This window comes from Billgrantia montanilacus (genome assembly GCF_003336675.1).
GTDB lineage: Bacteria > Pseudomonadota > Gammaproteobacteria > Pseudomonadales > Halomonadaceae > Halomonas > Halomonas montanilacus.
In genome coordinates, this window is record NZ_QPII01000001.1 from 1 (window position 1) to 55876 (window position 55876).

At 64.9% G+C, this 55876-nt stretch carries 53 protein-coding genes and 1 pseudogene (1 of these 54 cut by a window edge); 31 read left to right on the plus strand and 23 right to left on the minus strand.

Annotated elements, in window-relative coordinates; all coding sequences use genetic code 11:
- The 3 genes and pseudogenes from DU505_RS00005 to DU505_RS00015 all read right to left on the minus strand — a co-directional run.
- Positions 1–1075 (minus strand): annotated as a pseudogene (locus tag DU505_RS00005) (PhoX family protein); the annotation flags it as partial.
- A 206-nt stretch (positions 1076–1281) separates the two neighbouring features.
- Positions 1282–1833, minus strand: a complete 552-nt coding sequence (locus tag DU505_RS00010) for a heme ABC transporter permease (protein ID WP_114476948.1) — start codon at positions 1831–1833, stop codon at positions 1282–1284.
- A 1-nt stretch (position 1834) separates the two neighbouring features.
- Positions 1835–3226 (minus strand): ethylbenzene dehydrogenase-related protein, encoded by a 1392-nt coding sequence (locus DU505_RS00015; protein ID WP_114476949.1) that lies wholly within the window; start codon positions 3224–3226, stop codon positions 1835–1837.
- A gap of 167 nt (positions 3227–3393) precedes the next feature.
- Between DU505_RS00015 and DU505_RS00020 the strand changes: the two genes are divergently transcribed.
- The 3 genes from DU505_RS00020 (at position 3394) to DU505_RS00030 (ending at position 7987) form a co-directional block, all read left to right on the plus strand.
- Entirely contained in the window at positions 3394–4686 is a 1293-nt protein-coding gene (locus DU505_RS00020; RefSeq protein ID WP_114476950.1) for a ferredoxin reductase family protein, read from the plus strand.
- The gene (locus DU505_RS00025) at positions 4683–5513 is read left to right on the plus strand and encodes a cytochrome b5 domain-containing protein (RefSeq protein ID WP_114476951.1); all 831 of its coding nucleotides are present in this window, start codon (positions 4683–4685) and stop codon (positions 5511–5513) included. Before DU505_RS00020 ends, DU505_RS00025 begins: the two co-directional genes overlap by 4 nt.
- A gap of 113 nt (positions 5514–5626) precedes the next feature.
- On the plus strand, positions 5627–7987 hold the full coding sequence (locus tag DU505_RS00030) for a putative bifunctional diguanylate cyclase/phosphodiesterase (protein ID WP_114476952.1): 2361 nt from the start codon (positions 5627–5629) through the stop codon (positions 7985–7987).
- A gap of 21 nt (positions 7988–8008) precedes the next feature.
- Here the strand turns inward: DU505_RS00030 and DU505_RS00035 are convergent, their stop codons facing one another.
- Positions 8009–8809: a TraX family protein gene (locus tag DU505_RS00035; RefSeq protein WP_114476953.1), complete on the minus strand. Its 801-nt coding sequence runs from the start codon at positions 8807–8809 to the stop codon at positions 8009–8011.
- Between the two features lie 198 nt (positions 8810–9007).
- Here DU505_RS00035 and DU505_RS00040 point away from each other — a divergent pair, with 198 nt between their 5' ends.
- From DU505_RS00040 to DU505_RS00075, 8 genes are all read left to right on the plus strand, one after another.
- Positions 9008–9967 carry a LysR family transcriptional regulator gene (locus DU505_RS00040; RefSeq protein ID WP_114476954.1) on the plus strand — a complete coding sequence of 320 codons (960 nt, stop codon included), beginning with the start codon at positions 9008–9010 and terminating at the stop codon, positions 9965–9967.
- A gap of 178 nt (positions 9968–10145) precedes the next feature.
- Positions 10146–10673 carry a TRAP transporter small permease subunit gene (locus DU505_RS00045; protein WP_114476955.1) on the plus strand — a complete coding sequence of 176 codons (528 nt, stop codon included), beginning with the start codon at positions 10146–10148 and terminating at the stop codon, positions 10671–10673.
- Positions 10670–11992 carry a TRAP transporter large permease gene (locus DU505_RS00050; protein ID WP_114476956.1) on the plus strand — a complete coding sequence of 441 codons (1323 nt, stop codon included), beginning with the start codon at positions 10670–10672 and terminating at the stop codon, positions 11990–11992. Before DU505_RS00045 ends, DU505_RS00050 begins: the two co-directional genes overlap by 4 nt.
- Before the next feature lie 63 nt (positions 11993–12055).
- Positions 12056–13120, plus strand: a complete 1065-nt coding sequence (locus DU505_RS00055) for a TRAP transporter substrate-binding protein (protein WP_181872686.1) — start codon at positions 12056–12058, stop codon at positions 13118–13120.
- Between the two features lie 106 nt (positions 13121–13226).
- A complete protein-coding gene (locus DU505_RS00060) occupies positions 13227–14606 on the plus strand; it encodes a glutamine synthetase family protein (protein ID WP_114476958.1) in 1380 nt (459 codons plus the stop codon).
- Between the two features lie 7 nt (positions 14607–14613).
- A complete protein-coding gene (locus DU505_RS00065; protein WP_114476959.1) occupies positions 14614–15999 on the plus strand; it encodes an aldehyde dehydrogenase family protein in 1386 nt (461 codons plus the stop codon).
- A gap of 27 nt (positions 16000–16026) precedes the next feature.
- A complete protein-coding gene (locus tag DU505_RS00070) occupies positions 16027–17211 on the plus strand; it encodes an iron-containing alcohol dehydrogenase (protein WP_114476960.1) in 1185 nt (394 codons plus the stop codon).
- Between the two features lie 106 nt (positions 17212–17317).
- Positions 17318–18040, plus strand: a complete 723-nt coding sequence (locus DU505_RS00075) for a glutamine amidotransferase-related protein (RefSeq protein WP_114476961.1) — start codon at positions 17318–17320, stop codon at positions 18038–18040.
- A 37-nt stretch (positions 18041–18077) separates the two neighbouring features.
- On the opposite strand, the gene DU505_RS00080 is transcribed toward DU505_RS00075, so the two are convergent.
- Complete coding sequence (locus DU505_RS00080) at positions 18078–20297, minus strand: heavy metal translocating P-type ATPase (RefSeq protein WP_114476962.1); 2220 nt, start codon at positions 20295–20297, stop codon at positions 18078–18080.
- An 82-nt stretch (positions 20298–20379) separates the two neighbouring features.
- On the opposite strand from DU505_RS00080, the gene cadR reads away from it, so the two are divergent.
- Together cadR and DU505_RS00090 are read left to right on the plus strand one after the other, a co-directional pair.
- Positions 20380–20838 carry a Cd(II)/Pb(II)-responsive transcriptional regulator gene (gene cadR / locus DU505_RS00085; RefSeq protein ID WP_114476963.1) on the plus strand — a complete coding sequence of 153 codons (459 nt, stop codon included), beginning with the start codon at positions 20380–20382 and terminating at the stop codon, positions 20836–20838.
- A 20-nt stretch (positions 20839–20858) separates the two neighbouring features.
- Positions 20859–21488, plus strand: a complete 630-nt coding sequence (locus tag DU505_RS00090; RefSeq protein ID WP_114476964.1) for a cysteine peptidase family C39 domain-containing protein — start codon at positions 20859–20861, stop codon at positions 21486–21488.
- Here the strand turns inward: DU505_RS00090 and iadA are convergent.
- Together iadA and DU505_RS00100 are read right to left on the minus strand one after the other, a co-directional pair.
- Positions 21473–22621 carry a beta-aspartyl-peptidase gene (iadA, locus tag DU505_RS00095; RefSeq protein WP_114476965.1) on the minus strand — a complete coding sequence of 383 codons (1149 nt, stop codon included), beginning with the start codon at positions 22619–22621 and terminating at the stop codon, positions 21473–21475. The two genes, DU505_RS00090 and iadA, sit on opposite strands and share 16 nt — an antisense overlap.
- 79 nt (positions 22622–22700) lie before the next feature.
- Entirely contained in the window at positions 22701–23486 is a 786-nt protein-coding gene (locus DU505_RS00100; protein WP_114476966.1) for a transporter substrate-binding domain-containing protein, read from the minus strand.
- Positions 23487–23547: 61 nt separating this feature from the next.
- Between DU505_RS00100 and DU505_RS00105 the strand changes: the two genes are divergently transcribed.
- Positions 23548–23853, plus strand: a complete 306-nt coding sequence (locus DU505_RS00105) for a hypothetical protein (RefSeq protein WP_114476967.1) — start codon at positions 23548–23550, stop codon at positions 23851–23853.
- Between the two features lie 77 nt (positions 23854–23930).
- Here the strand turns inward: DU505_RS00105 and DU505_RS00110 are convergent, their stop codons facing one another.
- The 6 genes from DU505_RS00110 to DU505_RS00135 all read right to left on the minus strand — a co-directional run bounded on the left by DU505_RS00110 (position 23931) and on the right by DU505_RS00135 (position 28919).
- The gene (locus DU505_RS00110; protein ID WP_114476968.1) at positions 23931–24698 is read right to left on the minus strand and encodes a transporter substrate-binding domain-containing protein; all 768 of its coding nucleotides are present in this window, start codon (positions 24696–24698) and stop codon (positions 23931–23933) included.
- 125 nt (positions 24699–24823) lie between these two features.
- Positions 24824–25543 (minus strand): ABC transporter permease, encoded by a 720-nt coding sequence (locus DU505_RS00115; RefSeq protein ID WP_114476969.1) that lies wholly within the window; start codon positions 25541–25543, stop codon positions 24824–24826.
- A 1-nt stretch (position 25544) separates the two neighbouring features.
- On the minus strand, positions 25545–26246 hold the full coding sequence (locus DU505_RS00120; protein ID WP_114476970.1) for an ABC transporter permease: 702 nt from the start codon (positions 26244–26246) through the stop codon (positions 25545–25547).
- 12 nt (positions 26247–26258) lie between these two features.
- Entirely contained in the window at positions 26259–27029 is a 771-nt protein-coding gene (locus tag DU505_RS00125; RefSeq protein WP_114476971.1) for an ABC transporter ATP-binding protein, read from the minus strand.
- 244 nt (positions 27030–27273) lie between these two features.
- A complete protein-coding gene (locus DU505_RS00130) occupies positions 27274–28260 on the minus strand; it encodes a succinylglutamate desuccinylase (RefSeq protein WP_114477434.1) in 987 nt (328 codons plus the stop codon).
- 113 nt (positions 28261–28373) lie between these two features.
- On the minus strand, positions 28374–28919 hold the full coding sequence (locus DU505_RS00135) for a lipocalin family protein (protein ID WP_114476972.1): 546 nt from the start codon (positions 28917–28919) through the stop codon (positions 28374–28376).
- Positions 28920–29020: 101 nt separating this feature from the next.
- On the opposite strand from DU505_RS00135, the gene DU505_RS00140 reads away from it, so the two are divergent.
- Positions 29021–29917: a class I SAM-dependent methyltransferase gene (locus tag DU505_RS00140; protein ID WP_114476973.1), complete on the plus strand. Its 897-nt coding sequence runs from the start codon at positions 29021–29023 to the stop codon at positions 29915–29917.
- Positions 29918–30043: 126 nt separating this feature from the next.
- Positions 30044–30640 (plus strand): NAD(P)H:quinone oxidoreductase, encoded by a 597-nt coding sequence (gene wrbA / locus DU505_RS00145; protein ID WP_114476974.1) that lies wholly within the window; start codon positions 30044–30046, stop codon positions 30638–30640.
- 147 nt (positions 30641–30787) lie between these two features.
- On the opposite strand, the gene DU505_RS00150 is transcribed toward wrbA, so the two are convergent.
- The 6 genes from DU505_RS00150 to DU505_RS00175 all read right to left on the minus strand — a co-directional run bounded on the left by DU505_RS00150 (position 30788) and on the right by DU505_RS00175 (position 36259).
- Complete coding sequence (locus DU505_RS00150; protein ID WP_114476975.1) at positions 30788–31228, minus strand: hemerythrin domain-containing protein; 441 nt, start codon at positions 31226–31228, stop codon at positions 30788–30790.
- Positions 31229–31533: 305 nt separating this feature from the next.
- Positions 31534–32280, minus strand: coding sequence for a DUF6470 family protein (locus tag DU505_RS00155; protein WP_114476976.1), 747 nt, complete (start codon positions 32278–32280; stop codon positions 31534–31536).
- A 116-nt stretch (positions 32281–32396) separates the two neighbouring features.
- Complete coding sequence (locus tag DU505_RS00160; protein ID WP_114476977.1) at positions 32397–32765, minus strand: hypothetical protein; 369 nt, start codon at positions 32763–32765, stop codon at positions 32397–32399.
- Positions 32766–32777: 12 nt separating this feature from the next.
- Complete coding sequence (locus DU505_RS00165) at positions 32778–34172, minus strand: FAD-dependent oxidoreductase (RefSeq protein WP_114476978.1); 1395 nt, start codon at positions 34170–34172, stop codon at positions 32778–32780.
- A 121-nt stretch (positions 34173–34293) separates the two neighbouring features.
- Positions 34294–35367 (minus strand): tartrate dehydrogenase, encoded by a 1074-nt coding sequence (locus DU505_RS00170; RefSeq protein ID WP_114476979.1) that lies wholly within the window; start codon positions 35365–35367, stop codon positions 34294–34296.
- Between the two features lie 10 nt (positions 35368–35377).
- Positions 35378–36259, minus strand: coding sequence for an alpha/beta fold hydrolase (locus tag DU505_RS00175; protein ID WP_114476980.1), 882 nt, complete (start codon positions 36257–36259; stop codon positions 35378–35380).
- A 126-nt stretch (positions 36260–36385) separates the two neighbouring features.
- Between DU505_RS00175 and DU505_RS00180 the strand changes: the two genes are divergently transcribed.
- Entirely contained in the window at positions 36386–37306 is a 921-nt protein-coding gene (locus tag DU505_RS00180) for a LysR family transcriptional regulator (RefSeq protein WP_114476981.1), read from the plus strand.
- A gap of 12 nt (positions 37307–37318) precedes the next feature.
- On the opposite strand, the gene DU505_RS00185 is transcribed toward DU505_RS00180, so the two are convergent.
- Positions 37319–38008 (minus strand): TVP38/TMEM64 family protein, encoded by a 690-nt coding sequence (locus DU505_RS00185; protein WP_114476982.1) that lies wholly within the window; start codon positions 38006–38008, stop codon positions 37319–37321.
- 81 nt (positions 38009–38089) lie between these two features.
- On the minus strand, positions 38090–39121 hold the full coding sequence (locus tag DU505_RS00190) for a LacI family DNA-binding transcriptional regulator (protein WP_114476983.1): 1032 nt from the start codon (positions 39119–39121) through the stop codon (positions 38090–38092).
- Between the two features lie 119 nt (positions 39122–39240).
- Here DU505_RS00190 and ltnD point away from each other — a divergent pair, with 119 nt between their 5' ends.
- The 10 genes from ltnD to DU505_RS00240 all read left to right on the plus strand — a co-directional run bounded on the left by ltnD (position 39241) and on the right by DU505_RS00240 (position 49568).
- Positions 39241–40176, plus strand: a complete 936-nt coding sequence (gene ltnD / locus DU505_RS00195) for an L-threonate dehydrogenase (RefSeq protein WP_281271450.1) — start codon at positions 39241–39243, stop codon at positions 40174–40176.
- A gap of 2 nt (positions 40177–40178) precedes the next feature.
- Positions 40179–41489: a 3-oxo-tetronate kinase gene (gene otnK, locus DU505_RS00200; protein WP_114476984.1), complete on the plus strand. Its 1311-nt coding sequence runs from the start codon at positions 40179–40181 to the stop codon at positions 41487–41489.
- On the plus strand, positions 41486–42133 hold the full coding sequence (gene otnC, locus DU505_RS00205) for a 3-oxo-tetronate 4-phosphate decarboxylase (RefSeq protein WP_114476985.1): 648 nt from the start codon (positions 41486–41488) through the stop codon (positions 42131–42133). The genes otnK and otnC overlap by 4 nt, the downstream gene beginning before the upstream one ends.
- A 36-nt stretch (positions 42134–42169) precedes the next feature.
- Positions 42170–42970, plus strand: a complete 801-nt coding sequence (otnI, locus tag DU505_RS00210; RefSeq protein WP_114476986.1) for a 2-oxo-tetronate isomerase — start codon at positions 42170–42172, stop codon at positions 42968–42970.
- Positions 42971–43151: 181 nt separating this feature from the next.
- A complete protein-coding gene (denD, locus tag DU505_RS00215) occupies positions 43152–44114 on the plus strand; it encodes a D-erythronate dehydrogenase (protein WP_114476987.1) in 963 nt (320 codons plus the stop codon).
- A 70-nt stretch (positions 44115–44184) separates the two neighbouring features.
- Complete coding sequence (locus DU505_RS00220) at positions 44185–45192, plus strand: TRAP transporter substrate-binding protein (protein WP_114476988.1); 1008 nt, start codon at positions 44185–44187, stop codon at positions 45190–45192.
- Between the two features lie 60 nt (positions 45193–45252).
- The gene (locus DU505_RS00225; protein WP_114476989.1) at positions 45253–45855 is read left to right on the plus strand and encodes a TRAP transporter small permease; all 603 of its coding nucleotides are present in this window, start codon (positions 45253–45255) and stop codon (positions 45853–45855) included.
- The gene (locus DU505_RS00230) at positions 45852–47126 is read left to right on the plus strand and encodes a TRAP transporter large permease (protein ID WP_114476990.1); all 1275 of its coding nucleotides are present in this window, start codon (positions 45852–45854) and stop codon (positions 47124–47126) included. The genes DU505_RS00225 and DU505_RS00230 overlap by 4 nt, the downstream gene beginning before the upstream one ends.
- A gap of 27 nt (positions 47127–47153) precedes the next feature.
- Positions 47154–48614 carry an aldehyde dehydrogenase family protein gene (locus DU505_RS00235; protein ID WP_114476991.1) on the plus strand — a complete coding sequence of 487 codons (1461 nt, stop codon included), beginning with the start codon at positions 47154–47156 and terminating at the stop codon, positions 48612–48614.
- 66 nt (positions 48615–48680) lie between these two features.
- Complete coding sequence (locus tag DU505_RS00240) at positions 48681–49568, plus strand: NAD(P)-dependent oxidoreductase (protein WP_114476992.1); 888 nt, start codon at positions 48681–48683, stop codon at positions 49566–49568.
- Here the strand turns inward: DU505_RS00240 and DU505_RS00245 are convergent, their stop codons facing one another.
- Both DU505_RS00245 and DU505_RS00250 read right to left on the minus strand, forming a co-directional pair.
- Entirely contained in the window at positions 49569–50408 is an 840-nt protein-coding gene (locus DU505_RS00245) for a M90 family metallopeptidase (RefSeq protein ID WP_114476993.1), read from the minus strand.
- Between the two features lie 4 nt (positions 50409–50412).
- Positions 50413–51996: a bifunctional GNAT family N-acetyltransferase/carbon-nitrogen hydrolase family protein gene (locus DU505_RS00250; protein ID WP_114476994.1), complete on the minus strand. Its 1584-nt coding sequence runs from the start codon at positions 51994–51996 to the stop codon at positions 50413–50415.
- A gap of 219 nt (positions 51997–52215) precedes the next feature.
- Between DU505_RS00250 and DU505_RS00255 the strand changes: the two genes are divergently transcribed.
- From DU505_RS00255 to DU505_RS00270, 4 genes are all read left to right on the plus strand, one after another.
- Complete coding sequence (locus DU505_RS00255; protein ID WP_114476995.1) at positions 52216–53400, plus strand: ABC transporter ATP-binding protein; 1185 nt, start codon at positions 52216–52218, stop codon at positions 53398–53400.
- Positions 53397–54683, plus strand: a complete 1287-nt coding sequence (locus DU505_RS00260; protein ID WP_114476996.1) for an ABC transporter substrate-binding protein — start codon at positions 53397–53399, stop codon at positions 54681–54683. Before DU505_RS00255 ends, DU505_RS00260 begins: the two co-directional genes overlap by 4 nt.
- A 143-nt stretch (positions 54684–54826) precedes the next feature.
- Entirely contained in the window at positions 54827–55714 is an 888-nt protein-coding gene (locus DU505_RS00265; RefSeq protein ID WP_114476997.1) for a carbohydrate ABC transporter permease, read from the plus strand.
- A gap of 31 nt (positions 55715–55745) precedes the next feature.
- Positions 55746–55876, plus strand: the beginning of a protein-coding gene (locus DU505_RS00270; protein WP_114476998.1) for a carbohydrate ABC transporter permease. The gene runs 703 nt beyond the window's last position; only the first 131 of its 834 coding nucleotides appear in the window; the start codon lies at positions 55746–55748; the stop codon falls past the right edge of the window.

Here is a 55876-nt window from a genome sequence, read left to right on the forward strand (position 1 = left end):
CCCCACTCGGGGCGGTCCATCCTGGTGGCACCGGCATGGTCGGCGGCGCTGCGGGTATTGACCAGGATGTCGGCCAGGTCGGCGAAGCCGTTTTCCGGCGTCAGGCCGTTCTCGCCCGGGGGCAGCGCCAGCCATTCGCCGCTGCCGTCATCGTTGAATTTCGCCACGTACAGTGTGCCTGCGTCGAGCAGCGAACCGTTGGCGCTGTCAGCGTGGTAGGGGCGCGAGGAGACGAACTTGTAGATGTATTCAAAACGGGCGTCGTCCCCGGAGTAGCAGACCACCGGCTGGCCCTCCACGGCCGGGGCGAAGATCGCCCCCTCATGGGCGAAGCGGCCCAGGTGGGTGCGCTTGATCGGCGTGGAAGCCGGGTCCATGGGGTCTATCTCCACCATCCAGCCGAAGGCGTGGGGCTCGTTGCGGTAGTCGTCACTGGGTGAGGCGCCGGGGGAACTGGCGTCGAAGCGTACGTATTCGTCGGCGCCGCCCTGCGCCTTGTGCCATTGGTAGCGGCCGCTGTCACGTGTCTCGATGCCATAGCGGGACTGGCGGCGGTCGATTTCGGCATCCTCGTTGGCGAAGTAGCCCGCCCAGTTCTCCTCGGCGGCCAGGTAGGTGTTCCACGGTGTGACACCATGGGAGCGATTGTTGAGGGTGCCGCGGGTCATGGTTCCGTCGGGGCTGTACTTGGTCACCACATGCTCGAAGCGGCTACCGGCCCGGCCAAGTGCATCGGCGTGAGTCCGGTTATGCGGCGATTGAGGCGATCTTCCACCATGTGCCACTGGTCATCGTCCTCTTTCCGTATCCGCATCACCGACACCCCATGGGCGTTGAGCTCCTTGCGCACCTGGTCGGCATCACGCGATCCATCTGCGTTTTGCGGAAAATCGTTGCGATGCAGTGCCAGGCCCGCGGCGGCGTGCAGGAAGCGAGGTTCGACATACTCGTGGTTGAGCACCAGCAGGCTGTCGTGGGAACTGCCGTCGAGAGGAAAGAAGTGCATGCCGTTGTGGTGGCTGCCGACCTGGTTGGCCTGTGCCTCGCCGCTGGCATCCAGCGAAAAGGCGGGCATGTCGCCGCTGATCGGGGTGCCCCAGGGAATGAGGGTCTGGGGGTTGCTTCATTAAGAGTGTCTCACATGACGTCACGAAAATTTCAGTCTAGACGGGAATGGCTGTAACAGCGTGAGGTGATCGAGAAAAGTAGTGGGAGGGTGTCCATAACGACAAGGGCCCCGCCGAAGCAGGGCCCTTGCCAGTTACGGAAGGTGATGCTGGGTCAGCCGCTTCTGCGCTGGCTCATGATGCCGAGCGCCCCCAGGGTGAGGCCGATGATTACCATGACGGCGATGACCCACAGCGGACTATAGAAGGTGGTGTAGACCTCCCAGCCGAGCAGATCGATGATCTGGGAGAAGGCGGTAGAGGAGCCCAGCAGGTGCCCACCCAGGGTGCCGGCGGTGGCGAAGAACAGGCCACCGATCAGTGCCAGGATAACCAGGGCCCAACGGCGAGCGCCGTCGAAGGCGGCTTCGCCGGCCCGCCACACCAGTGCGGTGAGCATGGCGAAGATGCCCAGCGACCAGAACGCCATCAGGATATGGTTGCGCGCCAGGGGGCTGTGGAGATTCGCTTCCAGCGGCCAGATCAACAAGCCGCTGACGATACCGGCCAGGGCTCCCAACAGGCTGAGCACCAGTACCGGCAGCAGGGCCGCGCGGCAGAGTTCCGCCAGCCTGCCGGTCATCACCGCGCCGTAGAGGATCATCAGGGTGGCGAGAGCCCAGAAGGCCAGCGGGAAGTGAATGAGCATATGGTGTGTGGCGGCCATGTCAGCGACCTCGCAGGCGGTTGCGGGTGAAGCTCGGCTGCATGCCGAGTGTGACGCCGAGCATGGCGAGCAGCCCGGCGAAGAGGGTTAGACCCCAGCGGCTGGTGATGGCGTCGTTGAATTCCATTTCCACGCCATACAGGGCAAGCTGCTTCTCGCTGTGGCGGCTGCGTACCGGCGCGCCTTCGGCGATATTCTCGGCGCCGGCATGGGCGCGGCTCACCAGCAGCGGCCAGTTGACCTGCCCTGGATAGAAGAGCGTCACCTCCTTCCAGTCGTCCAACCACTCGGGCGAGTTGCCTTGGAAGCGCGTGGCAGTGAGGTCGGCGTCGTCGCGTCCCATGCCCAGGGAGTAAGGGTGCGAGACCTTGTGCCAGCGCCCGCCGGTGGCGTCGCGGTGCACCGCGAAGGCCACCGAGTAGAGGCCCTGGTTGCGCAGGATCTTGTCATCCAGCGGGCTGCCGGTGTCCAGAGCCCTAGCCAGGGTCACGTCCCAGTAGCCGTCTGCCCAGCGGCCCTCGCCATGCACCCGGATGTCGCCGCGGGAGTCGGCCGGCTCCCGCAGCAGGCGCCGCGGGATCACGTCGCCTTCCTGCCAGTCATGGTCCGGGTCGAAGGGAACCGCGAAGGCCTCGGCCAGATAGTACTGGCTGTCGAAGTCCAGGGCGCCGGACTCGATGTCTTCCCAGCGCATGGCGACACTGCCGGCGAGCTCCGGCGAGAACATCCACAGCGGCTCGCCGGCATCGCCGTCCCAGTTGGTGGAGTAGGAGCTACGGCCCTCATCGCCGCTGCGCGCTTCGCCGACCCACTGATCGTCGGAAAGATCCAACGGGTTGGAGCGGTGGGCGCGCCAGTGCCAGAGGTCGAGGAAGTAGCCGGCGTCACGCTGGGCCTGGAGGGTTTCCGGCGCCTGGCGGCTGGCCCAGTCGCCCAGGTCCATGCGGGTCGCCGGCATCGATTTGGTAACCTCCTCCGGTGCTTCGTCGGTGAAGCCGGCGGCGCCGGCACCCACGGTCATGTAGCCACCGTAGCGGGCGAACTGCGGGACGCTGCCGTCGTCCATCAGCATTGCCACCCGGTCCTCGTGGAAGCCATCCGGATTGGGGCCCGGCATTCCGCTGCCCTTGCGGACCCACTGGTCGCCCTCACGCACCAGCACGTCGTGGAGGATGTGTGGTCGCTCGGCTGGCCAACGGTATCGGAAATAGACTTCATCGTCGCTGAAGGCGGCCTGCACCTGCAGCGGCATGGTCAAATTTTCGGGGATGTAGATATTGCGCTCGGGATCGTTCTCGATCACCCCGGTACCCTGGGTGATCCAGGCTAGTCCCAGCGCTACCGGCAGCCCGAGGACCAGCCAGGGGCCAGCGCTCTTGTCATGACTCGCCATGTGATCTCCTACATGATGGGGTGAGCGGATGTGTGCTGATATTAGTGTGGGTCACGCACGGATAAACGAACTGACGCAGATCAAGTCAGGCGTGACAATCCGCCACATCAGTTGAATGTGACCATCGATTCGCAACAATCAGCAGCAGGTGGGGAACGAGGGGAATTATGCGACGACTACCAAGACCGGGCGATATTGCCCTGATGGCGCTGCTGTTGCTGCCGCTCGCGGTGGCGCTGCCTCGCCTGGGCGGGATTGGCGGGCCGCCCGAGCTGTGGCTCACCTGGATCGGTCGGGTGACCGGTATCCTGGGGCTGGCCTTGATGCTGCTGGCGGCGGCGGTAAGCCTGCGGTTGCGGGGTTTCGACCGGCCCTTCGGCGGGTTGGTGCGACTCTGGAAGCTGCATCACTGGATGGGGTTCGGGGCTTTCATCCTGGCCATGGTGCATGTGCTGGCCCTGGCCCTGGCGGCGGTGCCTGCTTCGCTGGACGCGGCGGTAGCGACGCTCTTCCCCTCTGTCTCTCATGGAGCGGTCTGGCTTGGTTGGCTGTCCTGGCTGTCCATGGTCATCTTCCTGGCGCCCACCTTCGGCTTCTTCGGCCGCTTGCATTATCAGCGTTGGAAGCGGCTGCACCTGGTGTCGGCGGCGGCGCTGCTGCTGGGGCTGGGTCACGCACTGCTGCTGGCGGGTGAGACCTGGCCCTGGTGGCTGCTGGGTATCGCCGGGCTGGGCGCCATCGTCTGGCGCAAGCTGCTCTCACCCCGCCTCGCGGGCCTGCCTTACCGGGTCGCGGCTGTCGAGCCGCTGGCACGGGGCGTGGTTGAGCTGGTGCTGGAGCCCGAGGGTCGCCGAATGGCCCATGAGACGGGGCAGTTCGTCTACCTGTCGCCACTGGACGAGTCCCTGAGCGCCGGGCGCAGCGAGGAGCACCCCTATACCATCGCCTCGAGCCCTCACGACGCTCGGCTGCGAATCGGTATCAAGGACCTGGGCGATGCCAGTCACGCCCTGCAGTCGGTGACACCGGGCTCCCGGGTGCTGATCGAAGGGCCTTATGGCGACTTCTTCCAGCGGCACTCTCCCTCGCGCAAGCCGCTCTGGTTCGGCGGGGGTATCGGTATCACGCCCTTCGTCGGTGGTGCCCGGGAGATGGCAGAACGCGGCCAGGGCGAGGAGACACACTTGTTTTACCTGGCGAACAGCCCCGATCGCGCCTATTACCAAGGTGAGCTGGAAGAGATTGCCGAGCAATTGGAGTCGTTCACCTATACTTCACACTATTACCGGGACCAGGGGCCGCTTACCGAAGCCTTCCTGCGCCGGCATTGTCCCGACTATGTGGAGCGAGAAATCTACATTTGCGGTCCCCCGGGTATGAACGCCCACCTGCAGCGACTGTTGACTGACCAGGGCATTCCTGCCTCACGCATTCACAGCGAGGTCTTTGATTTTCTATGAACAAGATCGCTTATACCGCTTTCATCGCCTTTCTGGCCACTATCCTCACCCTGCTGTCGGCCAGTGCACTATCCCAGTCGAGTGACGAGGCGCGTGACGACGAAGCGCTCGATGCCATCACGTGGGATGAACTGGCCGAGCATGATGGCGCCGAGAGCTGCTGGAAGGCCATTTACGGCAGGGTCTATGACGTCACCGACTTTATCCCCGTCCACCCTACCGAGGAGGAGGTGATGCTGGAGTGGTGCGGTCGGGATGCCACCGAGGGCTGGGAGAACAAGCGTCCCGGGGTGCCTCATAGCCCGCGAGCCGAGTCGAGGCTCGAGTCCCTTCTGGTGGGACGACTGGTCGGGGAGGACGGCCAGCCAGTCATGCGGGATGACGCGGCCGACATGGGCGCCGAAGTGATCGATGCTGACCGGGCGCTTTCTCCGGCGGAAGACGAGCGCCTCCACCGTGCCATGCTGGGGATGCCCCTGGATGGCCACTACCGCGGTGTCTTCACCGACCGTGGGGTCATCCAGGTCAATATCACCTTCGACCTGCGCGATGGGCGCTTCGATTCGGTCGACTATCGCCATCTGGCCTACCGTGGGGTGGACTACCTGGCACTGGAGGAGGGCGACGAGGGCTACCCCGTCAGGGTGCAGTATGAGCAGGTCGCCGAGCGGCTCGAGGGTGAGCCCGTGACGCGCATCTTCGCGCTCTACGAGCCCGAGCGCATGGTCGATGACGTCGATGGCTACAGCGGCGCCACGCTCCGTGGTGCCAAGGTGATCTCGGCGATCCGGGATGGCCTGAATCGTGGCGTCTACTCCTGGCCTTGAACACGGCAGGGGGTGTTCCGGCCGCCTTGCGTTGAGGGCGGCTCCCTCGCTAAATCCAACGGCATGCGGTAAAGATAGGGGCCACAACGACTGAATCGATTCGGAACGATCGCATGCCCGTCCCTTCCCCGGCGGAGAGCCGCGACAGTATCGGTGCGCCTCTCTCAGCCTCCACTCAGCACCGCCAGCTCGTCCATGAGCAGGTTCGCCTGCTCTACGAGCGACTGTGGCAGCCGGTGCTGGCCAGTGTGCTGGGGGCGTGCCTGCTGGTCGCCGCCATGTGGCCATTATTGCCGGCCACTTTACTGATCGGGTGGCTGGCCGCGCTGGTCGTCGTCTCCGCCGGTCGCCTGGGGCTTGCCTGGTATTATCATTGCCTGCCCGCAAGCCGGCGTCGCCAGCGACGCTGGCTGTACCGGTTTGCCTGGGGGGCCGGGGTTGCCGGCATCGTGTGGGGCGCAGCGGGGGTGTTCATGTTCACCATGGAGCACCACGGCCAGCTTGTCGCCCTGACCATCGTGCTGACCGGGATCGCCGCCGGTGGAATGACCACGCTCTCCTCGGTGTGGTGGGTGGCCCCCCTCTTCATACTGCCCGCCATGCTGCCACTGCTGGGCCAACTGCTGTTCCAGGGGTCATCATTCTCCTGGTTGCTCTCAGCCATGGTCGTGCTGTTCCTGGGGCTCCTGCTGACGGTCAGCCGACGTCTTCACCGTATCATCAGCGACAATATTGCCCTGCGCCTGGCCGTGACATCACGGGAGGCGCAGCTGCGTGAGAGCGAGAGCCGCTATCGTGCCATCTTCCGTCACACGCCCCTGGGTATGATGCACTTCGACCATGAAGGTCGTGTTATCGACTTCAACGAGAGGTGCCTGGAAATTCTCGGAACCAGTCGGCACCGTCTGCAGGGTTTTAACCTGCTGGAGCAGGTGGAGGACAAGCGGGTATCCGGCGCGGTTCGCCAGGCGCTGGTCAGTGGGGCCGGCTACTACGAGGGAACCTATCGCGCCATTCTCAGCGGCAAGCAGACGCCGCTGCGAGCCTTCTACAATGCGCTGCGCAATGAAACGGGCGAGATCGTCGGCGGCGTGGCGCTGATCGAGGATTTCACCGAGCGTAAGCGAGCCGAAGAGACCATCCATCGCCAAGCCTACTTCGATCCGCTGACCGAGCTGCCCAATCGGCGACTACTCATCGAGACCCTTGCCTCGACCATTCGCGATCGTTGCGATGACGGCCGCCTGGGCCTGGTGATGTTTCTCGACCTCGACCGCTTCAAGATGATCAACGACTCACTGGGCCACGCTGTCGGCGACGAGCTGCTCAGGCAACTCAGCAAGCGGCTGCTGATCTGCCTGCGCGATGGCGACATGGCGGCGCGCCTCAGCGGTGACGAGTTCGTGGTGCTGGTGCCGGCCCTGTCGGGCGACCGGATGGCCGAGCTGGTGCGGGCCGAGCAGATGGCGATGGACCTGCTCACCTCGCTGCGCAAGGTCTACGATCTCGAGGGCCAGCGGATCAGTGTCACGCCGAGCATCGGCTACACCCTCTTTCCCCTCACCGTCGACGAGGACGTGGGCGATGTGCTGCGCCATGCCGATACCGCCATGTACCAGGCCAAGGTCAAGGGCCGAGCCCAGGTGTGCGGCTATGAGCCAGCGATGCAGACCCAGATCACCTGGCGCCTGGAAATGGAGCAGGCCTTGCGCCGTGCCCTGGTCGAAGACCAGCTTTGCGCCCACTTCCAGCCCCAGCTCGACCATGAGGGTCGAATCGTCGGTGTGGAGGCGCTGATGCGCTGGCAGCATCCGATCCACGGCTGGATCTCGCCGGAAGTCTTCATCGCCATCGCCGAGGAGAGCGACCTGATCGTCGAGCTCGAGACCTGGATGCTGGATAGTTGCTGCCAGCTGTTGGCTCGTCTGCCAGCCGAGACGCTGCCGCGGCTTTCGGTCAATGTCAGCGTGCGGCACTTCACCCAGCCGGGATTCGTCGAGGGCGTGACCTGGGTGGTGGGAAGCCATGGTGTCGACCCGACGCGGCTGACCGTGGAACTGACCGAGAGCATCATGATCGACGGACTGGGAGATGCGGTGGATCGCATGCATCAGCTCAAGCGGCTAGGTGTGAATCTCGCGCTCGACGACTTCGGTACCGGCTTCTCCTCCCTGACGTATCTGAAGTGCCTGCCGTTGGACGAACTGAAGATCGACCGCAGCTTCGTCAGCGACCTGGATTCCGACAGCAACGATGCCGCCATTGTCGAGACGATACTGGTGATGGCGCAGCACCTGGGTATCGAGGTGGTGGCCGAGGGTGTCGAGAACGAGGCGCAGCTGGATTTCCTGCTGACCCGCGGCTGTCGGCGCTTCCAGGGTTTCCACTTTCATCGACCCATGGCCAGAGAGGCGTTGGAGTCATTGCTCATGAGCTGTCGACAGGCGGCAATGTCGAACCGGATCGCCGACTGAGCCTGCTGGATCTACCCCGAGTCAGCCCAGGCCACCGCTTGCCCAGAGCCAGGCGGCAATCAGCATGAAGTGGCCGGGGTACCAGGCCAGCCAGAGCCGGCGCGGCATGGCGCTCGGCACGCTCGGCGTGAGGCGGTGGGCGCCGGCGGCCAGCCACAGCACAGCCAGGCAGGTGGCCACGGTGAAGGACTTGGCCATGTCGGAGCTGTTCATCAGCCCGGCCACCACCAGCACTGGGGTTGCCAGGGCGACGGCAAGCAGGCGTTCGCCCAGTGCGTCGCCGGCGCCGTGAAGATGATGGAAGGCGAGCATGAGCAGCGGAATTAACATCAGGCCTCGATGCCCGTATTCCACCCAATTGCCGGCCAGGTACCAGACCAGCAGCGTGGCGGCGACGCCCAGGGCTACCCATGCAACGCCAAGTTCGTCGTGCCGATGTCGCGACAGCAGGTCACGCAGCCAGGCGCCCCAGGCCAGGCCCAACGCCAGAGTGAAGCAGACATTGAGCAGAAAGGCATCCGACGCGCGGGGCATCATCATGTAGGGCAGTTGGGCTACCAGCCCGATCACCAGGATACGCCGGGCGTAGCGCAGGGGGTTGCGGGTATTGAACAGCCCGTGCCAGGCGACCATGGCGGCGAAGAGCGGAAAGGCGACTCGCCCGATCGACGACCCTGCCCAGTCGAGCTCCCAGCCGGTGGGCAGCACATAGCGCGTCAGGTGGTCGGTGGTCATGGTGGCCAGTGCCAGCCACTGGCCCCAGCCGGTCCAGGTCGAAGCGGGGCGATCCGTCGCCGGCAGCGCGGCGGCCTGTGTGGTCATCGTGACCTCCATGTTTTTGATGACAGCTGTGATGACAGTTGTGATGACAACTCTGATGACGTTACTGACGACAGTTGTCTACCCGTTGTGACGCTAGCCTGGCTGACAGTAGCGATGACAGCGTGGCATTACCAGACATTGACCGAGCGATATCGGTCCAGGTTCCGGATGGCGAGGGTTCAGGAGGGAGGGGAAGCGATGCGAAGTGGCTTCGGGTTCGATCTGCGCAGCATGGAGATTTTCGTCGAAACCCTGGAGCAGGGCAGCCAGAGTGCCGCCGCCCGGCGGCTGGGACTCAAGCAGTCGTCGGTGTCGCAGAGCCTGGCCAACCTCGAGGAGGGGCTGGGCGTGACGCTGTTCAAGCGCAATACCCGGCCCCTGGAGCCGACCAGCGCGGGTCGGTTCTTCTATGACCGTGCACGGCGCCTGCTGGAGGAGGCGCGCAGTACGCGTCGCGAACTGGTGTCGGGTGCCTTCGGCCAGCTGCACCAGGTTCGCCTGGCGCTGGTCGACTCGCTGGCCACCGCGGTCGGCCAGCCGCTGATCGAGCTGATCCGGCGCTATACCCGCGACTACACGCTGACCACCGGGCTGTCACATATGCACAGCCATGCCCTGCTGACCCGCCATGTGGATATCATCGTCTCCGACGACCGACTCGAGAACTACGACGGCCTGGAGCGCCATGCCCTGCTACGCGAACCCTTCGTGCTGGTGGTGCCGCTCGGCTGGACGGGGCCGCTGGACAACCTGCGCTGGATCGCCCGTCAGCTCGATTTCGTGCGCTACACGCCGCAGTCGCTGATCGGCCAGGCCATCGAGCGCCATCTGCGCTTGAACAAGCTGGAACTGCCGGCCCGCCTGCATCTCGACAACACCTTTGCGGTGCTGCGACTGGTCAGTGCCGGGGCCGGCTGGACCATCACCACGCCGCTGTGCCTCTACCAGGCCGGGCTCGAGAACCTCAGGGTCCAGGTGGCGCCGCTGCCGGTGGCTCCGCTCACCCGGGAACTGACACTGGTCTCGCGTCGCGACGAGCTGGGCGACCTGCCGGCGCTCTTGGCTCGGGACAGCCGCCGCCTGCTCGAGCAGCGTTTCCGCCGCCAGCTCGACCAGGCCTTGCCGTGGCTCTCAGCGGAAGTGTCTACCCGGTCATGAGGGCGCGGCATGTCATGACCCAATAGGGGGAGAGGTGCCGGACGCCTGCTCATTCCGGGCGCACTATCATTTTTATCGATAGTCTCTGCGTCACCAACATCGATGCTCTTTGCGGTCCCGGGCAAGACCGGCCAAGACTGAAACGCAATGTTTCAAGCCGCACAGGTTTTTCTCCGACATGCCAAGAACAATAAGACGCTATGTGCGCCTGGTCGACTGCCTCAACCGCGGGGTGGGTCGGCTGATCATGTATCTGGTCTTCGTGATGATGGGGCTGCTGCTCTATTCCTCCTTCTCGCGCACGGTGCTCAACAGCCCGCTGATGTGGGGCGTGGAGATGTCCCAGTTCATGCTGGTGAGCTATTACCTCCTGGGTGGGGCCTATGCGATGCAGATGGGGGCCCATGTTCGCATGGATCTCTTCTATAGCCGCTGGACGCCCCGCACCCAGGCGCTGGTCGACGCCATCACCATCCTCTTCCTGATCTTCTTTCTGGTCACGCTGCTGTTGGGCGGTATCTCCAGCACCCATTACGCGCTGCAGTACGGGCAGCGCAACTACTCCGCCTGGGCGCCGCCGCTGGCGCCGATCAAGATCATCATGTGTATCGGCATCCTGCTGATGCTGCTGCAGGCCGTTGCGACCTTCTTCAAGGATGTCGCCACCGCTCGCGGGCAGGACATCTATGCGGAGGATGCCGAATGAGCTACGAGATGATCGCGCTGATGATGTTCTCGAGCATGATGCTGCTGCTGTTGACCGGCCAGCGGGTGTTCGGCGTCATCGGTTTCGTCGGGGCCGCCTCGGCGCTGCTGCTGTGGGGCGATGGCGGCGTGGAGATGCCGTTCAACGCCAGCTTCGTGCTGATGAACTGGTACCCGCTGCTGACCCTGCCGCTGTTCGTGTTCATGGGCTACATGCTCTCCGAGTCGGGCATCGCCGGCGACCTCTACGAGATGTTCCATGTCTGGATGGGCTCGCTGCGGGGTGGTCTGGCAGTGGGCACCATCGGCCTGATGGTGGTCGTCTCGGCCATGAACGGCCTGAGCGTGGCCGGCATGGCGATCGGCGCCAGCATCGCGCTGCCCGAGCTGCTGCGCCGCGGCTACGACAAGATCATGGTGACCGGGGTGATCCAGGCGGGTAGTTCGCTGGGCATCCTGGTGCCGCCCAGCGTGGTGCTGGTGCTCTACGGCATGATCGCCCGCCAGCCAGTCGGCAAGCTGTGGCTGGCCGGGGCCATCCCGGGGCTGATCCTGGCTGCGCTGTTCGTGATCTATATCGTGGTGCGCTGCCGGCTGCAGCCGAGCCTGGGGCCGGCGCTTCCGCCCGAAGAGCGCAACATGAGCCTGGGTGCGAAGCTCAAGCTGCTGCGCGCGGGTATCCTGCCGCTGCTGATCTTCATTTCGATGACTGGCCTGTTCCTGATAGGTTTCACCAGCCTGGTGGAGAGTGCCGCCTATGGCGCCTTCGCGGCGACCCTGGCGGCGTTGTTCAAGGGGCGCCTGACCCGGGCCGTGATCGAGGTCACGGTGCGTCGCACCCTGGGCATCAGCTGCATGTTCATGTGGATCATTCTCGCCGCGCTCAGTTTCGGTGCCGTGTTCGACGGCCTGGGAGCGGTGCGGGCGATCGAGAACGTCTTCCTCGACCGCATGGGCCTCGGTCCCTGGGAAATCCTGCTGATGATGCAGCTTTCCTACATCCTGATGGGCATGTTCCTCGACGATACCGCGATGCTGGTGATCGTGGCGCCACTCTATGTGCCGCTGGTGGTGAGCCTGGGCTTCGACCCGGTGTGGTATGGCGTGCTCTACACCATCACCGTGCAGATCGCCTACATGACGCCACCGTTCGGCTACAACCTCTTTCTGATGCGTGCCATGGCGCCGCCGGAGGTGTCGCTAGGCGACATCTATCGCAGCGTCTGGCCGTTCGTGATGATCATGCTGCTGGGGCTGGGCTTGATCACCGTTTTTCCGCAGCTGGCGCTGTGGCTGCCGGAGCTCTACTACGGCTACTGACGCTTTCCTGGCGCCTGGCCGTGGGCAAGTGAAACAACAACAAACCAGATCGGGAGAATGATCATGACCAATCGCAACAGGCGGGACTTTCTCAAGAAGGCCGGGGTCGCTACGGCCGCCACCGTAGGGGCGGCCACCGTCGGCGCCCCCTATGTCCACGCCCAGTCGCGGACGCCCATTCGCTGGCGCATGCAGACCTACGCCGGGCCGGCGTTGGCGGCCCACGTCATCAAGCCCTCCATCGATGCCTTCAACAAGGCCGCCAACGGCGAGATGGAGATCGAGCTCTTCTATGCCGACCAGCTGGTACCCACCGGTGAGCTGTTCCGTGCCATGCAGCGCGGCACCATCGACGCGGTACAGAGCGACGACGACTCCATCGCCGCACCGGTGGATGTGTCGGTCTTCGGCGGCTACTTCCCCTTCGCCTCGCGCTACAGCCTGGACGTGCCGACGCTGTTCCACCATTACGGCCTCAAGGAGATCTGGGAGGAGGCCTACGCCGAGGTCGACGGCGTGACCTGGCTCGGCGCTGGCGCCTGGGATCCCTGCAACTTCGTGACCCGCGACCCGATCCGCAGCCTCGAGGACCTGCGCGGCAAGCGTGTCTTCACCTTCCCCACGGCGGGGCGTTTCCTGAGCCGCTTCGGCGTGGTACCGGTGACGCTGCCTTGGGAAGACATCGAGGTCGCCATGCAGACCCGGGAGCTGGACGGGATCGCCTGGGCGGGAATCACCGAGGCCTACACCGTCGGCTGGGCCGACGTCGCCAGTTACTACCTCACCAACAACATATCCGGTGCCTGGGCCGGTTCCTACTTTGCCAACTCCGATCGCTGGAACGAGGTTCCCGAGCACCTGCAGACCCTGTTCAAGCTGTGCATGGACAATTCCCACTACTATCGGCAGCACTGGTATTGGTGGGGGGAGGCGCACTACCGCACCACCGGTGGCAAACTGGAGCTGACCTCGATCCCCGAGGAGGAGTGGCAAACCCTGGAGGATGCGGCGCTGGAGTTCTGGGACGAGATCGCAGCCGAGAGCGATCGCAATGCGCGGGTGGTGCAGATCCTCAAGGATTATCGCCAGACCATGCAGCAGGCAGGTCCTCCCTACCGCTACAGCTGAGCGTAGGCAGTGAACCCGTGGGGCAGGCGGCACTTGTTGTTGCCTGCCCCGTCCAGCCATCGCCGGCGCATCGAATGACAACAACAAGGCAGCAGAGGAAGTGACCATGAGCCGACTTCAGGCAAGAGAGATCAAGAGTGCGGAGGATGCCCGGCGCATCGTCGAGGAGCGCGGCCTCAGCCACGTCAAGGTCGGCCTGTTCGATATCGACGGGGTCATGGTCGGCAAGTACATGCGCCGCGACAAGTTCTTCCACGCCTTGGAGGAGGGCTTCGCCTTCTGTGACGTGGTGCTGGGCTGGGACAGCAAGGATGAGCTCTACGACAACGTCAAGTACACCGGTTGGCACACCGGCTATCCGGATGCCGGCCTGAGAATTCTGCCCGACAGCTGTCGCGATCTCGCCTGCGAAGGCGACATGCTGCTGTTTCTCGCCGAGTTCACCGGCACCGCCGAGGCGATCTGTCCGCGAGGGCTGCTTCGGCGCGTGTTGGCCAAGGCTCGGGACATGGGCTTCTTCGCCCACGGTGCGCTGGAGTACGAGTTCTTCCTGTTCCAGGAGACACCGGAGTCGATCCGCGAGAAGGGCTTTCGCAACCTCAAGCCGCTGACGCCGGACATGATGGGCTATTCGATGCTCAGGAGTTCGGTTCACAGCGAGCTCTATCACGAACTGCTGGCGCTCTCCGAGGCGATGGACTTCCCCATCGAAGGCCTGCATACCGAGACCGGCCCCGGCGTGCTGGAAGCGGCCATCGGCGTCGACGAGGCGCTGGCTGCCGGCGACAAGGGGGCGCTGTTCAAGACGTTCACCAAGGTGTGGGCGCAGCGTCGCGGCCTGATGGCCACCTTCATGGCCAAGTGGTCGCCGGACTACCCCGGCCAGAGCGGTCATATCCACCTGTCGCTCAATCACATCGACAGTGGCGAGTCGGCCTTCTTCGATGTCGACAAACCGCACCAGATGAGCGAGACCCAGCGTCACTTCGTGGCTGGGCAGCAACAGCTGATGCCGGAGTTCCTGGCCATGTTCGCTCCGACCGTCAACAGCTATACCCGACTGATCCCCGGCTTCTGGGCGCCCACCGATGCTACCTGGGGGGTGGAGAACCGCACCACGGCGCTGCGGGTGATACCGGGCAGCGCCAAGTCGCAGCGGGTGGAATATCGCCTGGGCAGTGCCGACGCCAATCCCTACCTGGCCCTTGCCGCGGCAATCGGTGCCGGCCTGCATGGTATCGAGCAGCGGCTCGAACCGGGCGAGCCGGTGAGCGGCAACGCCTACGAGCTGACCCATCCCACCAGCCAGGCCTTGCCGCAGACACTGTGGGAAGCCGCCCAGCGGCTCAAGGCCTCGGGGCCGGCACGGTCCCTGTTCGGCGACGACTTCGTCGAGCACTTCTCGGCCACGCGGGAGTGGGAGGAAAGACAGTTCCGCAGGCATATCACCGATTGGGAACTTGACCGCTATTTCGAAATTATCTGAGGTGAATATGGCCATACAGAAGACGATTTCCCCCGTCGACGGCTCGGTCTACGTGGAGCGGGAACAGGCCGATTTGGGCCTGGTGGAGGCGACGCTGGCGCGGGCGGTGACGGCGCAGCGGGCCTGGCGCGACGTGCCGCTTTCCGAGCGTGCCCGCTATTGCTCGCGCATGGTGGATGCCTTCGTGGCGTGTCGCGACGCGCTGGCCGAGGAGCTGACCTGGCAGATGGGCCGGCCGATCGCCGCTGCGGCGGGCGAGATCGGTGGTTTCGAGGAGCGGGCGCGAACCATGATTGCGCTGGCGGATGGCGCGCTGGCACCCATCGTGCTTGAGGACAAGCCTGGCTTCACCCGCTATATCACCCGCGAGCCGCTGGGGGTGTCGTTCATCGTCGCGCCCTGGAACTTCCCCTTCATGACCGCGGTGAATGCGGTAGTGCCGGCGATCATGGCCGGCAACGCGGTCATCCTCAAGCACTCGGCGCAGACGCCGCTGTGCGCCGAGCGCTTCCAGCAGGCCTTCGACGAGGCCGGGCTGCCGGAAGGGGTCTTCCAGCACCTGCATCTCTCCCACGAGGCCACCGAAGACCTGATCCAGGACCGCCGCATCGCCCATGTCTCCTTCACCGGATCGGTGCCCGGCGGGGCGATGGTCGAGCGCAACGCCGCCGGGCGATTCATTGCCACCGGGCTCGAGCTGGGTGGCAAGGACCCGGCCTATATTCGCCCCGATGTGGACCTGGATGCCGCCGTCGACGGGGTGATGGACGGGGCCTTCTTCAATTCAGGGCAGAGCTGCTGTGGCATCGAGCGTCTCTACGTGCATCGCGACATCTTCGATGCCTTCGTCGAGCGTGCCGTGGCCTGGGTCAGGCAGCTTCGGCTCGGCAATCCCACCGACCCTGCCACCTCGCTGGGCCCGCTGGTGCGGCCGGCGGCGGCGGATTTCGTGCGCGGCCAGATCGAGGAGGCGGTCGCCGCCGGGGCGAGGGCCTGGATCGACCCCGGCGACTATCCGCTCTCGGTGCCGGGCAGCGCCTACCTGGCGCCCCAGGTGCTGACCGGGGTCGACCACTCGATGCGGGTGATGACCGAAGAGAGCTTCGGCCCGGTGGTGGGCATCATGGCGGTGGACTCCGACGATGAAGCCGTCGCGCTGATGAACGACAGCGACTTCGGCCTCACCGCGGCGGTGTTCACCCGCGACAGGGCTATCGGCGAGGCGCTGACCCGTCGGCTCGACGCCGGTACCGTCTTCACCAACCGCTGCGACTATCTCGACCCGGAGCTGGCATGGACCGGCGTCAAGCAGTCGGGGCGCGGCTGCTCCCTTTCGCGACTGGGCTACGAGACGTTGACGCGGCCCAAGTCCTTCCACCTCAAGCATGCCTGAACGGGCAGCACTGCCCAGGAGACGACGATGACTCATCCGGATATGCAGCCCTTCACCATGGGCTGGAACTATCCCGCCAATATCCTTACCGGGGCGGGCCGCATCCGCGAGCTGCCCGAGGCCTGCAAGGCGCTCGGCATGCAGGCACCGTTGCTGATCACCGACCCCGGCCTCGCCGCGCTGCCGATGGTGCAGGAGAGCGTGCAAGCCTGCCAGGACAGCGGGCTCGGCATTGCTGTCTTCAGCCAGGTGAAGGGAAACCCCACCGGCAAGAACGTCCTCGACGGTATGGGGGCCTTCCGTGACGGCGGCCATGACGGCGTGATCGCCTTTGGCGGCGGCTCGGGGCTGGATGCCGCCAAGGCCGTGGCACTGATGGCCAATCAGCGGGAAGGGCTATCGCTGTGGTCGCTGGAGGATATCGGCGACAACTGGAAGAATGCCGATGCCCAGGCCATCGCGCCCGTCATTGCCGTGCCCACCACGGCTGGAACCGGTTCGGAGGTGGGGCGTGCCTCGGTGATCACCGACGAGGTCGAGCACGTCAAACGCATCATCTTTCACCCTGGCATGGTGCCGGCCACGGTAATCCTCGACCCCGAGCTGACCGTGGGGCTGCCACCGGCAATGACCGCCGCCACCGGCATGGATGCCCTGTCCCACTGCATGGAGGCCTGGTGCTCGCCGCTCTACCACCCCATGGCCGAGGGCATCGCAGTCGAGGGGATGCGACGCATCTATCACTATCTGCCCCGCGCTTATGCCGACGGGCACGATCTGGAGGCGCGCATGAACATGCTGGTGGCTTCGAGCATGGGCGCCACCGCCTTCCAGCGCGGCCTGGGGGCGATGCACGCCCTGGCGCATCCGCTCGGTGCGCTGCATGACGCCCACCACGGAACGCTCAACGCCATCCTGATGCCCTATGTGCTGCGTGCCAACGAGCGCGCCATCGGCGAGCCCATGGTGCGCCTGGGCCGCTATCTCGACCTGGACCAGCCGGGCACGGCGGCGGTGATCGACTGGGTACTGGAAATGCGCGAACGGCTCGGCATCCCGCACACCCTGGCCGACCTCGGCATCGATACCCGCCAGGCCGACAAGGTGGGCAAGATGGCCGTGGCCGACCCGTCATCGGGCTCCAACCCGATCAAGTTCACTGCTGACGACTACCGCGATATCTTCGTTGCCGCCGTAGCAGGGCGACTGTAATCAGCAGGGCGACTGTAATCAGCAGGGCGGCTGTAAACCGGTAGGACGATGGTAAAAGTAAGGAAGACGGAAACAGAGTGGCCGTAACCCACAGGGAGACTGAGCGATGCGTATAGGGCTTCTGCAGTGCGATGATGTGGCGCCTGAGCTGCGCGAGGCCCATGGCAACTATCCGGAGATGTTCGCCGCGCTCTTCCATCGGGTCGACCCGGCGCTCGAATTCGTCGTCTGGCGCTGCCAGGATGGCGAGATTCCCGACGATATCGATGCGGTGGATGCCTGGCTGACCACCGGCTCCAAGCATGGCGTCAATGACGGCCTGGCCTGGGTCGATGACCTCTGCGGCTTCGTGAGGCGGCTGTGGGAGGCGGGCAAGCCGCTGGTGGGCATCTGCTTCGGCCATCAGTTGATGGCCAAGGCGCTGGGCGGCGCAGTGGTGAAGAGCCCCAAGGGCTGGGGCGTGGGCATGTCGTTCAACAGTGTCGAGACACGAGCGGAGTGGATGGCGCCCTGGCAGCCGAGCCTGGACCTGCTGGTCAGCCATCAGGATCAGGTCAGCGAACTGCCACCGCAAACTCGGGTGCTGGCCGGCAGCGACTTCTGCCCCTTCTACCTGATCCAGATCGGAGAACACTTCCTCGGCGTTCAGGGGCATCCGGAATTCGCCAAGCCCTATTCGCGGGATCTGATGGCACTGCGCGCCGGGCTGGTGGGCGAAGAGCGGGTACGCGAGGGGCAGGCATCGCTCGCTGCGCCGGTGGACGATACGCTGATGGTGCGTTGGATCCTCAGCTTCATGAAGCGTGCCATGGAGGGCAGGGGGGCTTGAGCACCGCCGCTGGCGCGTTGACCCATCGTGCGCCCGGCTAGCGTGCTCCCTTTCCTGGTAGGGCACGCACTGCGTTGAGCAAGCGCAGGCCGTTGGCCACCACGATCAGGCTAGCGCCCATGTCGGCGAAAACCGCCATCCACAGGGTGGCGTGGCCGGTGAAGGCGAGCATCATGAATATCGCCTTGATGCCCAGGGCCAGGGCGATGTTCTGAATCAGGACCCGGCGGGTGGCCCGTGACAGGTCGATGAAGGAGACCAGGCGGCGGGGATCGTCGTCCATCAGTGCAACGTCGGCGGTTTCGATGGCGGCGTCGCTGCCTGCGGCGCCCATGGCAAAGCCGATATCGGCCCGGGCCAGGGCGGGGGTGTCGTTGATGCCGTCACCCACCATGCCGACGACACCCTGCCGGGCCTGGGCGTCGATCATCGCCAGCTTGTCCTCCGGCAGCAAAGCCCCGTAGGCGTCGTCGATGCCGGCCTCGGCGGCGATGGCCGCGACGCTGGTCGGATTGTCCCCACTGAGCATCAGCGTCCTGATGCCACGGGCCTGCAGTTCGGCGATGGCCGCCTGGCTCTCTCCACGCAGTGGATCGCTGACGGCAAACAGTGCCAGAGGACGGTCGCCCTCGCCTAGGATCACCAGCGTCTCGCCACGTGCCTCGTACTCGGCAATGCGACGCTCGACGTCGCTCGTCAACCGAGCGAATTGCGCAAGCAGGCGGCGATTGCCCAGCCATACCGGGCGCCCTTCAAGCGTCGCGACAACGCCGAGGCCCGGCTGCTCATTGACCTCTTCCACCTGTAGCGGCGCGATGCCGGCGTGCGTGGCGGCCTGTGCCACAGCCGCGGAGACCGGGTGGCCGGAACGGCTCGCAAGGCCTGCCGCCAGGGCGTGAAGCCGCTCGCGGCCCTCCGGCGCCAGACCGGCGTCGAGCGCTTGCCAGTGCCGCTGGGCCGGCTCTCCCCGGGTCAGGGTGCCGGTCTTGTCAAAGGCCAGGATGCGCAGGCGGTGGCCCTGCTCCAGAAAGGTGCCGCCCTTGATCAGGATGCCGGACCTGGCTGCCGCGGCGAGGCCGCTGACGATGGTCACGGGGGTGGAGATCACCAGGGCGCAGGGGCAGGCGATGACCAGCAGCACCAGGGCACGGTAGATACCCTCCAGCCAGGTTACCCCGAACAGCAGGGGCAGCAGCAGGGCGGTAAGCAGCGCCATGGCAAAGACCGCGGGGGTGTAGATGGCGGCAAAGCGGTCGATGAAGCGTTGGGTCGGCGCGCGCTGCCCCTGGGCCTGCTCGACGGCGTGGATGATCCGCGCCAGCGTGGTATCGCCGGCGGCCCGGGTGGTGCGATAGGTGAATTCGCCGTTGCGGTTCACGCTGCCGGCGAAGACGCTGTCGCCGGGGTGCTTGTCCACGGGCAGGCCCTCACCGGTGATCGGGGATTCATCCAGCGTGGGCGCACCCAGCTCCACCTCGCCGTCCAGGGCGAGGCGTTCGCCGGCTTGTACGCGAACCCGGCTGCCGACGGCAACGGCGTTCGCTGCCTGCCGGATGAATCCGCCGTCGGCCTGCTCCACGTTGGCCGTTTCCGGGGCCAGCGAGAGCAGGTCGCGAATGGCGCGTCGCGCCCTGCCCAGCGAGTGTGCCTCGATACGCTCGGCCAGGGTGAACAGCACGATCACCATGGCGGCTTCGGCCCACTGTCCGATCAGCAGTGCGCCGGTCACCGCCACGCTCATCAGCGCATTGATGTTGAGGGTGCGGTGGCGCAGGGCAATGAAACCCTTCTTCCAGGTGGGAAGGCCGACCATGCCGATGGCCGCCAGCGCCAGGGCGGCAGCGAGCCAGGGTTCGGCCAGGCCCAGCCAGTGACTGGCCTCGGCGGCCAGGGCGAGAGTCGCAGCCATGCCCAGCTTCCACCAGCTCTCCTGTTCGTTGTCGTCGGCCCCGGGTGGGCGGTGGCTCGGGCTGTCCACCTGCGGTGTCATGCCGGTGGCGGCGATGCGGCGATGGATCGCCTCCTCGTCGGCATCACGGTGATGAACGGTCAGCACCCGGCCGATCAGGTCGAACTCCAGCGCCTCGACGCCAGGGGCGTCCGAGAGGGCTCGGCGCAGCAGCGCCTCCTCGGTGGGACAATCCATGGCTTCGATTCGCAGCCGCAGGGCTCGCGTACCCGCGGGTGGCGGCGTCGGTCGTGCACTGCCGGGGCGAGGCGAGAGGGGGGCGCAGCAGTCGTCGGTCTTCTCGAGCATGGTGTAGCTTCCTTGTCATCGTCTATGCTGATGACACACCCTGTAGCCACTACAGGGTCAAGAAAAATCCTGGAGGAATGAAATGAAGATCGGCGAGTTGGCCACCCGCACGGGCTGCCCGGTGGAGACCATCCGCTACTATGAGCGGGAAGGGCTGTTGCCCGAGCCGGCCCGCAGCAGTGGCAACTATCGGCTCTACGCGGAACCGCACGCCGAGCGGCTGCGCTTCATCCGCCACTGCCGCACGCTGGACATGACCCTGGAGGAGATCCGCACACTGCTCGACTACCATGACCATCCGCGTCAGCCCTGCAATGCCGTCAATGGGCTGATCGACGACCACCTGGCCCACGTCGAGGCCCGCATCGAGCAGCTGCAGGCCCTGAGGCAGGCACTGGCCACTCTGCGCTCGCGCTGCAATGGTGAAACCGACTCCAGCCACTGCGGCATTCTGCAGGAGCTCGCCCAACCCGAAGCGCGCGAACTCCCCGCCGAGGCTGGTGAACCCAGCCACGTGCCTGGGCCGCATGGCAGACATTGATCCAACCACGAGGAGCCGTTATGCCGAACGGGGACGTTCCTGCCTACTACTCTCAGTGGGTCTCCAGCGAGCATGTTGCCGATATCCTTGCCGGACACATGAGCGCCGCCGAGGATCCACGCTGGGCCGAGTCCGGTGCGGCTAACGCCCAGGAGTATGCCTGCTGGGCTTCGCATATTTGCGGGATGGCCTGCACCAAGATGCTGCTCGAGGAGTTGAACGATGAACGGCTAACCCTGTTCGAGCTGTTGACGCAGTGCCGAGAAGCGAGTGGTTACGTTGTCACCGAGGAGGGCATCAAGGGGCTCTACTATCGCCCGTTGGTTCAGCTTTTGAGGGAACGGCACCAGCTGGACGCCGAAGTGGTAGAGCATGTGGATGCGGGGCATTTTCTACAGTGGCTCGGTGAGGGGCATCGTGTCATCGCTTCGGTACACCCTTCGATTCGCACGCCCGAGCTGAGCCCGCCACATCGGGGCGGGCATCTGGTCTACCTTTTCGGCCTGGATGGACGGGGGCGCCTTCGCTTCAATAATCCTTCCGGTTTGCCTGGAGCAAGCCAGGCGGACGCCCGCCTCGAGCCTTCCGTCTTCGATCGCTTCTCCGCCGGGCGCGGTATTCTGGTGCGTTGCCATCAGCTATGCCCATAGACCTTCCGGCCCAGCGCCCACACCTCGTCGAGCACCCAGCCGTTGTCGGCGAGTACCAGCAGGTCTGCGTCGCTGCCAACCTGGAGGCGCCCCTTGCGTGGGAGCTTGAGGGCGTCGGCGGCATGGGTGCTGGCGACTCCGATGGCGCGCTCCAGTGCTATGCCGTGGTCGTTGACGCATTGTCCCAGCACCTCGAACAGGCTGCCCAGTCGGCCCGCCCTCAGGCCGATGAAGCGACGTGCCTCGTCGAACTGGGGGAGCGAGGCATTGGCATCCGATGAGAGCGTGATTCTCGAAGGTGCCACGCGGGCTTCCAAGGCCCGAGCCACGGCTTCCGATGCCGGTACTTCGCCGCCGGCCAGCAGCTCCGGCGTAGTGCTGGTGGTGAAGTCGATGCGCCCGCCCTCGCGGGCGAAGCGCAGGCCATCCTCAAACAGCGCGGGGGTGCGATTGATATGGGTGGGCAGGAACTGCGCCACGGGGATGGCGCTGGTGCGGGCGGCCTCCCGAAGCGGTTCCAGATGCGTGGGGGCATCGCCGGTATGGATGAAGACGATACCCGACTTGCCGGCCAGCATGCCGGCGGTTCGTGCCTCGGAAGCCAGACGGGCAAGTTCGAAGGCGCTGGGCTGGGAACCGCGGTGGTCGCTGATCGCCACTTCCCCCAGGCCAATGAATTCCGGCACGAAGAGAATATCGCTGCCCACGGAGCCGGTTAGCGTCACCGGTGGCAGCTGGTAGGAGCCGGTATAGCAGTAGGTGGTCAGGCCTCCAGCAGCGAGCTCCCGTGCCTTGCCCAGCAGGTTGGCCGGTGTACGAGTCAGGGCATCGGTGCCCAGCGCGCCGACCAGGGTGGTGGTGCCTGAGGCCAGGGCATCTGCGAGCGTGAGTTCGGCGGTGCGCGTACCGAAACCGCCTTCCCCCCCGCCGCCGATGAAGTGCACCAGCGGGTCGACCAGGCCGGGAACGACCCGGCGGCCTTCCAGGTCGCTCACCCCGACGCCGCTGCCGCTGACGGGCGGTTCGGCATCGGCCGACACAATGGCGGCGATGCGCTGATCGGCAATCAGCAGATGACAGAGGCCCAGGGGCTCGGGAGCGAAGAGGCGGGCATTCTTCAGCAGGGTCAGCATACAGGGTCCTGATTCAGCGTGGTGGGGAAGCAGCGAACGCCGGCAGGGCCGGCGTTCGGAGGAATTGCCGAGGCAGAACCTATAGCTTGATATCGTAGCTGAAGTAGCGGTTCATGATCTCGTCGTAGGTGCCGTCTTCCTTGAGCGCGGCGAGCGCCTCGTTGAAATCGTCCGCGAGTGCCTGGTCACGCTTGCGGAAGGCCACGCCCACTCCCTCGCCGAAGATATGTGCGGGCTCCTTGATGAAGCCGCTGATCCGCTTGAAATCGCTCTCGTCGGTATCAATCGCTATGGCGGACTCCGCTACCGGGTAGTCCATGAAGGCCAGGTCCAGGCGACCGGCACGCATGTCGGTGACCACCTCGCTGCCGCCGGTGTAGCGGCGCACTTCCACCACGTCGCCGTACAGCTCGGTGACATAGTTGTCCTGCAGCGTGGCACGCTGCACCCCGACGACCAGCCCCTCGAGGCTGGCACGGTCATCGATGTCGATCTCCCTGTCCAGCGCAGTCACCCAGACGCTGGGCGTGGTGTAGTAGGGCTCGGAAAAGAGTACCTGCTGGGCACGCTCCTCGTTGATCGACATCGACGACATGATGGCATCGTAGTTGCGAGCCAGCAGGCCGGGGATGATACCGTCCCAATCCTGCTCCACCCAGGTACAGGTGGCCTCGAGATAGGCGCACACGGCTTCGCCCAGTTCGATCTCGAAACCGGTCAGCTCGCCGTCGGCCTGGCGGTACATGAAGGGCTCGTAGGGCAGGTCGACGCCGAGGCGGATTTCGCTGTAATCACGAGCCTGGGCAGTACCGGCAACCAGGGTGGCGCCAAGGGTGGCGGCCAGCAAGAAGGATGAATAACGCATGGGACTCTCCATAAATGAATACCATAAGCGCATGCCATGAGCGCATGCCATGAGCGTATGAATGCTGCGCGCAGGCAGCTTGTGCTTGTTGGTAGGCAGTGTTGACGCACTGCGGGAAATTGGCCGTGAAGCCGGAGCCGTTACCGACGGAGCGCAGTCATGGGCAGGCGATTGCCGGGGCCATGGCTTGGGTCACGAGGAAGACGGCAGAGAACGAGGCACTGGCGTGCCGAGCCAGATGGAGCTGGCCGGGAGGGGGCTATTCGTCGAACCATTCGCTGAGATAGAAACTCTCAACGAAACCACCATTGTTGATCATGAGAAGAACCTCTCGCTCTTTTCAAGGCGACCTGTAAAACATGCGTGAACGCACCGGGCCTGTCAAGCGGCCACGCCATCGGAATGGCGTGGCCTTGTGACGGGCATCGAGGTTACCGTGATGCCTTACTCTTCGCCGAAGTAGCGCTCGAAGATCTCGTCGTAGGTGCCATCTTCCTGAAGGGTGGCCAGCGCTTCGTTGAAGCGATCGGCAAGCGCTTCGTCACGTGGACGGAAGGCGATGCCAAAGCCGTCGCCGAAATACTCCTTGGGCTCGGTGATCGTCTCGCCCACCACCTTGTAGTCGCGGCTCTCGCTGTCGAGCAGGGTCGACTTGCCTACCGGGAAGTCGAGGAAGACGATATCCAGGCGTTGGGCCTGCATGTCGAGCACCATGTCGTCGGCCGTGGAGTAACGGCTGACGCTGGCCACGTCGCCATACATGTCGGTGACGTAGTTGTCCTGCAGGGTGCCGCGCTGCACGCCGATAGTCTTGCCTTCCAGTGTCTCCTCGGTGGTTTCCTCGAGATCGCTGTCGGCCGGGGCGAACCAGGCGGAAGGCGGGGTGATGTACGGCTCGGAGAAGAGTACGGTCTCACGGCGCTCGTCGTTGATGGTCATGGAGGACATGATGGCGTCGTAGTTGCGTGACAGCAGGCCGGGAATGATGCCGTCCCACTCCTGCTCGATCCACTCGCAGGTAATGCCGATCTCTTCGCACAGGGCATTGCCCAGGTCGATGTCGAACCCTGTCAGCTCGCCTTCCGGCGTACGGTACTCCATCGGCTCGTACGGCACGTCGACGCCGAAGCGTACGTGGTCGTAGTCGCGTGCATGGGCGCTGCCGGCGGCAATGGCCAGGCCCAGGATGGAGACAGTCAGCAGTTTTTTCATGTTGGTTTCCTTGTTTTCATTTCGTGCACCATTCATTTCGGTGACGTCGCGCCTGAATTTAGCGCAGCCACGCCAGGGCCGAAAGCCCCCGGGCGTGAATTTTCCAACGCCTGTTTGACGTTGTCTTATCCGCTCTGGGGCCTGAGGTGGGCGAGCAGCCGCTTTTCCAGATGGCGGAAGAAGAACAGGATGGCGAAGGTCAGGCAGAGATAGATCGCCGCGGCAAACAGGAACGCCTCGAACGGTGCGTAGTAACGCGCATAGACGAAGCGGGCGGCGCCGGTGATGTCCATCAGGGTGACCACGCTGGCGATGGCGCTGGCATGCAGCATGAAGATCACCTCATTGCCGTAGGCCGGCAGCGCCCGGCGGAAGGCACTGGGCAGGATGATGCGTCGCATCGTCAAGCCAGGCGACATGCCATAGGCCCTGGCCGCTTCGATCTCGCCCCGTGCCGTGGACTTGATCGCGCCATGGAATATCTCGGTGGTATAAGCGGCGGTATTCAGCGTGAAGGCGATCAGGGCCGGGTAGAACGCCTCTCTCAGCATCGGCCAGAGGAAGGTTTCCTGGATGCCATCGAAGAAGACCACGCCATAGTAGATGATGTAGAGCTGGATCAGCAGCGGCGTGCCGCGGAACACATAGGTATAGGTATAGATCGGCAGCTTGATCCACTTGTGCTTTGAGCCGCGCAGGATGGACAGCGGCACCGCCAGCACCAGGCCCACCAGCAGCGACAGGAACACCAGCTGGGTGGTGGTTACCAGGCCCTCCCAGTAGTAGCCGAGGGTGTCGGGCGTGAAGATACGATTGTCGGCGAGTAGCGCATTGAACCATTCCATCTCAGTGCTCCCCGAAGCCGACGTTGTAGCGTTTCTGGAGGTAAGCGAACAGCCACTCCGAGATGCTGGCGATCAACAGGTAGATAGCCGCGACCGGCAGCAGGAAAGTAAAAGGCTCATGGGTGGCGCGGGAGGCTTCGGCGGCCACGCGTACCATATCCGTCAAGCCGATCACCGACACCAGGGCGGTGGTCTTCAGCAGTACCATCCAGTTGTTGGACAGCCCGGGCAGGGCATGGCGCATCATCAGCGGGAAGCGGATTCGCCGGAACACCAGCCAGGGCGTCATGCCGTAGGCCTTGCCGGCCTCGATCTGACCGTGATCCACCGCCATGAAGGCGCCACGAAAGGTCTCGCCCATGTAGGCGCCGAAGATGAAACCGATGGTGAGTACCCCGGCGGCAAAGGCGTTGAGGTTGACGTACCAGTCCACCCCGTAGCGATCATAGATGATGTCGGTGAGCACGTTCAGCGCCATCTGGCCGCCGAAGAACAGCAGCATCATCAGCACCAGGTCGGGTACGCCGCGAATGACCGTGGTGTAGAGCGTGGCCACCTTGTGCAGCAGCCAGCTGCGGGACATCTTGGCACTGGCGGTCAGCAGTCCCAGCACGATAGCCAGTATCAGCGACAGCACTGCCAGTTGGATGGTGACGCCAGCGCCTTCCAGTAGCCGGGGTCCATAGCCGTGTAGATCGAGCATGATGGAATGTCCTCAGTACTTCGGCGCCAGGAACTGCTGCAGCCGCGGCGAGGTGGGGTTGACCAGTACATCCTGGGGAGGACCGGCTTCTTCTACCACGCCCTGGTGCAGGTAGATCACCTGGCTGGAGACGTCGCGGGCGAAGCCCATCTCGTGAGTGACCACCACCATGGTGCGTCCTTCGTCGGCGAGGCCATGCATGACCTTGAGTACATCGCCGACCAGTTCCGGGTCGAGTGCCGAGGTAGGCTCATCGAAGAGCATCACCTCCGGGTCCATGGCCAGCGCCCGGGCGATGGCGCCGCGCTGCTGCTGGCCACCGGACATCTGTGCCGGGTAGGCATCGGCCCGTGCGGTCAGCCCGACCCGTTCCAGCAGGGCGCGGCCCTGCTCAATGGCTTCCTTCTTGGGCTTGCCGAGTACATGGATCGGCGCCTCGATGACGTTTTCGAGCAGTGTCATGTGGGCCCAGAGATTGAAGCTCTGGAATACCATCGACAGCTTGGCGCGCATCCGCACCACCTGCTTCCAGTCGGCCGGTTCGCGGCCATGGCGGGTCTGCTTGAACTGCACCGCTTCGCCGTGGACGATCAGGTCGCCGTCGTCGGGTTGCTCGAGCAGGTTCATACAGCGCAGGAAGGTACTCTTGCCGGAGCCTGAGGCTCCGATCAGGGTAATGACGTCACCTTTCCTGGCCTGCAGCGAGAGGCCTTTGAGCACTTCGGTATCGCCAAAGCGCTTCTTGATGTTGCGCACTTCGAGAGGGATCGGGGTATCGGCCATGGGTGGACTCCAGGTCGGGACGAGTCGCCAGCAGCGACGGGCCGGTTAAGCGTGCAGGCACGAAAATGGGGCGATTCTATCAGGCCAGGGCGCTTTGGCCAGGCTGGTCTGGGGTGGAGCCCATTCGACCTTGGTGGAGTGCGCAGATGAAGTTGATCATGAAATTGCTCCAGATTGTTGTTGTGTGCCCGTTTTTTTTACTGCCAAAGATGGCGTAAATGGGCGAATTCGGTTGCGCCATTCGTCAGTTGGGCGGCTCGACTCGTGTCGCCAGCAGCGCTGCCCTGGCGCCCAGTTCGACATGGGCGTTGGGAAAGACCACGCTCAACGCGTTCTCATCGACGATGAAGGGCCCTACCTTGTCGTCCTCGGCCAGTCGTGTGCCGGGGGGAAATTCGGTGAAATTGGGCGTATCGTCGGCAAAGCAGAGCCGAAACGACTCGGATTCCCGCATCAGTTCATGGGCGACCCGGAAGAAGGCCATCTGCGTCGCTGGCGCTCGGGCTGGCTTCCGTCCCGCTATCAGATCTTCCAGCAGCCGGCCCATTGGGGCGAGGGCCGCCAGGTCGTTGTGACCGAAGGGCAGGGCACGCCCCAGCTCCAGGGTAAAGGCCTGGGCATGGTGGTAGTGCTTCGAGTAGTGGGAGAAGGTCCAGCTGTGGCGGTGCTGGTGCAGTACTGCCTGGATATTCGCCGCGGCCAGCCATGTCCATTGCTCGGGCCGGGTGGTCGTCTCGGCGTAAGGCTCGACCACGAACCGTGGGTAACGGCTGTCACGAATTGCCGTATGCAAGTCATAGTGCAGTCGGGGCAGCTGTGCATGGCGCGCAAAGAAACCATCGACGGCACTCATCAGCTCCCGTGCTCGCTCGGGTTCCATGCCCTCTTCGTCCAACTCTCGACGAAATAGCCGGTTGAGGTTGGTTTCCACATAGCGTTCGCCGCGACGAATCGATTCCAGGTTGCCCAGTATCACCAGCACTGGTGCCCCCAGTGTGAGCAGCCTTGCCTCGAATCGGGCTAGACAGCTGCCCAGCAACTCGATGGGAGCGGTCTCGTTGCCGTGAATGCCCGCCGAGAGAACGCAGGCGTGGGCGTCGCTGCCAAGGGTGTCGGGAACCAGCTCGAGGATGCCTGGCGCATGAATCAGAAAACGCCCCCCTGCCACACATCCTGTGCGCTTGGTGGGAACTGTCCCTTCCAGACTCAGCTCGATCCATTCCGCCAGCATGGCCTTGCCCTGATCGTGTCGTGAATTCTGGGCTACCTTCCCGTTGATGAACGTTTCCCACAAGCCCTGGCGTCGGGCTGGTGAAAGCCCGGGTGCGATATTGAAACTGGCCTTCAGCGCCAGGTCGAGCAGCGTTCTCCTTGTTCCACTTCGATGAGTTCGCCTACCGGGAAGGCCATGCGTTCGGCATCTTCGACCAGCTTGCGGTAAACGGCCGGGTCGAGTTGCGGGTCACGGGCAAGTATCCACAGGTAGTCGCGGGTGGGGCCCGAAACCAGTGCCCAGCGATATTCGTCGTCAAGCACCAGCACGTTGTAGCCACCATAGAAGGGTCCAAAGAAGCTTACCTTGAGATGGGCCACGCTCTCGTCCCTGACGAAGTAGGCGCGTCCCTCCGCCTCATCCTCCTCGCCCGTTTCCAGGTTCACGCCGCGGTTGATGACCCGCACGCCGCCGTCATCGCGCAGGGTGTAGTCGGCCGTGACGCAGTCCAGCCCACGCTCGAAGGAGTGGTCGAAGCGAGCGATCTCGTACCATTGGCCGAGATAGCGTTCGAGTGCGAAGCCGGCCACCGGCTGGGTCCCCTTGGGGGTTCCGGTACATGCGCTCAGAACCAGGCTAATGGAGAGGGCGGCAATCCTGGCGATGCGTGGGTTCATGGGTTCTCCTGTCGAGGGGAGTGCAGACCTTTGGCCAATGGGGATGGGCGCGAACGAGGCCTAAGCTGGCACCATTCAATCCTGAAGGCGAGGAGCCTGCCATGCCAACCGCTCACGGTGACAACTCTCCGGATCATGTCCGGTGGCTCAATGCGCATTACGATGCCGCGACCACGAGCGAGGGGGGGAGTCTGTTGGCTCGGCTGCGCGATGCCTTTCTTGATGCCGGTTGCGACCCCGAACACTTGAGTGTCGACGAGGTGGCCGGTATTGACCAGCTCCATCTTGGCGGACGCCGGGCCAGCCGCTCCCTGGCGACGATGGGTGAGCTGCAAGGCGGTGAGCGGGTACTCGACGTCGGCTGTGGCACAGGCGGCGCCAGTCGCCTGCTGGCCGCCGAATACGGTTGCAGCGTGGTGGGTGTCGACATTACGGCGGCCTTCGTGGAAGTGGCGCGCTGGCTCAGCAAGGCTACCGGCCTGGCCGGTCGTACCCATTTCCTGTGTGCCGACGCCGCCAGCGTGCCGCTGGCCCCGGACAGCTTCGACCGGGTCTGGTGCCAGCATGCGCTGATGAACATGCCGCACGTGCTTCGTGTGCTGGCGGAGTGGCAGCGCCTGCTGGCGCCTGGTGGATGCGTGCTGTTGCATGAGGTCGTTGCCGGTGACAACCCCGAGCCGCTGGCACTTCCCGTCCCTTGGGCACGTACGCCTGCCACCAGCCACTTGCGTAGTCGGGAGCAGCTCGAGCGCACCATGGCGCTATCCGGCTTTGAGCCGCTGAGGGTGGATGATGTTACCGAGACGGCCCTGGCCTGGCGACAGGTGCACAGCCAGCGTGAGAGCCGTCCGGACGGCTCTCACGAGAAGCGCCACGAACTGCCGGGGCCGGAGATGATTTTCGGGGAGGTGTTTCCCACCATGGGACGTAACCTGCGTGACAATCTCGCCGCAGGCAAGGTGCGCATTCTCGAAGGGGTCTGGCGTGTCACAAATTGACGAATTCGAACGGAGAGGACGAAAACTTTCGCTTTCCTTCACTCAGACGCTTCCTACGCTGTAGTTATCAGCCATGGCTGACATAATCCATTTTCAGCAGCAGAAGCAGTGCCAAGGAGGCGACTGATGACCAAGGTTCTCGTGCTTTACCACTCCATGTATGGTCACATCGATACCATGGCCAGGGCGGTGGCAGAAGGCGCCCGAAAGATCGATGGGGTCGAGGTGGACATCAAGCGGGTACCGGAAACCATGGATGCCGAGACGTACGCCAAGGCCGGGGGCAAGGAATTCAATACCCCGGAAGCGTCACCTGACCAGTTGACCGATTACGATGCGGTGATCTTTGGTACGCCCACGCGTTTTGGCAACATGTCAGGTCAGATGCGCACCTTCTTCGACCAGACCGGTGGGCTCTGGGCGAATGGCGGACTGCGCGGCAAGGTGGCCAGCGTCTTTACCTCGACCGGAACCGGCGGGGGGCAGGAAACCACCATCACCTCCTTCTGGCATACCCTGGCTCACCAGGGCATGGTGATCGTGCCGCTGGGCTACGGTATCGATGAGCAATACATCTTCGACCAGGCCGGTGGCGGCAATCCCTATGGGGCCTCCACCATCGCCGGCGGTGATGGCTCGCGCCAGCCTGACGAGCGCGAGCTGACAATTGCCCGTTTCCAGGGCGAGCATGTGGCAGGAATCGCCGCCCGCCTCGCTTCCTGAATGTTCCTGCCTGCCGTCGGAAAAGGCTCCCGGCAAAACTGAACGGCCCCCGAAAGCTGGACATCCAATCCAGCCTTCGGGGTGTTCTCATGCGTCACTAGTACGACGAAGGTTTGCCGAGGCGCCGTCGGCCGGGCCGCATGAACGTCATGCACTAGGTTGCCTGGCCATTTCCTCGAGATAGTCATCGGCCAGCGCTGTCTTCTGCTCGCTGGCCAGTCCGCGCCCGGCTAGCTGGAAGACTTCCTGTTCTTCTTCATCGAGGTGATGCAGCACCAGGTGGCTCAGCTTCTTGGCGTTGGCCAGCCACCCTGGGGAGGCGTAGTCGGTGGCATCCAGCATTTCGATCATCTCGTCGATTTCGTGGTGTTCCGCCACGCTGTGCCGCGCTTTCTCCTGGGTCAGGTCGATGGCCATCATGGGGATGTAGAGGGCTCGCTCCTCGGCGGCGGCGTGATGTTTCAATTCGTCGCGTACCTGGCGGTACAGCGCATGCCGTTCGTCGCTGTCGCCTTGTGTTTCCATCAGACGGGTGAGCAGATCGCGTTGAATATCGTGGTCTTGTCGCAGTGCCTCGAAGATTGTCATGGAATTTCTCCTGTCAGGGAGGTGCGATAACCGTCACCCTACAATCGCCCCTCCAGGTGCTCAAGCCTCATGGTCCCGGATCAGCCCTTACCGATGGCGTTGGCAAATTCCTTTACCGGCGAAGCCGCGGCTCATCTCGGCTTTTCGGGACATAATTTGATGATATTCGAAGGCGTCTGGCGTGTAAGCTGACACAGACACCTCACACAGACACGAAGAAGGCGCGGCTATGCCGCGCCTTCCTTGCTATGGCCCCGTGTGTCGGAACCTTTTCTCGGAACCTGGGGCGGTAAGAGACAAGCCAATCAATTCATGTGTTTGACATCGATACGCTCGTCTCCATCTAGCTCCTCGAAGTTGTCATCATCGAACTCATCGGCGGAGCGTTCGCCGCTCTGGGATTGCAGCACGACTTCGCCGTCGGAGCGAATTTCGAGATTCTCGATCGGATAGGCCATTTCATCCTCGCCGAAGCCGAGGAAACCGCCTTCCGTCACGACCACGTAGATCTCGCCGCTTTGGGTGTCGCGAACCACGCGCTCGATGTCGCCGAGCTCCTCACCGTCCTGATTGATGAGATCGAGGTTTTCCAGTTCACTGACCTCGATACCCTGGCCACGATCAGCTTGGTCCTGGCCATTCGCATCGTCTTCGGACATACCCTCTTGTTCGCGCTCTTGATCACGCTCGTCATCGTCTCGCATCTCAGCGGAAGCCTCGTCGGCGCCCTCGACGCGCACCTCAGCCTCGCCCTGTTGCTCGACAGTGACCTCTGGCTCGGCCTGATCGATTTCGACATTCGGATCGGGCTGCTCGATGGTGACCTCAGGGGCCTGCTGTTCAACGGTGACTTCCGGCGGCTCCTGCTCGACCACGATCTCGGCCGGCTCCTGCTCCACACGGATGTCGGTTTCCCCGTCGGTGCCCTGGGCATTTTCTTGAGTCATCTGCTGCTGTTCGTCCTGCGGTGCATCTGCGTCCTGGGCAAGGACGCCATGGGCAAGACCGGTACTCAGTGCACCGACTGCGATAGCGATTGCTGTCCTTTTCATATCGTTACTCCTTATTGCACTTCGCTCTTCTGAGCTGCACCTCTCAGGCTAGTCGACGAATCGGTAGTAGCGGAGGCAGCTTACGGACAGGCAACGAAACTACATCAAACCGTCACTCAAGGGAGCTTCTGTTTCGTCGCTAAAAGTTGCGACTGCCGTCCTCGCAGCAGATAGCTGAGGGGATGCAACACCAACCAGGCGGCGATGGCCAGGCCGAGCACGGCGCCGATCAGTGCCACCCAGTCGAAGGCGGTGGCCACGTAGGCAAGCCGCGAGCTGGTGAAGGCCGGAATCCACCACAACCCGGAGAGCCCTACCGCCAGTGCCGCCAGGTTGGCGCCCAGGCAGCGGTAGGTGAAGGCCCGGTAGCCTCTCACGCGGGCGATCAGCTGTATGGTCACCAGCAGGCCCAACCCGGCCACGATCAGCCACAGGAACGGAGCCAGAGCGTACATCAGAATGGTCAGTGCACCTTGAATCGTCATTGTCCTGTCTCCTCAGGCCTGGCCTTCCAGCACCGCATAGTAGGCGGGTTGCAGCATGCGATCCTTCATGACCCAGGCCGCCCACGACTCGTCCTTGGGATCGATGAAGGGGAAGGAGGGCAGGAAGTCGAAGTTGTTGTCGTAGCCGAACTCCACCAGCATCGCCATGCCGATACCGGTGATCATCGGGCAGGAGGTATAGCCGTTATGGCGGGCCAGCAGCGGCTGCCCCTGAATCTGGGCCAGCAGGTTGGCTTCCACCACAGGGGCCTGGGCCTTGACGCTGGCGGCGGTCTTGTTGATCGGCGCACCGATCACATCGCCGATGCCGAACACTTCCGGATAGCGGTTGTGCTGCAGGGTATGGATGTCCACATCCAACCACTCACCGCGGAAGGGACCATCCTGTGCGATCAGGTCGCTGGCCTTCACGAAGTCCGGCGCGCTCATCGGCGGTACCACGTGAATGAAATCGTAGCCGGTGACAACCCTACGCTCCCCTTCGCGGGAGAATTCCGACTCGCGCAGCTGATGGTGCGAGGTGAACTCGCTGTCCGGCCCGACGAAGGTGAACTCGGCTTCCCGCGCCTGTGGGTCGATGGCGGAGAGCCGGTAATGATGGCGGCGGGTCACGCCCTGGTCGTCGAAGCGCTGCTTGACGAAGTCGTTGATGTAGGGCTGCGAGAAGAGTCCCAGCCCCGGAGCCATGAACTCGACCTGGAAGTCGTCGCGATGGCCGGTCGCCTCGAGGCGAGAGAGAGTAGTGAAGGTCATCTTCAAGGGGGCGCCTGCGCACTTCACCGGCGTGGGGGCTGCAGTGAAGATTCCCTTGCCGCTGCCCTGGGCGATCCAGGCGTCGATGGCGTCGCGGGTGCGTGTGGCCCCCTCGATGCTGGCATAGACGCTGCCGATGCCGTGGCTGCCGACCAGGTCGGACGACATGCCGTCGATCAGGTGGTAGTTGAGCTGCAGGCCGGTGGCCACGACCAGGTAGTCATAGTCGATCCAGGAGCCATCCCCCAGCTCGACCCGGCGGTTGACCGCATCGATGCTGTCGGCGGGCTGGCGAACCCAGTCGACCCCTGTGGGAATGAAGCGTGAATTCGGCTGCATGGTCTTTTCGGGCTTCCATACGCCTGAGGCGACCAGTGTCCAGCCGGGCTGGTAGTGGTGTACCTCCCGTGGCTCGACCAGGGTGATACGAGCCCCGTCGAGTTGGTGCGACAGCCGGTTGGCCATGGCCATGCCGCTGGCCCCACCACCGATGATGACGATGCGCGCATCAGTTGACAGAGGCCTGGCTTGCAGGCCTGAGGAATAGAGCAGGCCTGCAGCACCGGCACCAGCGCTCCACCTGAGGAACTGGCGCCGATCCAGGCGTGATGGATCGAAGTTATGTCGGGACATGGGCGGCGAGTCTCCTGCGGGAATGGATAATATAGTTATATGCTTATAACTTATTCCATTTTCGGATTCGCCGCCTCCGGTTTTCTGCGTCAAGTTGACGCAGATCAACTAAAGTTAGTGGTTATTCAGCCAAGCGCTGGGCAATGGCTTGACCCAGGGTCTCCGTGGTTCCCTGACCGCGGATATCTGGGGTCAGCAGGCTGGCGTCGCCTTCGGCCAGTACCGCTTCGAAGGCATCGACGATGGCCTTGGCGGCCTCGGCGTGACCCAGGTGCTCGAGCATCATCGCCCCGGACCAGATCTGGCCGATGGGGTTGGCGATACCCTTGCCGGCGATGTCCGGAGCGCTGCCGTGGACCGGTTCGAACAGGCTGGGGAACCTGCCTTCGGGGTTGATGTTGGCCGAGGGGGCCACGCCGATGGTGCCGGTGCAGGCCGGGCCCAGGTCGGAGAGGATGTCGCCGAACAGGTTGCTGCCCACCACCACGTCGAACCAGTCGGGATGCAGGACGAAATTGGCGGTCAGGATATCGATGTGAAACTTGTCGACGCTGACGTCCGAATAGTTGCCGGACATGGCTTCCACGCGTTCGTCCCACCAGGGCATGGTGATGGCGATGCCGTTGGACTTGGTGGCCGAGGTGAGCTTCTTCCGCGGGCGGCTCTGGGCCAGGTCGAAGGCGTACTTCAGCACCCGGTCCACACCGTGGCGGCTCATCACCGTCTCCTGGATCACCACCTCACGGTCGGTGCCCTCGAACATCTTGCCGCCGACGCTGGAGTACTCGCCCTCGGTGTTCTCGCGCACCACGTAGAAGTCGATGTCGCCGGGTTTGCGGTCGGCAAGGGGGCTCTTGATACCGGGCAGTAGCTTGCAGGGGCGCAGGTTGATGTACTGGTCGAACTGACGGCGGAACTGCAGCAGCGACCCCCAGAGAGAGACATGGTCCGGTACGGTGTCAGGCCAGCCCACGGCGCCGTAGAAGATGGCGTCGAAATCCTTGAGCTGGTCGAACCAGTCGTCGGGCATCATCTGGCCGTGCTTCGCGTAGTAGTCGCAGCAGGCGAAATCGAAATGTTCGAAAGCCAGGTCGATGCCGAATTTCTTGGCGGCGGCTTCCAGGGCTCGCAGGCCTTCGGGCATCACTTCGGTTCCGATGCCATCACCGGGGATGACGGCGATACGCTGGGTCATGGTCAGTTCCTCATGCGGTTTTCATGAATTGAAGGATATGGTCGTGCAGCGCACTCGGCGCTTCCTCGGGAATATAGTGGCCACAGGGCAGGGCCTCGCCGTCGACCCGTTCGGCGACGGCGCGCCACTCCGCCAGCGGGTCGAAACAGCGCTCGATGATGCCGTGTTGCCCCCATAGCACCCTCACGGGGCAGGCGATGCGGCGCCCGGCCTCGCGGTCGGCGCTGTCATGTTCCAGGTCGATGGTATTCGAGGCACGATAGTCCTCGCACAGTGCATGGGCGGCTCCCGGCTGGGCCAGGCACCGCTGGTACTCGACGATGGCGGCCGGGTCGAAGGCATCGAGGTTGGCGTGACGTCCGCCCATGGTGCGTGTGATGTAGTCGGCCGGGGACGCCTCGATCAGTGTTTCGGGCAACGGTGCCGGCTGGATCAGGAAGAACCAATGGAAGTAGGCGGTGGCGAAGGTACGGTCGGTCTTCTCGTACATTGCCAGGGTGGGAGCGATATCCAGCAGCATCAGTTTCTCCACCGCCTCAGGGTGGTCCATGGCCAGGCGGTGGGCCACCCGTCCGCCCCGGTCGTGGCCACAGAGCAGGAAGCGTTCGAAGCCCAGTTCGTGCATTACCGCGACCTGGTCGGCGGCCATGGCCCGTTTGCTGTAGTTGGCGTGATCCGGCTCGCCGGGAGGCTTGGAGGCATCGCCGTAGCCACGCAGGTCGGTTGCCACCACCGTGAAGTGGCGTGCCAGCGACTCGGCCAGGCGATGCCAGATCAGATGGGTCTGGGGGTGGCCGTGAAGCAGCAACAACGGTGGCCCCGATCCGCCAATGAGACCGGGTATGCGGATACCGTTATTGTCGATCGAGAATGATCGATACTGCTCGAACATGGCGGTGCTCCTGTCTGATCGATTCAAGCGAACACGATTCAGGATGGTGAGGAGAGTGTAGTCATTGGCAGGAAAGGGATAATCAGGCTCAATGGCAATATATTGTTGAATTTAGGTGTAGAAAGCATGGCGCAGCTCGACGATCTCGCCTTCTTCCGGCAGCTGGCTCGCGCCGGTAGCCTTACCGCCACGGCCAGGGAACTCGGGCTGTCCCTGTCGGCGGTCAGCAAGCGCCTCAAGGTGCTGGAGGCGCGTCTCGGCGTGGAGCTGGCCAGCCGCACCACGCGTCGCCTCTCGCTGACGGCGGAAGGCGAGCGCTACCTGGCGCGGGGGTCGGCAATCCTGGAGGAGCTTGTCGAGCTGGAAGAGGCCCTGGGCGAGCAACAGGCGGCGCTGTCCGGGCCGCTGCGGGTCAATGCCACCTTCGGCTTCGGCCGCCACCACGTGGCACCGCTGCTCTCGGCCTTCTGCACCCGGCACCCCGGGGTCGAGGGTGTGCTCGAGCTGAGCAACTATCCGCTGAGCCTCGGCGACCAGGGGTTCGATATCGGCATACGCGTGGGCGAGCCACCCGATTCGCGCCTGGTCGCTCGGCGGATCCTCGCCAACCGCCGCGTGCTGTGCGCCGCACCCGCCTATGTGTCGCGCATGGCGTCGCTCGCCTCGTTGAACGACCTGACGGCCCACCCCTGCCTGGTCCTGCGCGAAAACGAGAGCGACTACGCGGTGTGGCGGTTCTGCCGCCGTGGTGGCGATGTCGAGCAGGCGGTCAAGGTGGCGGGGCCGCTGGCCAGCAATGATGGCGAGGTGATCGTGGGGCTGGCGCTGGATGGTCATGGGATCGCGCTGCGCTCCTGGTGGGATGTTCACGAGCACCTGGCAAGGGGGAGCCTGATCGAGCTGCTCCCCGAATGGCAAGGGGTTCGGGCCGATTTTCATGCCGTCTACCAACAGCGACGCCATGTGCCGGCGCGCATTCGTGCCTTCGTCGACTTCCTCGAGCGAGAGATGCCGGGCAGGGTGCCGGCCATGGCGAGAGGAGCCTGATAGGCGGCGCATTCAGCCTCGGTGACGGCGCCGCTGGCGGGCATCGGCATAGCGCTTGAGGCCGTACAGCAAGGCCAGGCCCGCGATGATGCCAGCCCCTGCCCAGGCGAGCTCCTGACGATCATCGGCGGAGAGCAGTGAGCCGAGCTGACTGCTGAGCAGAATGATGCCGGCCAGCCCTGGCGTGGCACCGATCAGGGTCCCCAGCAGGTAGTCGCGAAAACGGATGTGAAAGGCGCCGGCGAGCAGATTGGTCAGCGTGTACGGCGCCAGGGGCAAGAGATTGAGCAGGGTGATGGTGCGCACGCCTCGCCCGGCCAGGTATCGCGAAAGCCCCAGCAGACGCTTTCCGCCGTAGCGCAACAGGGCATCGCGCCCTAGCCAGCGCCCCAGCCAGAACGTGGCAATCGCACCCAGGAGCGTACCGATGAACGAATAGACGAATCCCCATACCGGGCCGAAGATCAGGCCTGCCAGTACCACCAGCACGCTGAGCGGGAAAAGGACCAGCGAGGCGGCCACGAAGACCGCGACCACCACGGCACCGGCCCAGGGCTGGTCGCCCCAGGCCAACGAACCCTGCAACAGGGCGAACAGGGTGTTGGCATCGAACAGGTCGCGTGCAGCCAGCCATTGCCACAGCAGCCCCAGCGGGACGAGGACCGCAAGAGAAGCGAGGATGATGAGGGCCGAACGCGGCATCGTTGCGATCTGCGCAGGAGTAAGGCTAAAGCATAGGTGGCTCGCGCCGGGAGGCCAAATGGTTCGGCTGGCGGCGGTGCCTCAGGTACTGCCACCGACCAGCAGCTCGAAGCCCACGTCGTGGCGCCGACGCGTCACCCGCTTGGCGTCGAGTCGTTTCAACACCTCCTCTGCCGCCAGCCTGCCCATGTTTTCCCGAGGGGAGCGGATAGTGGTCAGCCGCGGGGTGACATGCTGGCCCAGGGGCAGTCCGTTGAAGCCGGCGATGGCGATGTCGCCCGGTATGGTCATGCCTAGCCGCTGGGCCCTCAGCAGTGCGCCGGTGGCCAGGTCGTCGTTGGCGAAATGGATGGCATCGGCGCTTGGATACCGCGACAGCACACGCTCGAGCCCGGTGGCACCGGCATCCAGGCTGCCCAGCTGGTCCAGCTCGATCATCGGTGCCTCCAGCCCTGCGGCATGCAGCACCTCGCGATGACCCTCGAAGCGCATCCTGGCCCGGTAGTCCCGGTCAAGACAGGCGCCCACATAGACGACGGACCGGTATTGCTGCGCCAGCAGGTGCCTTGCCATGCAGCGCCCGGCTTCGTGATGATCCAGGCCCACATTCAGGTCGAGGGCGTCACCCAGTTCCATCACCTCCATGATCGGCTTGTCCCAGTGGGTCAGCAGGCTGCGGCACGCTTCGCTGTGGCGCAGGCCGGCGGTGACCAGCGCCGAGCAGGACCAGCCGAGGAAGGTGCGAATCAGCTGGTATTCACGCTCGATGTCGTAGTCGGTGTTGCCGAGCAGGATCTGATAGCCCTCGCGCTCGAAGGTCTCCTGGAGCCCATGGATGACCTCGATGAAGACGGCGTTGGCCAGTGACGGCACGATCACCGCAATAAAGCGCGAGCGAGCCGAGGCGAGGCTGCCGGCCACCAGGTTAGGCACATAGCCGAGTCGCTCGACGGTGGCGAGGACCTTGATTCGGGTGGCGGCATTGACGCGTTCGGGGGCGTTCAGCGCTCGCGATACCGTAATCGCCGAGACGCCGGCGGCATCCGCCACCTGCTGCAGGGTGGGTTGTTCCGAGCCGCGCCGGCGGCGTGTCGACTTTCGCTTGTCCGACATTAGTCGTACTCCTTGGCACTTCACTTGCTGCTGCACTGGCGATCATCTAAAACTATGTTAGCGCTAACATGGTAGCGCTAACACGATGGCGCTGACAGCAACCGGACAGGAGGCGACAGGTGAACGACAAGTCGGCAGGCGGATCACGAGTCGGTGTCATTGGGCTCGGGGCCATGGGCATGGGAGTGGCGCTGACCCTTCTGGAAAAGGGGAGCGCTGTCATCGGCTGCGATGTGAGCGAGCCGGCGCGTCAGCGCTTCGAGTCGAGCGGTGGCCTTGGCGTTGCGACGCCCGCCGAACTGGCCGAGCGCTGCGATGTGGTGCTGGTGGTCGTGGTCAATGCGGACCAGGTCGAGCAGGTTCTGTTCGGTGAGCAGGGGCTGGTGGGCCGCATGGCACCGGGGGGCCTGGTGATCCAGTGTGCCACCGTGGCGCCAAGCGTGGCTCGCCGGCTGGGCGAGCGCCTGGCGGCCGAGGGACTCGAGATGCTCGATGCACCGATCAGCGGTGGCGCGGTCAAGGCCCGCTCCGGTCAGCTCTCGGTCATGGCGTCGGGGTCCGCAGCGGCATTCGCCAAGGCCGAGCCGGTGCTCGAGGCCGTGGCGGCTACTGTCTACCGCCTGGGCGATGCACCGGGGGTCGGCTCCAGCATGAAACTGGTCAACCAGCTGCTGGCCGGCGTCCATATCGCCGCGGCGGCGGAGGCCGTGGCCCTGGGAATTCGCATGGGGCTCGACCCCGAGACCGTTCACGAGGTCATCACCCACTCGGCGGGCAATTCCTGGATGTTCGAGAATCGCGTGCCGCACATCCTGGCCGGCGACTATACCCCGCTGTCGGCCGTCGACATCTTCGTCAAGGATCTCAACATCGTTCATGACACGGGCCGTGAGCTGGCCATGGCGACACCGGTGGCGGCCAGCGCCCTGCAGCAGTTCACCGCTGCCAAGGGGGCCGGCTTCGGGCGGGAGGACGATGCGGCGGTGATCAAGGTGTACCAGCGGCTGTCGGGCATCACCCTGCCCGGGGCGGCCGGCGAAGCGGAGGAGAGCTGACCGTGGCTATCGTGCTGGGCGCCATCGCCGACGACTTCACCGGGGCCACCGACCTGGCCAACAACCTGGTGCGCGGCGGCATGCGCTGCGTGCAGCTGAACGGTGTACCCGAACTTCCGCTCGAAGCGCTGGTGGATACCTCCCGGGGCGTCGATGCCGTCGTCATCGCCTTGAAGTCCCGCTCCTGCCCGGCCGACAAGGCCGTCGCCGACTCGCTGGCGGCGCTGGCGTGGCTCCAGGCCGAGGGGGTGCGACAGCTCTTCTTCAAGTACTGCTCCACCTTCGACTCCACCGATGAGGGCAACATCGGCCCGGTCAGCGATGCCCTGGCCGAGCGACTCGGCGCTTGCCAGACGGTGATGGTGCCGGCCTTTCCGGTCAACGGGCGAACGGTCTATCAGGGTCACCTGTTCGTCGGCGACCGGCTGCTCAACGAGTGCGGCATGCAGCACCACCCGCTCACCCCGATGCGCGATGCCGACCTGGTCCGGGTATTGGCGCGGCAGACTTCTCAGCCCGTCGGCCTGGTGCCGCGCTTGGTGATCGCACAGGGCAGCGAGGCGACCCGAAGACACCTCGGCGAGCTTTCACAGCAGGGCGTTAGCCGGGCGGTCTGCGACACCCTGGACGAAGGCGACCTGGCCACCCTGGCGGCTGCCGTGGTGGACTTTTCCCTGGTCACCGGCGGCTCCGGGCTGGGCCAGATGCTGCCGGCCCAGTATCGGCAGCGTGGCTGGCTCGATGAGCTGACAGACCCCGGGCAGCTGGCGCCCGCCTCGGGCAGTGCCCTGGTGCTGTCGGGGAGCTGTTCGACGGCAACGCTGGCCCAGGTCGATCACTTCCTGGCGCGACACCCCGGTTTCGCCCTGGACCCCCAGGCCCTGGCCGAGGGCGACGCCCACCTGGGCGAGGCGCTGGCCTTTGCCCGCCGGGCGCTGGCTGGCGGTGGCCCGGTGCTGCTCTACGCCTCTGCCGATGCCGATCGGGTCCGGCAGGCGCAACAGGCGCTGGGCGTGAAACGAGCCGGCGAGCTGGTCGAGGCGGCGCTGAGCACACTTGCCAGCAGCCTGGTCGCCGAAGGGGTAGGGCGGCTGGTGGTGGCAGGTGGCGAAACGGCCGGAGCGGTGGTCTCGGCCCTGGGAGTGCGCGCCATGCGCATCGGCGAGCAGATCGCCCCGGGTGTCCCCTGGACCCAGGCCACCCTGGCCGGGCGCGAGGCGCCGCTGTCACTGGCACTGAAGTCCGGGAACTTCGGCGACACCGACTTCTTCACCCGGGCCTTCGAGGTACTGACGACGGAGGGCGCTCCATGAGCGTGCACGACGAGAACGGCCTGCGCGAGCAGATAGCGACCCTCGGCGAATCGCTCTTCTCGCGAGGGCTGACCATGGGCTCCAGCGGCAATATCAGCGTGCGGCTGGATGATGGCGGCTGGCTGATGACGCCGACCAATGCCTGCCTGGGGCGGCTCGATCCCGCCCGTATCTCGAGGCTCGACGGGCAAGGCCGGCTGCTGAGCGGCGACCGGCCCACCAAGGAGAGCTTCCTGCACATGGCGATGTATGAGGAGCGGCCCCGCTCCGGTGCCATCGTGCACCTGCACTCGACCCATTCGGTGGCCGTCTCCTGCCTGCCGCAGATCGACCCCTGCGACTGCATTCCGCCGCTGACCGCCTACTACGTGATGCGGGTGGGCAAGCTGCCCCTGGTGCCCTACCACCTGCCCGGCGACCCCGCGCTGGGTGACGCGGTGCGCGGGCTGGCAGGCCAGCACAGCGCGGTGCTACTGGCCAACCATGGCCCTGTGGTGGCCGGCAAGACGCTGGAGGCGGCGGTCTACGCCACCGAGGAGCTGGAAGAGACCGCCAGGCTGTTCCTGCTGCTGCGCGGGGAGAACCCGCGCTGCCTGACGCCGGAGCAGGTTGCCGAACTCGAAGCGCGCTTTCCCCGCGACTGACACGAATCCCGAGGCACAAACACTGGGACACGAGCGATGATCCGACTGGCCGCCAACCTCACCATGCTGTTTACCGAACATGGCTTTCTCGACCGGTTCGCGGCGGCTGCCGACGCGGGCTTTCGCGGCGTGGAATACCTGTTTCCCTACGACCACGACCCCCAGGTGCTGGCGAGCTCCCTGCGCGAGGCCGGCGTGGAGCAGGTGCTCTTCAACCTGCCCCCCGGGGATTGGGAGGCGGGGGAGCGCGGGCTGGCGAGCCTGCCGGGGCGGGAGGCGGAATTCCGCGATGCCGTGATCGAGGCGCTGCGCTACGCCGAGGCGCTGGACTGCCCGCGGGTACACGCCATGGCAGGCCTGCTGCCGGTGGATGCCGATGCCTATACCCGGGCCCATCATCAGGCGACCTATGTGGCGAACCTGCGTTTCGCCGCCGGGGAAGCCGCCAAGGCTGGGCGGCAGGTACTGATCGAGCCGATCAATACCCGCGACATGCCGGGCTACTTCCTGTCGCGCCAGGCCCAGGCCATGGCGGTGCTGGAGGCGGTGGGTGCCGACAACCTTCGCCTGCAGTTCGATCTCTATCACTGCCAGGTCATGGAGGGCGACCTGACTCGCCATCTGGAGCGGCAATTCCCGGCCATCGGCCATATTCAGATCGCCGGTGTGCCGCAGCGCCATGAGCCCGACGTGGGTGAAGTCCATTACCCGGCGCTCCTGTCGCGTCTCGAAGCGCTTGGCTACGACGGCTGGGTGGGCTGCGAGTATCGCCCCGCCGCCGGCACCCGCCAGGGGCTGGGGTGGGGGCGGGCGCACGGCCTGACGACAGATCACTAAGGAAGCGCTGAACAAATCGCCGAGCGAGATGAAGCGCAAGGCGCACGGAGCACAGGAACCGGAGCATATGGGGTATATGTGAGGATTCCGACCGGGCTGGCGCACCAGCACCGCGCAACGCAGCGATTCGCTCGTGTAGGCATTTGCACAGTGTTTCCCTAACAATGAATGCGAGGCTCATATGCATATAGCGATTACCGGCGCCGCCGGCTTCCTCGGCCAGCGGCTCGTGGCGCGGCTGCTGTCCCGTGGCACGCTGGCTGGCCAGGCCATACGCCGCCTGACGCTCATCGATATGGTCGAGCCGCCGGTGGTGGCTGCCGACGGCGTCGAGGTAACGCGCCTGGCGATGGACATTACCGAGCCGGGCAGGCTCGACCCGGTGCTGGCCACCAAGCCGGATGTGATCTATCACCTGGCGGCCGTCGTCAGCGCCGCCGCCGAGGCGGACCTGGCGCTCGGCATGCGGGTCAACTTCGATGCCACCCGGGTGCTGCTCGAGGGGTGTCACGCCCACGGCCTTGCCGGGACACGCCTGGTCATGGCCAGTTCGGTGGCCGCTTACGGCGGCGAGCTGCCCGAGGTGGTCGACGACATGACCGCACTGCAGCCGCAGAACTCCTACGGTGCCCAGAAGGCCATGAGCGAGCTGCTGATCAACGACTATAGCCGACGTGGGCTGGTGGACGGACGGGTGCTGCGCCTGCCGACCATCATCATTCGACCGGGGCGGCCCAACGCGGCGGCGTCGAGCTTTGCCTCGAGCATCCTGCGCGAGCCGCTGAACGGCGAAGCGGCCGTCTGCCCGGTGCCCTCCGATCTGTCGATGTTCGTGATGTCGCCGCAGAAGGTGGTCGAGGCCCTGATACATGGTGCCGAGCTGGCCGGCGACGCCCTGGGGTCCTTTCGCGCCTTCATGCTGCCGGGCATTACGGTCAGCGTGGCTGAGATGCTCGAGACGCTGCGCCAGGTGGCGGGCGACGAGGCGCTCGCCCTGGTACGCCATGAGCCCGACCCGCGCATTTCGGCCATCGTGTCGGCCTGGCCCTCCCGCTTCACCACGCGTCGTGCCCTGGAACTCGGTTTTCGGGGTGACGGCGACCTGCGTGAAATCGTCGACGCCTACCTGAAAGCGGAGGCGTGACAGCGCGCCCGTCCGAGACGGGCCTACCAGCAAACCCAACGGTGTTCCACGAAGAAGAGGTAACAGAACAATGAAAACGCGATTCGCACGCCGCACGATCTCTACCGCCATCGGAACCGTCACCGCGGCGGCACTGGCCGGCATGGCGGTCCAGGCCCAGGCGGCCCAGGAGATCACGCTCGGCCATACACTTTCCGCTACATCGCACTATGCCGTCGGGGCGCAGGCCTTCAAGGAGCGACTGGAGGAGCTGAGCGACGGGGCCTTTACCGTCAACGAACATACGTCCGGCTCTCTGGGCGGCGAGCGGGAGATGATCGAGGGGCTGCAGATCGGCACCGTGGACCTGGTCATCACCTCCACCGGCCCGCTGGGCAACTTCGTGCCGGAAACCTATGTGCTGGACTTGCCCTTCCTGTTCGAGGACTACGACCAGGCGCGCTGCGTGCTCGACGGTGAGCTGGGCGACGAGCTGCTCGGCAAGATAGGGGAGCACGACCTGGTGGGCCTGGCCTGGACCGAGAACGGCTTTCGCCACCTGACCAACAGCCGGCGCGAGGTGCTCTCACCGGCGGACGCCGAGGGGCTGCGGGTTCGCACCATGGAGAACGAAGTCCATCAGGAAGCCTTTCGCCAGCTGGGCGCACGGCCCACTCCGATGGCCTTTCCGGAGCTGTTCACCGCGCTTCAGCAGGGCACCGTCGATGGCCAGGAGAATCCCATCACCGTGATCGTGGCGACCAACTTCTGGGAAGTGCAGGACCACCTGTCGCTGACCGGCCACGTCTACTCGCCGGCGATCATGCTGGGCTCGCCGATCATGTTCGACGGCTTGAGCGAGGAGGAGCAGGAGTGGTTCCGCGAGGCGGCTCGTGCTTCCGCTGAAGCCACCCGTGCCGAGGTGTCGCGCCTCGAGGAAGAGGGTGTCGCCCTGCTGGAGGAGAACGGCATGACGGTGCAGACCGACATCGACATCGCTCCTTTCCAGGAAGCGGTGCAGCCCGCCTACGAGATCTTCACGTCCCAGCACGGCAGCGAAATGCTGGAGCGCATCCAGGCCGAAGCCGGCAACTGCTGACCTTTCCCACCCCGGGCTTCCGGCACGGCGCCGGGAGCCCTCTGGTCATGGTGATTCCCAATGGTCTCGCTGTTTCTTCGCCTTGAGCGCCAGTTGACGCGCCTGGCCATGCTGGTCGCGGTGGCCATGTTGGTCGTGTCGGTGACCCTGGGGTTCTATCAGGTGCTGACCCGGTTCCTGTTCAATGCCCCCTCCACCTGGTCGGAGGTCGCCTCCAGGACGGCCATGATCTGGTGCGTGTTCATGGCGGCGGCCGCCACCTTCCGGGGTGGCTACATGATGGCCGTCGAAGCCATCTACAAGATCGTGCCGCAGCGACTGATGCTGCTGCTGGAAATCGCCATCGTCTGCTGCTGCCTGCTGGTGCTGGCGGTGCTGATCCATTTCGGTATCCAGATGACGATGCGCGTCAGCAACCAGACGATGTCGGGCATGAACATCTCGATGTCCTGGGCCTATGCGGCCATTCCCACCGGTGCCGGCTTCGCCATCGTCGCGGTAATGGCACGCATCCTGGCCCAGATCACCGGTCGCGAGATGATCGGCCCCGAGGGGCGCGAAGCCAGTCCCGAGCTGGAGTCCCCCGGGGTGCAAAAGGCCCGGAAGGTCGCTGGCTCCGGGATAACGCCAGATGGCTCCCGCCCGGGAGGGCCCCAGCCATGAATCTGGTCATCGGTCTGTCGCTGATCATTCTCTTCGCCTTCGGCGTGCCGATCGCGGTCTCCATCGTTCTGGCCTCGGTCATCGGCATCGAGTTCTTCTCCCGGCTACCGCTGCTGCTGGTACCCCAGCAGATGTTCATCGGCATCGACAAGTTCCCGCTGATGGCGATCCCGTTCTTCATCCTGGCGGGTAACCTGATGGCGGCGGGCGGTATTTCCCGGCGCCTGGTGGACCTGGCCAAGTCCATCGTCGGCGGCATCCAGGGTGGCCTGGCCATGACCTGCGTGCTGACCTGCATGATGTTTGCTGCGGTGTCGGGCTCCAGCGTCGCGACCACCTTCGCCATCGGCGCGATTCTGATACCGGCGATGGTCAGGCATGGCTACCCCAAGCCCCTGGCGGCCTCGATCCAGGCCTCTTCCGCGGAGCTTGGCGTGCTGATTCCGCCGTCGATTCCCCTGATCCTGTTCGGCGTCAGCACCGACACCTCCATCGGCCAGCTGTTCCTCGCCGGCATCGGCCCCGGCATCCTGATCGGCTGCGCCTTGCTCCTGTTCCTCTACCTGTTCTGCAAGGTGCGTGGCTACGGTCTTGATGATCACAAGGACAGCACGAGCTTCATGATCTCGTTCAAGCGCGCCTGGTTGGCGCTGCTGATGCCGGTTGTGGTGATCGGCGGCATCTACGGCGGGGTGTTCACCCCCACCGAGGCGTCGGCGGTAGCGGTGTTCTATGCGCTGGTCGTCGGCGGCTTCTACTACCGCGAGCTGAAGCGGGACGACCTATGGCCGATCCTGCGCCAGAGCGTCATCTCCACCGCGGCGGTCATGCTGATCATTGCGGCGGCCTCGCTGTTCAGCTTCCTGCTCAGCCGCACCGGCTTGCCGTCCCAGATCGCCGGCTGGGTGACCGAGGTGTTCGACAGCCCCATGTCATTCCTGCTGGCAGTCAATGTACTGCTGCTGCTGGTGGGCATGTTCATCGAGACCTCGGCGGCCATCCTGGTGCTGGCGCCCATCCTGACGCCCATTGCCATCCAGTTCGGGGTCCATCCCGTGCACTTCGGCTTGATCATGGTGGTGAACCTGGCCCTGGGGATGATCACGCCGCCGCTGGGGGTGAACCTGTTTGCCGCCTGCGCGGTGGCCAGGATCACCATCGACGAGATGCTGCCCTGGCTGGTGCGCTTCGTGCTTGTTGTGCTCGCCTGCCTGGTGGCGATCACCTACATGCCCTGGATCTCCATGGGACTGGTGCGGCTGGTCTATTGAATAGTGAACAACAACAAGGAAATCGTGATGTCATTCTTACCTGTCATGCCCCCCAGCGATGCCCTTATTGCCGGTGAATGGGTCGCCACGAGAGAGCGGCTGGACGTACAGGCCCCCTCCAGCGGCGAGGTGATCGCAGAGATTGCCCGCAGTCAGTCGTGGGAGGTCGAGACGGCGGTCGTCGCCGCCCGCGGCGCCTTTGCCGGCGAGCTGGGCGACTGGGCCTCCTGGATGGCCCGACGTCGGAGTGAATGGCTGCTCGCCTTCGCTGCGGTGATCGAGGCGGATCACGCCAATCTGGCGGCACTCGAGTGCGCCGATACCGGCAAGCCGATGACCCAGGCCCGGGGCGATATCACGGCCTGCGCCCGCTACTTCCGCTTCTATGGCGGGGCCGCCGACAAGCTGCACGGCGAGACCATTCCCTTCGAGAACGACTTTGCGGTGATGACCCTGCGCGAACCCTATGGGGTCTGCGCGCAGATCATTCCCTGGAACTATCCCGCCCAGATCTTCGGACGCTGCGTGGCGGCGGCACTGGCGGCCGGCAATACCGTGGTGCTCAAGCCGGCCGAGGATGCCTGCCTCAGCGGCCTGCGCCTGGCCCAGCTGGCCTACGAGAACGGATTGCCGCCCGGCGTGCTCAATGTGGTGCCCGGGCTCGGGCGGGAGGCGGGTGCCGCCCTGGCGGCTCACCCCGGTATCGATCATCTTTCCTTTACCGGCTCGCCGGAAACGGGAACCCAGGTGGCCCAGGCCGCCGCCGTTCATCATGTGCCGGTGACCATGGAGCTGGGCGGCAAGTCGCCGCAGATCGTCTTCGCCGATGCCGACATGGAGGCCGCGCTGGAGGCGGTGGTGCGCGGCATCGTCCAGAACGCTGGCCAGACCTGCTCGGCAGGCAGTCGCCTGCTGGTGGAGGCGAGCTGCGCCGAGGCCGTGCTGGGAGCACTGGTCGAACGCTTCTCGGCGCTGCGCTGCGACGCCGGCGAGGCGGATGCCGACTGTGGCCCGTTGATCAATGCCCGCCAGAAGGCGAAGCTGGAGGCACGGCTGGCGGCGGCGGCCGAGGACGGTATCCGCGTGGCGGCGAAGGGTCAGCTGGCCGCTGGCGCCCCGGGTGGCGGCCATTTCGTGGTACCGCAAATCCTTGTGGAGATTCCCGACGGCCATGAGGTGCTTCGGGAGGAGCTGTTCGGCCCAGTGCTGGCGGTGCAAGTCTTTGCCGACGAAGCCGAGGCGCTACGCCTGGCCAATGCCACCGACTTCGGCCTCTGTGCGGGCATCTGGACAGGTGATGGCGGACGACAGCTGCGCCTGGCCAGGGGGATTCGCAGCGGCCAGGTATTCATCAACAACTACGGCGCGGGGGGTGGCATCGAGCTGCCCTTCGGCGGTGTCGGTCGCTCCGGGCATGGCCGGGAGAAGGGGTTCGAAGGCCTGAAGAGCTACACCCGGCTCAAGACCGTGGCTATCAAGCACGGCTGAGTCAAGCACGGCTGAGCGAGCCGCCGGCCCGCGATTCACAATGGGATGAACCAGAGGAGCAATAGGATGAGTCAGCTATTTCGAGTCGGCCTGGTGGGCGTGGGCCTGATGGGACACGGTATCGCCGCGAACATCCTGAAAGGAGGGCATACGCTCTGTTTTCTTGACCACCCCGGCAACCAGCCCGTGGACGACCTGCGCGCCGCCGGGGCGACCGCGAAGGCTAGCGGCCGCGAGGTGGCCGAGGCGGCCGATGTGGTCATTCTCTGCGTGACCGGCTCGCCCCAGGTGGAGGCGGTGCTGTTCGAGCCCGGCGGGGTGCTGGAAGGGCTAAGGCCGGGCTGCGTGGTTGTCGACTGCTCCACGGCACTGCCCAGCTCCACCGAGCGAGTGGCCGCCCGGGTGGAGACGGCCGGCGGGCGCTTCATGGATGCCGCCATGACCCGCACCCCCAAGGAGGCGGAGGAGGGCCGGTTGAACCTCATCGTTGGCGCACCGGAGGCGCTGTTCCTGGAGGTGCAACCGCTGCTCGAGTGCTTTGCCGAGAACATCGCCCATGCCGGCCAGGTTGGCGCCGGCCATACCCTCAAGCTGCTGCACAACTTCGTCTCGCTGGGCTTCACCGCGGTGCTGGCCGAGGCCGCCGCAGCGTCACGACGGGCCGGTATCGACGACGCTGCCTTCCTCGACGTGCTGGGCAAGGGCGGCGGTGGCGGGGTGATCCTGGAGCGCCTGCGGCCCTATATCGCCGATGGCAACGCCTCCGGTTTCCGCTTCAGCGTGGCCAACGGCCTCAAGGATATCGGCTACTACCGCACCATGACCGAAGACCTCGGCGCCCAGCGCGGCGTGGCCGATGCGGTGCTGGCGCTCTACCAGTCGATCAGCGATGCCGGCCATGCCGACCGCCCCGTGCCGGAGCTGGTTGGCCTGCTGGGGCCGTCAAAGGGCTGATCAGTCCTGGTCTCCCCGAGGCTCCCGGGGGGCAGCGGTGTGACCCTCTGGCAGCCGTGCCAGCGGCTGCTGGCGGAAGTAGCGTGTCAGCAGCTCATACAGTGCCGGGTAGGCCTCGTGGAGGATATCGGGCGCGGTAAAGAAGGTCTCGCAGCACACCGCGAAGCACTCCCCCGGATGGCTGGCGGCGTAGTCGTCGATGGGTGTTTCCTCGCCACGCTCGAGGCGCGCCTGGAGGTCGTCCCATACGCCGATGAAGACCCGGTGCCACTCCTTCGGGTCGATGTCCCGTGGTAGCGGCGGGAAGCCGTCGACGTCCAGCGAGTTGCCCAGGTCGAGCTTGTGGGCGAGCTCATGGATCACCACGTTGAAGCCGTCGAGTCCGCCGCTCTCCATCAGGTCGGGAAAGGCGAGTACCACCGGCCCCTGGGACGAGGTCTCGCCGGCCCGCTCATCCAGGTACTCGTGCATCACGCCGAACTCGTCCAACTCCTCCACATGGCGGCGGAACGCCTCGGGCAGGATCAGCAGTTCGTGTACCCCGCTGAAGGCGTCGACATGGTCGTCGAAGGGCCAGCCCAGGGTCAGCAGGCAGGCCTGGGCGGAGAGCGCCAGCTGTGCCGGCAGGTCGAAGGGTGTCCGGCCAGCCAGCTCGGGGTGCAGGCTCAGCCGCTTGAGGTGCAGGAAGTGCCAGGCGCGCCGGCCCAGGCGGTTGGCCTCCTCTTCGCCCAGCGCTGCCAGCAGCGGCAGGCGTGCACGGGCCTCGGCCCAGGCCGCCTCGGGGAAGGGATGACGCGAGGCGAAGCGCTCGGCCCGCCAGCGGCGAAGGCGACCGAACATGGCCTCAGTTCTCCTCGGGGTTGCCCGGGGTCAGGCTACCGGACTTCCACGACCAGTCCCGCCAGCGCAGGTCGAACAGGTCCTTGCGCCGGTCCTTGAGATTGGTCACCGAGCCTTCGGCCCGCACCACGGTGAGCCGGGTCAGGTCCAGGTCCGAGAAGATCACCATCTCGGTATTCGGCGTGGTCTCCGAGAGCACCGCGTCGTGGGGGAAGGCGAAGTCCGAGGGTGTGAAAACCGAGGACTGGGCGTACTGGATGTCGAGGTTGCGGATCGACGGCACGTTGCCGACGCTGCCGCACAGCACCACGTAGCATTCGTTCTCGATGGCCCGCGCCTGGGCGCAGTGACGCACCCGCAGGTAGCCGTTCTTGGTGTCGGTCCAGAAGGGCACGAAGAGGATGTCCATGTCCTGGTCGGCGAGCAGGCGGCCGAGCTCGGGAAATTCCACGTCGTAGCAGATCAGGATGCCCACGCGGCCGGCATCGGTCTCGAACACGCGCAGCTCGTCGCCGCCCTCGATCACCCACTCCCGGCGCTCCTGGGGGGTGATGTGCAGCTTGGACTGCTTTTCGATGGTGCCGTCGCGGTGGCACAGGAAGGCGATGTTGTAGAGCCGATCGTCCTCGCCCACTTCGATCATCGAGCCCGCAACGATATTGATGTTGTAGGAGACCGCCATGCGCGACAGCTCTGTCTTGAACTGCTCGGTGAAGCCGGCCAGGAAGCGGATGGCCGCCAACTGGTCCTGCTGGGTGGCACGGTCCTGCAGCCCCATCAGCGGCGCATTGAACAGCTCCGGGAAGACGGCGAAGTCGCTCTGGTAGCTGGAAAGGGCGTCGACGAAGTACTCGACCTGCTGCAGTACCGCCTCCACCGAGGCGCATTCGCGCATCTGCCACTGCACGGCGCCGACACGTACCTGGGTGGGGCGGTTTTCCAGCACCCGCTCGGCGGGCTCAAAGAGGATATTGTTCCACTCCAGCAGGGTGGCGTAGCCCTGGGATTTCTCGTCTTCCGGCAGGTACTTGCGCAACAGCCGCTTGACCTGGAAGTCATTGGCCAGTTGGAACGACAGGATCGGGTCGTGTATCTCCTTGCGTGCAACCAGCTCGATGTACTCGGTGGGCGAGAGTTCCTCGGCGTGCTCGTGGTAATTGGGGATACGCCCGCCGGCGAGTATCGCGCGCAGGTTGAGAGAACGACACAGCTCCTTGCGCGCCTCGTAGAGGCGGCGCCCCAGCCGGTAGCCGCGATAGTCGGGATGGATCAGCACGTCCAGCCCGTACATGGCATCGCCTTGCGGATCGTTGAGGATGATCTCGCGGTTGCCCACCAGGTCGTCGTACTTGTGGGGGTTGGAGAACTCGTCGTAGTCGACCCGTACGGTCAGCGCCACGCCTATCAGCCTCTCGTCGTCCTCGATGGCGATCTGGCCATCGGGAAACTCCTGGATCAGCCGGTCGATGGAGTGCTGTGGCCAGGCACCACCAATATCGTCGTAGACGGCATCCATCAGAATCTTGAGCTGAGGGTAGTCGTCCTGCGTCAGGTTGCGCAGGTTCAGATGCAGGTCTTCGAGGGACATGGCGCGTCGGTTCCTGTCAGGGTGAAAGACGAAGTCTAGCATGGTCACGGGGTCGGCCGCGGTAGGCGCCGGCTGCGGCTTTGAAAGCAAGCGGCAATGGCGTCATGCGCCTGTCATATCAGCGAGTCAAGATGCACCGCAAAGAGGCCGAAGTGCGGCTACGCTGATTCAGACGAGAAAACGTTCTCAACCTGTCGTGACAATAATAACGGGCGTGCCATGAACAACGACGACAAGCGCATCCGGCTCGAAGAGGTGAGCAAGACCTGGGGTGGCCAGGCCGCCGTGGACCGGATCTCCTTCGATGTTGCCCCGGGCGAGTTCGTGATCCTGCTGGGTCCCTCGGGCTGCGGCAAGTCGACGACGCTGCGCATGATCGCCGGCCTCGAGCAGGCCAGCGACGGACGCATCCGCATCGGCGAGCGCGACGTGACCCATCTGCCACCTGGCGATCGCGGCCTGAGCATGGTGTTCCAGTCCTATGCGCTGTTTCCCCATCTGAGCGTGGCCGACAATATCGTTTTCGGCCTGCGCAGCCGCAAGGTGCCAAAAGCCGAACGCCAGGAGCGCCTTGCCCGGGTGGCACAGCTGGTCGATCTGGAAGCTTATCTCGATCGCAAGCCGGCCCAGCTCTCGGGCGGCCAGCGCCAGCGTGTGGCGCTGGCCCGCTCGATCATCTCCGAGCACCCCATCTGCCTGATGGACGAGCCGCTCTCCAATCTCGATGCCCGGCTTCGTGGCGAGATGCGGCGCGAGATCAAGGCCCTGCAGCAGCGGCTGGGCATGACGGTGATCTACGTTACCCACGACCAGGTGGAAGCCATGAGCATGGGCGACCGTGTCATCCTGATGGAGGCGGGGCGCATCGTGCAGGACGCGACCCCCGATGAACTCTACAACCGGCCGGCCACGGCCTTCGCGGCAAGCTTCATCGGCAGCCCGGCCATGAACCTGGTGACACTCGCCGCGGCGGCGGACGGGGCCGTCATCGAGGGTGAGCCGCGCTGCAGCGTGGCGTCCCACGATGCCAAGGGTCACCTGCTGGGGGTACGCCCCGAGGACATCACCGTACTGCCCGCCCATGCCAGTGGCGTGCCGGCCGAGGTGGTCGATGCCGAGTACCTGGGGGCCGACAGCATCGTGCGTCTCAAGGTGGGCAGCCAGGAGCTGCGTGCACGCCTGGACGGGGTGCCCAGCGTCAACCAGGGGGCGGCCTGCCGCCTGCAGTGGGCGCCCTGGGCGGCCCACTTCTTCGATTCTGGAGGCGGGCAGCGCCTGGCGCTCCAGGGGTATGACCTGTCCGCGGCCCCCGGTCGCCTGAGGCAGACTCAAGCAGCGCAGCGAAGCGGGGTGACAACCTCGCCTGGACCTTCCGGAAAGCACTCACCAGGAGTCAATCCATGAACACACGCCTTGCTCCCACCCTGTGCGGCCTGGCCGCTGCCGGCCTGCTGAGCGCCGGCCAGGCCGCCGCCCAAGAGCCGGTGGAACTGACCATGTACTATCCCGTTGCCGTCGGCGGTGCGTTGACCGATGTCATCGACGACCTGGTCGCCGACTTCCAGGCCGACCACCCTGATATCTCGGTGAACGCCATCTATGCCGGCAACTATGACGACACCCGGGTACGGGCGATGTCGGCCATCGAGGCGGGCGAGGCACCGCAGCTCTCGGTGCTGTTTTCCATCGACCTGTTCGACCTGCTGGAGCAGGACGCCATTATCGCCTTCGACGAGGTGGTGGAAACCGACGAGGAGCGCGAGTGGCTCGATAGCTTCTATCCCGGATTGATGGAAAACGGCCAGATCGACAGCCAGACCTACGGCATTCCCTTCCAGCGCTCCACCATCGTGCTTTACTGGAACAAGGAGGCCTTCGAAGCCGCCGGACTCGACCCCGAGACCCCGCCGGAAACCTGGGAAGAGATGGCTGACATGGCCGCTGCCGTGCGCGAGGCCAGCGGCGGCGACCAGTGGGGCGTCATGGTGCCCTCCACAGGCTATCCCTACTGGATGTTCCAGGCCTTCGCCTTCCAGAACGGCCACCGGCTGATGAACGAGGAGGGCACCGAGGTCTATTTCGATGACCCCGCCGCCATCGAGGCGCTGGAGTACTGGGTGTCGCTGGCCCGGGAGCACGAGGCGATGCCCGACGACGCCATCGAGTGGGGCACGCTGCGACAGAATTTCCTCGAGCAGTCCACCGCCATGATGTGGCACAGCACCGGCAACCTCACCGCGGTGCGCAACGCGGCCGAGTTCGACTTCGGCGTGGCCATGCTGCCGATGAAGGAGCAGCGTGGCAGCCCCACCGGCGGTGGTAACTTCTACATCTTCAACGACACCACCGAAGACGAGCAGCGCGCCGCCATGACCTTCATCCGCTGGATGACCGATCCTGAGCGTGCGGCGGCCTGGTCCATCGAGACCGGCTACATGGGCGTGAGCCCGGCCGCCTACGAGACCGAGGCCCTGCGCGACTACGTCGAGTCCTTCCCGCCGGCGGCAGTGGCCCGCGACCAGCTCGAGCACGGCACCGCGGAGCTCTCCACCTACCAGGGCGGGCGCGTTCGCCGGGCGCTGGACAATGCGATACAGGCGGCGCTGACCGGCCAGATGTCGCCGGAGGAAGCGCTCAACCAGGCCCAGGCCGAGGCCGAAGCGGCGTTGCGGCGTTACGCGCGCTGAGAAATCGACGTGAATAGGGGCGCCGGGGGTCAGGGCGGCGAGGAGGTCATTTGCCAGGGATGGCAAATGTAGCGTCCAGGGAGGGATTCACAGCGCCTCCTCAAAGCCCTTGGCCCCCGGATCAGCCCCGGACAGGACATGTCATGGTGATCCAGAACGCCGACCGACGCATGCAAATCTACGGCGCGCTGCTGCTGCTTCCGGCGGCGGTGCTGCTGGGTACCTTCGCCTATCTGCCAACGGTGTCCACCCTCGTCAACAGCCTGTTCCTGCCCGGCTTTCGCGGCTCGCCGCCGGAGTTCGTCGGGCTCGAGAACTATGCGCTGCTGATCGAGGACCGTACCTTCTGGCGGGTGGCGCGCAACAACCTGATCTATGCGCTGGGCACCATTCCCACGTCCATCGCCCTTGCGCTGGGCATGGCGCTGTTCGTCAATGCCCGCCTGCCGGGGCGCGGCTTCGTACGCATGGCCTATTTCACGCCGACCATCCTGCCGATGATCGCCGCCGCCAATATCTGGATGTTCTTCTACGCGCCGCAGATCGGCCTGTTCAACAAGATACTCGGAGCGCTGGGTATATCCGGGGTCAACTGGCTGGGCGACCCCAGCGTGGCGCTTGGCTCTGTCATCGTCATGACCATCTGGAAGGAAGCCGGCTTCTTCATGATCTTCTATCTGGCGGCACTGCAGAGCATCCCGCCGGAGCTCAAGGAGGCCTCGGACCTGGAGGGCACGGGCCGCTGGAGCTTCTTCTGGCGGGTCACCTTCCCGCTGCTGATGCCCACGACCCTGTTCGTGCTGATCAACGCGCTGATCAACGCCGTGCGGGTGGTGGACCACCTGTTCATCCTGACCAAGGGTGGGCCCAACAATGCCACCAATCTGCTGCTCTACTATGTCTACGAGAATGCCTTCTCCTTCTTCGACCGTACCTATGCCGCCACCATCACCGTAGTGATCCTGCTGGTGCTGGCGGTGGTGGCCACGGTGAAGTTCACCATCCTCGACCGCAGGACCCACTATCAGTGAGCACGGGGTACCATTCATGAGTCAGTCGAGCATGACGAGTGCAGCAAGCAGCCGGTTTGCCCTGCGGTTACCCAGCCTGGAAACCACCGCCGCCTGGCTGCTGGCGCTGATCTGGATCTTCCCGCTGCTCTACGCCTTCTGGGCGGCCTTCCACCCGGCGGC

Bases quoted from the DNA above. Each gene is read 5' to 3' on its own strand.
- DU505_RS00010 (WP_114476948.1), bottom strand. From the start codon at position 1,833: ATGGCCGCCACACACCATATGCTCATTCACTTCCCGCTGGCCTTCTGG.
- DU505_RS00015 (WP_114476949.1), bottom strand. From the start codon at position 3,226: ATGGCGAGTCATGACAAGAGCGCTGGCCCCTGGCTGGTCCTCGGGCTG.
- DU505_RS00020 (WP_114476950.1), top strand. From the start codon at position 3,394: ATGCGACGACTACCAAGACCGGGCGATATTGCCCTGATGGCGCTGCTG.
- DU505_RS00025 (WP_114476951.1), top strand. From the start codon at position 4,683: ATGAACAAGATCGCTTATACCGCTTTCATCGCCTTTCTGGCCACTATC.
- DU505_RS00030 (WP_114476952.1), top strand. From the start codon at position 5,627: ATGCCCGTCCCTTCCCCGGCGGAGAGCCGCGACAGTATCGGTGCGCCT.
- DU505_RS00035 (WP_114476953.1), bottom strand. From the start codon at position 8,809: ATGACCACACAGGCCGCCGCGCTGCCGGCGACGGATCGCCCCGCTTCG.
- DU505_RS00040 (WP_114476954.1), top strand. From the start codon at position 9,008: ATGCGAAGTGGCTTCGGGTTCGATCTGCGCAGCATGGAGATTTTCGTC.
- DU505_RS00045 (WP_114476955.1), top strand. From the start codon at position 10,146: ATGCCAAGAACAATAAGACGCTATGTGCGCCTGGTCGACTGCCTCAAC.
- DU505_RS00050 (WP_114476956.1), top strand. From the start codon at position 10,670: ATGAGCTACGAGATGATCGCGCTGATGATGTTCTCGAGCATGATGCTG.
- DU505_RS00055 (WP_181872686.1), top strand. From the start codon at position 12,056: ATGACCAATCGCAACAGGCGGGACTTTCTCAAGAAGGCCGGGGTCGCT.
- DU505_RS00060 (WP_114476958.1), top strand. From the start codon at position 13,227: ATGAGCCGACTTCAGGCAAGAGAGATCAAGAGTGCGGAGGATGCCCGG.
- DU505_RS00065 (WP_114476959.1), top strand. From the start codon at position 14,614: ATGGCCATACAGAAGACGATTTCCCCCGTCGACGGCTCGGTCTACGTG.
- DU505_RS00070 (WP_114476960.1), top strand. From the start codon at position 16,027: ATGACTCATCCGGATATGCAGCCCTTCACCATGGGCTGGAACTATCCC.
- DU505_RS00075 (WP_114476961.1), top strand. From the start codon at position 17,318: ATGCGTATAGGGCTTCTGCAGTGCGATGATGTGGCGCCTGAGCTGCGC.
- DU505_RS00080 (WP_114476962.1), bottom strand. From the start codon at position 20,297: ATGCTCGAGAAGACCGACGACTGCTGCGCCCCCCTCTCGCCTCGCCCC.
- cadR (WP_114476963.1), top strand. From the start codon at position 20,380: ATGAAGATCGGCGAGTTGGCCACCCGCACGGGCTGCCCGGTGGAGACC.
- DU505_RS00090 (WP_114476964.1), top strand. From the start codon at position 20,859: ATGCCGAACGGGGACGTTCCTGCCTACTACTCTCAGTGGGTCTCCAGC.
- iadA (WP_114476965.1), bottom strand. From the start codon at position 22,621: ATGCTGACCCTGCTGAAGAATGCCCGCCTCTTCGCTCCCGAGCCCCTG.
- DU505_RS00100 (WP_114476966.1), bottom strand. From the start codon at position 23,486: ATGCGTTATTCATCCTTCTTGCTGGCCGCCACCCTTGGCGCCACCCTG.
- DU505_RS00105 (WP_114476967.1), top strand. From the start codon at position 23,548: ATGCTGCGCGCAGGCAGCTTGTGCTTGTTGGTAGGCAGTGTTGACGCA.
- DU505_RS00110 (WP_114476968.1), bottom strand. From the start codon at position 24,698: ATGAAAAAACTGCTGACTGTCTCCATCCTGGGCCTGGCCATTGCCGCC.
- DU505_RS00115 (WP_114476969.1), bottom strand. From the start codon at position 25,543: ATGGAATGGTTCAATGCGCTACTCGCCGACAATCGTATCTTCACGCCC.
- DU505_RS00120 (WP_114476970.1), bottom strand. From the start codon at position 26,246: ATGCTCGATCTACACGGCTATGGACCCCGGCTACTGGAAGGCGCTGGC.
- DU505_RS00125 (WP_114476971.1), bottom strand. From the start codon at position 27,029: ATGGCCGATACCCCGATCCCTCTCGAAGTGCGCAACATCAAGAAGCGC.
- DU505_RS00130 (WP_114477434.1), bottom strand. From the start codon at position 28,260: ATGCTGGCGGAATGGATCGAGCTGAGTCTGGAAGGGACAGTTCCCACC.
- DU505_RS00135 (WP_114476972.1), bottom strand. From the start codon at position 28,919: ATGAACCCACGCATCGCCAGGATTGCCGCCCTCTCCATTAGCCTGGTT.
- DU505_RS00140 (WP_114476973.1), top strand. From the start codon at position 29,021: ATGCCAACCGCTCACGGTGACAACTCTCCGGATCATGTCCGGTGGCTC.
- wrbA (WP_114476974.1), top strand. From the start codon at position 30,044: ATGACCAAGGTTCTCGTGCTTTACCACTCCATGTATGGTCACATCGAT.
- DU505_RS00150 (WP_114476975.1), bottom strand. From the start codon at position 31,228: ATGACAATCTTCGAGGCACTGCGACAAGACCACGATATTCAACGCGAT.
- DU505_RS00155 (WP_114476976.1), bottom strand. From the start codon at position 32,280: ATGAAAAGGACAGCAATCGCTATCGCAGTCGGTGCACTGAGTACCGGT.
- DU505_RS00160 (WP_114476977.1), bottom strand. From the start codon at position 32,765: ATGACGATTCAAGGTGCACTGACCATTCTGATGTACGCTCTGGCTCCG.
- DU505_RS00165 (WP_114476978.1), bottom strand. From the start codon at position 34,172: ATGTCCCGACATAACTTCGATCCATCACGCCTGGATCGGCGCCAGTTC.
- DU505_RS00170 (WP_114476979.1), bottom strand. From the start codon at position 35,367: ATGACCCAGCGTATCGCCGTCATCCCCGGTGATGGCATCGGAACCGAA.
- DU505_RS00175 (WP_114476980.1), bottom strand. From the start codon at position 36,259: ATGTTCGAGCAGTATCGATCATTCTCGATCGACAATAACGGTATCCGC.
- DU505_RS00180 (WP_114476981.1), top strand. From the start codon at position 36,386: ATGGCGCAGCTCGACGATCTCGCCTTCTTCCGGCAGCTGGCTCGCGCC.
- DU505_RS00185 (WP_114476982.1), bottom strand. From the start codon at position 38,008: ATGCCGCGTTCGGCCCTCATCATCCTCGCTTCTCTTGCGGTCCTCGTC.
- DU505_RS00190 (WP_114476983.1), bottom strand. From the start codon at position 39,121: ATGTCGGACAAGCGAAAGTCGACACGCCGCCGGCGCGGCTCGGAACAA.
- otnC (WP_114476985.1), top strand. From the start codon at position 41,486: ATGAGCGTGCACGACGAGAACGGCCTGCGCGAGCAGATAGCGACCCTC.
- otnI (WP_114476986.1), top strand. From the start codon at position 42,170: ATGATCCGACTGGCCGCCAACCTCACCATGCTGTTTACCGAACATGGC.
- denD (WP_114476987.1), top strand. From the start codon at position 43,152: ATGCATATAGCGATTACCGGCGCCGCCGGCTTCCTCGGCCAGCGGCTC.
- DU505_RS00220 (WP_114476988.1), top strand. From the start codon at position 44,185: ATGAAAACGCGATTCGCACGCCGCACGATCTCTACCGCCATCGGAACC.
- DU505_RS00225 (WP_114476989.1), top strand. From the start codon at position 45,253: ATGGTCTCGCTGTTTCTTCGCCTTGAGCGCCAGTTGACGCGCCTGGCC.
- DU505_RS00230 (WP_114476990.1), top strand. From the start codon at position 45,852: ATGAATCTGGTCATCGGTCTGTCGCTGATCATTCTCTTCGCCTTCGGC.
- DU505_RS00235 (WP_114476991.1), top strand. From the start codon at position 47,154: ATGTCATTCTTACCTGTCATGCCCCCCAGCGATGCCCTTATTGCCGGT.
- DU505_RS00240 (WP_114476992.1), top strand. From the start codon at position 48,681: ATGAGTCAGCTATTTCGAGTCGGCCTGGTGGGCGTGGGCCTGATGGGA.
- DU505_RS00245 (WP_114476993.1), bottom strand. From the start codon at position 50,408: ATGTTCGGTCGCCTTCGCCGCTGGCGGGCCGAGCGCTTCGCCTCGCGT.
- DU505_RS00250 (WP_114476994.1), bottom strand. From the start codon at position 51,996: ATGTCCCTCGAAGACCTGCATCTGAACCTGCGCAACCTGACGCAGGAC.
- DU505_RS00255 (WP_114476995.1), top strand. From the start codon at position 52,216: ATGAACAACGACGACAAGCGCATCCGGCTCGAAGAGGTGAGCAAGACC.
- DU505_RS00260 (WP_114476996.1), top strand. From the start codon at position 53,397: ATGAACACACGCCTTGCTCCCACCCTGTGCGGCCTGGCCGCTGCCGGC.
- DU505_RS00265 (WP_114476997.1), top strand. From the start codon at position 54,827: ATGGTGATCCAGAACGCCGACCGACGCATGCAAATCTACGGCGCGCTG.